A 40,827-nucleotide genomic window follows, 5' to 3' on the forward strand; every position below is an offset into this window, starting at 1 on the left:
TCGGGGAAGGGTCACATGGGTCAAATCTCAATGGAAATCTTCAGCCCAACCGGGTCAGCTCTCAGCGCAAATCAACACGTACGGGTCATCATGTCGACTTCGGGGTAAATGGTGTCGATACGGCCCGGAATTGGACCATCCGTGAGGCCCCGAAAACTCACGCGAACCTCTGCTCCGACTACAATCTCCATCAGGGCCGCTTCAGGCACTTCGGCGATCACCCAGACGGTCGAGGTGTCAGCGATGCGGAACAGGGTTTCGCCCGCCTCCGACATCATGCCTTCGACCGCCATCCTCTCCAGCACCACGCCGCTGCGCGGGGCCATGATCGGAATACTGACCGTCGTCTGGCCCTCAGTCGCAATGCGGTCGATCACCTCGCCCGGCACGCCGAGGTTTTCCAATCGTTGCCGCGCGCCCTCCCCTAACCGCCCGTCCGACCGCACGTCGGTTAGGAACTGTGCAAGGGCGGCAGCGATCTCGGGCGAATAGAGCGTCACGAGCGGCGCGCCTTCCCTGATCATGCTGCCGGTTGTCACATTGGCAACGGTTTCAATGAAGGCATCGGCGCGCAGCGAAATCACGCTGATCCGGCGTTCGTCCAGTTCCACGATTCCCGGCGCGCGCCATGTGGCCGCCAGGGGGGCCAGCACCGCCTCGGCCGTGCGAACTCCGCTGCGCTGCAACTTACCGGGGCTGACGGTGACCGAACCGTCATCGTTGTCTTCGCCGTCATAGACGGCGATGTAGTCCATCCCCATCGAATCCTGCTTCGGCACTGGCGAGGTGTCGGGCAGGCCCATCGGGTTACGGTAATAGAGGATGGTCCGCTCCCCTGTTTCCACCATAGCCATTTCTGTAGAGGGCTCAGGAGCAGGGCCCAGCGAGAGGTCCTCGCTGGCCAGGACAGGCAAGAAGACCCGCCCATCCGCCGTTTGCCGGAGGGATGACGACCATTCGGGCAATCCGTCTGGATGCCTCCAGTAGATCACCGGGCCGATTGGCTCTGCTTGCGGGGCATCGACACCCGGCATGGCGGCCGCATCATTGCCCATCAACACAGCAAGCTGCATTCTGGCCATGCCCATCAGGCTGGCCACGGTGATCCCCTTTTCGCCAGCGGTCAGCCCGACCCATCCGGCTGTTCCCGCGACAAGGACTGCGGCCGTCAACTTGCCAAATGCTCTCATGGCTCGGCTCGCATTTCCAGCTCTGCCTTTACAGTTTCAGGTTCACCCTGCACCTTTGCCGCCACCGAAAACCGCCATCCCCCCGCCATGGTGAGATCCGTGCTGAACAGGTAGATGCCCGGAACTACAGTCGGCAATGCGGTGACGGGTGAGGTCATCATCTCCATCCCGTCGGGGGCCATATCCATGCGTGTCGCATAGATGACCGCGCCCTCGACGGGCTGGCCGGTGCGAAGATCAGTCAGACGAAGTTCAATCGTCACCCCTGATCCGACACGGTGGTCGGTCGAGACAATCTCGAAACGGTAGTCGTCTGCACCTGCCCACAGGGCAGATGCGCCAATGAGAAGTGCAAGAACGGAGCCGCAGGTGCGGCGGAACATGTTTGTCATGAGGAAGACCCTTTGATTGCAGCGATAGCGCACCCGCAAAGCCAATTGGCGCAGGTGCAAACGGCATCATCCGCGTGCTCACGCACGCGGCAGGGTCAAACGCGGGGAGGTCGCCTTAAGCCATCCGGTGGAAGCCCGGATGGTAGATGGACGTCAGGGAGCATCAGGGTTGCAGCGGATGCCTCGTCGGTCACAGAAAGCCCGGGGACTTGCGCCAGGGCGAGCATTGTCATTCCGCCACGCGCCATCATTTCGCAGGCGACGCCGCATGCCTGATCGTCAGGGCAATCGCCTTCGCAGCACGGGTCGGCAGCCGCCGCGATCTCTGCCGCAAGTCCGGCCGATACCTCACTGACTGTGGCCCCGATCAGGGACACAGCCAAAAGCACCGACAGAAATGATCGGACAATCCAGGACATTAAGAACCCATGACATGCGGACACAAATTCGGCAACGCACATCCGGTTGAACGGAGTGCAGTTGCTGCTCAGGCTGCCCGGGGCGCAAAGAGGATGATTGCAGCGCCGAGCACACAAATCGCGGCACCGGTCACGTCCCACGCATCCGGGCGCTGCTTCTCGACAAGCGAGAGCCAGCCAAGGGAGGCGGCAATGTAGACACCACCGTAGGCCGCATAGGCACGCCCAGCGAAATCCGATGGCGCGAGGGTAAGGAGCCAGGCAAAGACCGCAAAGCTGAGGATGCCAGGAACCAGCCAGAGTGCGCTCGCTCCTTGTCGCATCCAAACCCAGAGCGCGAAGCAACCGGCGATCTCGGCAAGAGCGGCGCCGGCGTAGATGGTGAGCGTTGCAGCTGTGGTCATGGCGTCGGCTCTGTCTCCGGATGCCGATGATCGGTTGCGCAAAGCGAATGGTCGCCCAGAACTTCGATGACCCGGCAATCGGCAATCTTGCCGCCCGCACATTGCACGACCATGCGCTCGAGTTCGGCTTTCAGCGCGGTCAGGCGCGCAAGGCGACGTTCAACTTCGACCAACTGGGCCCTTGCGATGGCGTCCGCTGCAGCGCAGGACTGATCAGGTCTGTCCGACAAGCTGAGAAGGTCGCGGATCGCTTCCAGCGTGAATCCCAGATCGCGGGCATGCCGGATGAAGGCGAGCCGTTCCATCGCCTTGCGGCCATAAAGCCGCTGGTTGCCCGAGCTGCGTTCAGCTTCGGGAAGCAGGCCAATCTGCTCGTAGTAGCGGATCGTTGGAACCTTCACCCCGGCCGCGTCGCCCAATTTTCCGATGGTCAGCATCAGATTCCCCTTGAAGCTATAGTTGCTAGAGACATTAGGTTACTGATTCGATGAAATCAACTGCCCGCCCTGCGGCAGGAGGAATAACGATGTCGGAAGCTGCACGCGAAACGTCCTGCGACTGGACCGTAACAGGCATGGACTGCGGGTCCTGCGCAACAAAAATCAAGGATGCTGTCGCGCGTCTGCCGGGAGTAAGTGGCGTCGAGGTCGGGATCATGTCCGAGCGCCTGCGACTGACGCTGGACGAAGCACAGACCGGGAAAGACAGGATCGAAAAGACTGTCCGCGCACTAGGCTACGAGATTGCGCCACGTACGGCATCGGCGAAGAAAGAGTTCGTGCTGCCCGGCGCACAGGTTGCGGCCGAAAAGACCGACGCGCATCCGGATGTCGATCACGCCAAACACGATCATGAGGGACACGACCATGATGGTCACGATCATGGCCCAAAGGTAGACGGCGCCAAGCAGGACGAGGCCAGCCACGGCAGCCCCGGCCATATCCATGACGACCCCGCTGACCGGGGCAAGCGGTGGTTTCAGACCGCCAAGGGCAGGCTGGTGATCTTCACTGCACTTTTGCTGGGGACTGCCTGGATTATCGAGTATCTGGCACCCGAGATCGGCAAATGGGCCTTCGTCGCCGCTTGTCTGATCGGGGTGGCCCCGGTAGCGCAGCGCGCCTTTGCGGCATTGCGGATGGGTCAGCCCTTCACCATCGAAAGCCTGATGACGATTGCAGCCGTCGGCGCGCTCTTCATCAATGCTGCCGAAGAGGCGGCGCTGGTGGTGTTCCTGTTCGCCGTGGGCGAAGTGCTGGAAGGCGTCGCCGCAGGCAAGGCACGGGACGGCATCCGGGCGCTGGCAAACCTTGTACCCAAGACAGCGCAACTGGTCACAGGCGACAGCACCCGCGAGGTGCCTGCCGCAAGCCTGTCCGTGGGCCAGACCGTGCTTGTGCGCCCCGGCGATCGCATTCCGGCCGATGGTGAGATCACCGACGGCACCTCTGGCGTCGACGAAAGCCCGGTCACTGGTGAAAGCGTGCCCAAGACGCGCGGCCCGGGGGATGCGGTTTTTGCCGGGGCTATCAACACCGAGGCGGCACTGCGTATCAAAGTGACCAAGGGGCCGGAAGACAACACCATCGCCCGCATCATCCGTCTGGTCGAAGAAGCTGAAGAGGCGCGCGCGCCGACCGAACGCTTCATTGATCGGTTCAGCCGCTGGTACATGCCCGCCATCGTCGCCGTGGCAGCGTTGGTGGTCCTGGTGCCGCCGCTGGCTTTTGGCCAGCCGTGGGATACCTGGGTCTATCGTGGCCTGGCGCTTCTACTGATCGGTTGCCCCTGCGCACTGGTCATATCGGTTCCGGCTTCCATCGCTTCGGCCATGTCCACCGGTGCGCGACGCGGCCTCTTGATGAAAGGCGGTGCCGTGATCGAAGCGGCGGCGAAGGTCGATGTCGTGACCTTCGACAAGACCGGGACGCTGACACATGGCCGCCCGCAGGTGACGGATGTCGTGCCGTTTGGGTCCACCACCGAAGCCGAGCTTCTGGCCGTTGCGGCCGGGGTCGAGATGGGGTCGAGCCATCCGCTCGCCATCGCCATCCTGAACAAGGCCAAGGACGCAGGCGTGGCCGCGCTGTCGTCGCAGGATGCAAAGGCGTTGATGGGCAAAGGCGTGGTCGCGACGGTGGGTGGTGCGCCCGCATGGGTCGCCTCTCCGCGTTACGCGATGGAACATGGTGGGCTTGAAGGCCTTGGTTTGCGGCAGGCCACGATCTTCGAGGAGGATGGCAAGACTGCTGTTGCGGTGTTCCGCGAGAAGACCCCACTTGGGTTGATTGCCATGCGGGACGAACCGCGCGCGGATGCCAAGGACGCTGTGCGCCAGCTGACGGCCATGGGGGTGACCTCGGTGATCCTTACCGGGGACAACCCGCGCACGGCCTCTGCAATTGCCGGAAGCCTTGGGCTGAAGTTCGAGGCTGACATGCTGCCCGAAGACAAGCTCGCCTATATCCGCGAGATCGGCTCCAAGGGCGGCGTAATGATGATAGGCGACGGCATCAACGACGCGCCGGCGCTAAAACAGGCGTCGGTCGGCGTGGCGATGGGATCGGGCACCGATGTGGCGCTGGAAACCGCCGATGCTGCAATCCTGCGCGACCGGGTGACCGACATTCCGGCCACGATCCGGCTGTCACGCGCGGCAATGGCCAACATCCGCCAGAACGTGACCATCGCCCTTGGCCTGAAAGCCGTGTTTTTGGTGACGTCAGTCTTCGGTCTGACCGGCCTGTGGATCGCGATCCTGGCCGATACCGGGGCGACAGTGCTTGTGACCCTGAACGCCCTGCGCCTGCTGCGGTTCAACCCTGAGCGTGAGAGCTGACATCATGATCTCGGGTTTTGGCTGGGCCGCGCTGGCCCTTCTTTTCGGCTATCTGGCTCTGTTCTTCTGGGGCAGTGCTTTGGCGACGCAAGCGGCGGGGCGATCCGTCTGGCTGTTTTCGCGCGCCACGGGACGCGACCGTCTGGCCGCGATGGGGTTTCGTGCGGCCTTTGCGCTTGCCTTTTTCGGGCCACTTCTCTGGCTCGCCGTACCCGCAATACACAAGGTCGATCCGCTCTGGACTGAGGGGCGCGCCATCTTCCTCGGCCTGATCGGAGTCTTTGTCGCAGGTCTTGGCGCAATGGTCGCCTTTGCAGCACAGATGTCGATGGGATCGTCCTGGCGCGTCGGCGTGACAGCCGGCGAGACCGGCGATCTGGTCTCGAACGGGCTCTACCGCTTTAGCCGCAACCCGACCTTTGTTGGTCAGTTTGCCCTGCTGGCAGGTGTTGCGATGGCGGTTCCGGCAGTCCCGACAGTCCTCGCGCCAATCCTGTTTCTCTGGTCGGCCAGCACGCAAGTCCGGTCGGAAGAGGCCGCATTGCGTAACGCAATCGGGCCTGACTATGACCGTTACGCCGCATCGGTCCCGCGCTGGATCGGCTTAAACCGCAAGGCAACACGATGACCCGGACGATGCTGATTTCCCTGATCGTTGCAACAGTTCTGGCCGATCAGCTGACCAAGGCAGCGGCGCTGTCGCTGCTGTCGCAGGGGACTGCCGTCCCAGTCGTTCCGGGCTTCAACCTTACCCTTGGCTTCAACGAGGGTGCGAGTTTCGGCATGATGGGCGGAATCATGGCGGGCAAGCCTCTCCTGATGGCGGCGCTGACTGGCGCTCTGACTTTAGCCTTCGCCGTTATGGCCTTCCGCGCGCACCACGCACTGGAACGGGCTGGCTTTGCTCTCGTGGTGGGCGGCGCGCTTGGCAACATCATCGACCGCCTGCGACAGGGTGCCGTGACCGATTTTCTTGATTTCTATTGGCGCGACTGGCATTGGCCGACATTCAACTTCGCCGATATTGCGATCACTCTGGGCGCGGTCCTGATCCTTGCCGCCTCTCTTCCCCTTCGACGCCGCAAGGAGCCAGTTCTTGACCAAAGCTGACCCGCAGAGTCTGTCGCGCGACGATCTCTCACTGATCGCCGCCTTCCTGATTGCGTTGGCGGCGACGCTTGGCGCGCTCTTTATCGGCGAAGTGTTGGGACAGATGCCCTGTACGCTCTGCTGGTATCAGCGCATCGCCATGTTCCCCTTGGTGCCGATCCTTGGCATTGCGCTGTGGCGTGGGGACGGCATGGCGCGCACTTACGCCTTGCCGCTGGTCTTGACCGGGCTGGCGCTGGCGGCCTGGCATTCGGGCCTTTACGCCGGCATCTTGCCCGCGCCGGTCGTGCCCTGCACCGAGAATGGCCCATCCTGCACCGGCGAAGCGCAAATGATCCTCGGCCTGCCCATCCCCTATCTTTCAGCGGTCGCCTTCGTGGCGATCCTTGTTTGTCTCCTCCTGCCGAAAGGACACCGCCCATGAATCGTCGCAACCTCCTGATCGGAGCATCCGCACTCGGGCTCGCCGCCTTTGCAGGTGGCACCATCATCCTGAATCGTCGCCGCGCAGCCGAGGCAGAGGCAATGGCTGCCGCCACGCCAATCGCAGATCAGGCACTTCTGGTTCGAGAGTATTCCCCCAGCTTCGGTCCCGCCGATGCGCCCGTCACATTGGTCGAGTTTTTCGACCCCTCCTGCGAGGCCTGCCGCGCTTACCACCCGGTGGTGCAGGAAATCCGGCGGCAGTTTCCAACGCAGGTCCGCGTCGTACTGCGCTACACTGTGTTCCACGAAGGCTCGGACGAGGCGGTGCGCATCCTTGAAGCTGCGCGGATGCAGGACAAGTTCGAATCGGTTCTGGACGCGCTTTTGGAGCAGCAGCCCGGCTGGGCCGTTCATGGCTCGCCAGAGATGGATGTCGCTTGGGAAATCGCTGGTGCCGCAGGTCTCGATCTGGAGAAGGCGGAAACCGACCAGTTCTTTCCGGGGATCACCGGCATTCTGAACCAGGACACGGCAGATGTCGAAGCACTCGCCATCCGTCAGACCCCAACGTTCTTCCTGAACGGCAAGCGGCTGGAAAACTTCAGCGCCGACAGCCTGATCGCCGATGTGCGGTTCGCGGTCGAGAATAGCTGACGGCGTTCAGGACCGGCTTACGAAGGCCGAAAACAGGGCCAGCGTACGCTCGCTGACGTGATGCTCAATGCCCTCGGCATCGCGTTCCGCCGTCTCGGGATCGAGACCCAGACTGATGAGAAAGCGCAGCACGATTTCGTGCCGCCGTCGGCATTCCTTTGCCAGCGAACGCCCGTCATCTGTCAGAAAGACCGACCGATACTTCGCGCGTGTTATCAGCCCCTCCCGCGCCAGGCGGTCGAGCGTCTTGCTCACCGTCGGCACTTTCACGCCAAGCCGTGCGGCGATGTCCACCGGGCGAGCTTCGCCGTGATCGTGGATCAGTTCGGCAATCAGCTCGACATAGTCCTCGGCCAACTCTCGGCTGCGGGCCTCGCGCACGCCCTGAAACGCTTCTGCGCGCGCGTCGGTAGGGCGGTCATGGGTTGCGGGCTGCGTCTGGGGGTCAAGATCGTGCTGTGTCATCAGTTCAGTGTCGCACAGGGAGGATTGACAAGTAAAGTTGCGCCACTGATTGTTAGCAATGTCTAACTTTATGCGCCGAGACTTTGGTGCGACCTTGCGACCATAGAAAGCATCAACCCATGCCCGCAAACGCCTGGCGACAAGAGCGTGAGACGCCTTCATTGTCCGAGGTCTTCCGCAGCATTGCGGTTGGCAATGGCGGCACCAGTCGGTTCCGGCGCTTCCTTGCGTTCATCGGCCCCGGATACCTTGTGGCCGTGGGCTACATGGACCCCGGCAACTGGGCGACCTCGCTCGCAGGCGGGGCGGCCTTTGGCTACACGCTTTTGTTCGTGGCCCTGCTGTCGAACATCATGGCGATCCTGCTGCAATCCTTGTGCGCCCGGCTTGCCGTCGCCTCGGGGCGCGATCTGGCACAGGCCTGCCGCGATGCGTTCCCCAAGTGGATGTCGGTCCCGCTTTGGGTGCTTGCGGAAGGGGCGATCATCGCCACCGACCTTGCCGAGGTGATCGGCACCGCCATCGGCCTGAACCTGCTGTTCGGCATCCCGCTGGAGATCGGCATCTTCATCACCGCCGCCGACGTATTCCTGATCCTGTGGTTGCAGAACAAGGGGTTCCGATGGATCGAGGCGCTGATCATCTCGCTCATGGCGCTGATCGCCGCCTGTTTCGTCGTGCTGATCGCGCAGGCTGATCCGGTCTGGGGCGAGGTCATCGCCGGGTTTGCCCCCAGCCGCGAGATTTTCGGTAACCCGACCATGCTCTATCTGGCGCTCGGGATCATCGGTGCGACCGTGATGCCCCACAATCTGTATCTGCATTCCGGCATCGTGCAGACCCGCGCCTTCGGCCTTGATCTGCCAGCCAAGCGCGAGGCGCTGCGGCTGGCGACCTGGGACAGCACCATCGCGCTGATGTTCGCGCTGACGATCAACGCATCGATCCTGATCCTTGCCGCCGCCGCGTTCTACACCGTCGGCGAAAACGATGTGGCCGAGATCGACAAGGCGCATCTGCTCCTGGAGCCCTTGCTGGGGTCATCGCTGGCGCCGATCCTGTTCGGGGTTGCGCTGCTCTGCGCCGGCCTCAATTCCACTGTCACCGCCACCATGGCAGGCCAGATCGTCATGGAAGGGTTCATCAATCTGCGCATCGCCCCCTGGGCGCGGCGGCTCATCACCCGCTGCCTTGCGATCGTGCCCGCGATCTTCGTGATCCTGCTTTATGGCACCGAAGGCGTGGGGCAGCTTCTGATCCTCAGTCAGGTCGTGCTGTCATTCCAGCTGCCTTTTGCCATCGTGCCTTTGGTCATGTTCACCGCCAGCCGCGCCAAGATGGGCGAACTGGTGGCTCCGCGGTGGTTGACTGCCTTGTGCTGGTTGATCGCGGCGGTGATCATCGTGCTAAACGTGAACCTGCTGTCCACTGTTCTGTTGGGCTAACGCCAGCCAGCTCCTTCCGGAAACCAAAGGTGAAACCGGTCACGGAATCCCGCTTGAAGTCCAAGGGCGTGGCCTGGCAGAGAAATCAGATCAGCAGCACCTGAGTGCCTACTTGTGCGATGTCGTAGAGTTCTATGACATGCTCATTGTACAGACCGATGCAGCCATTCGATGACCTGCGTCCGATCTTTCGAGTGTCGTGGGTGCCGTGGATCAAGTAGGCCGGCCATGACAGATACAATCCCCGGACACCCAATGGGTTGTCCTTGGATCCACCCTCCACCATCTTCGGCCAGTCCGGGTTGCGCTCGAGCATGGATGCCGTCGGGTGCCACGGCGGGTTCACGGCCTTGCGGACAACCTCGGTCCGCCCGAGCCGGGTCAGTTCCTCGGACAGAGGGACAGACGATGGATAGAGCCGGTAGACCGACTGATCCTCTGACCAATAGTGCAGTGCGCGCGACTTGGTGTCCGCGAGAATTGCGCCACCCCGGGTATTTTCAAAGTAGTCCTGCCACTGAGGCATCCGGAAGCTGGACACGTTGTTCCGCACACTGCTGGAGACAGGAGCTTGAAACTCCGTGCTGCCTTCCTGCGCCCAGGCTGGCAGGGCTGCAAAACTGGCCACCCCGATTGCTCCCCTCAGCAAAGCCCGCCGCTTCATAAAATCGCTGGTCATGGAACACTCCTTCAAGCGCTTTTTGCGAGTGCGAGTATCGTTCGCTCGTGGACGAGGCAAATCAAACAGCCGTTAGCAGTCAGCATTCGGGGGCGATGAGCGCGACCATCCTTTCTCCCCGCAACCGTACGCTAGGTTATCTGGCGGCTTGCAGGCGACGAATATGTCCCGCCACCTCTTGGTCGTCCTGTTCAGAGCGGACAATCCTTCCACAGTTTCAAGCCCACATCGAAAATCGATCACTTTACCACCAGTCTGACAATGCTGTGATCTGCGAACAGACGCATTGCACCTCAAGTTACTAGAGCAGTTAGCCGTCATCCCTAATTCAGGGGTTGTGGCACGATTGTTCTTTCCAGACGCACGCCAATTTTCCAGCAGGAAGCCCATCCAAAGCTGGGCCAGTTTGGGGGCCGCCATCGTGGCAGGTGCCCTTTTCGTCTTGGCTCTGCAGCCATACTCGATCCTGCCACTTGCGCTGATCGCCTTCGCTCTGCTGGCAGTATTGGTGCGTGGCGCATCCGGTTTCATCGCGTTCAGGCTGGGATACTTCTTCGGCCTCGGTCAATTCGTGTCCGGGCTTTTCTGGATCACCGAAAGTTTTCAGGTTGAGGCGGACCGGTTCGGTTGGCTGGCTCTGCCGGCGGTTCTTGGTCTTTCGGCGCTTCTGTCGGTCTTTCCTGCCCTGGCCTGCGCTCTGGCGGCACGGATGGAACGCGCCGGGTTGCCGTTGGCACTCTCGATGGCGACAAGCTGGACCGCCACGGAGTGGCTGCGAGGCCATGTTCTCACCGGGTTTCCCTGGAACCTAGCTGCCTACACACTCTCTGACTGGACGGTCGCCGCGCAGGCTTCCTCTGTCGTCGGAACCTACGGCCTGGGATTTCTTCTGGTGCTCTGCGCCGCGCTGGCCGGACTGGCTTTTGTCTCGGCCGCCGACGGGAAACGCATCAGCCGCCTCGCCACCGCGGGCGCGATTGCCTTGTCGGTGACCGCATTTGGTGCGATGCGCTTGCTGCTCGCCGATGTGCCGTCAGAGCGCGGCGCGCAAATCCGTGTCGTTCAGCCGGACATCGCACAGAGTGCCAAGTGGGATGATGCCGCCCGAAACGCAAACATCCTGAAACTCATCGCGCTTTCGGCCCGGCTTGGCGACTTCGACATTCTGCTCTGGCCGGAAACTGCTTGGCCAGGGTTCCTGGCAGAGGATGCAGGTGCCCGGGCAATGTTGGGCTGGCTCTTGCCCGAGACCGGCGTCTTGCTGACAGGAAGCCCGGAACGGGAGGAAACCGGGGCCGGGACAGTCTACCGGAATGCCGTGCTTGCTATCTCTCGTGACGGCACCATTCTGACACGCTATGCCAAACATCATCTCGTTCCGTTCGGTGAGTACGTTCCGTGGCGAAACCTTTTGCCCCTTCAGCGTCTGGTTCAATCGCTCGGAGATTTCACGCCAGGGCCAGGGCCGCGGACACTGGCGTTCGGCCCACACCCCTATGCGGGGATCGCAATCTGCTATGAGATCATTTTTCCCGGACATGTCGTCGATGATGCGATCAGACCGGACTGGATCTTCAACGCGACAAACGACGCCTGGTTCGGTGCCTCGATCGGGCCATGGCAGCATTTGGCATCGGCCCGGATGCGGGCCATCGAAGAGGGCCTGCCTCTGGTGCGGGCCGCCAACACGGGAATTTCGGCGGTGGTTGATTCCTACGGAGCGACATTGGCAATGCTCGAAATCGACACGTCAGGCGTGATCGACATCCGCTTGCCGCGCCCATTGCCCGCAACCATTTACGCCCGCTTCGGAGACTGGGCGCTTCTCTTTCTCATGCTCACTTCATGGACGATCAGTGGCTACTGGGCCCGACGGCAACAGGCAAACCTTAAAGGTGCATCGACATGATCGGGCCGCTCTTCGCAATCATCGGGTTCCTTTGGGGTTACCTCGTTGCACGGCGGCGGGGCGGAAAGACCCTCGACCGCCTGCAGTACGGCGCAGGCTTCGCCATCGCCTTCGGGCTGTTCGGCACTCTCCTTGGAATCGCCCTCGCAAGGTATCTTGGGGCAGCCTGATCGGCGAAACCTCGCCGGTCCGGAAATCCTCACCTTTTTGTCGGTTGAACCTCTAGTTGCTCGAGGTTCTAGACGAAAAGCTGATCTCGCTTTCCGGACTGTTCATGCGTCTTCGTTCTCATCAGATTATCCTTTGGATCGCCGCCACTGCGGCGGTCATCACGTTTTCGGCGGTGCGGTGGTGGCCTGCAACGGACGACACCGCAGCAGTTGATTCAGCCTTTACGCCTTCCTTCGCGCTTGCAGACAGCGAAGGCCGCATCCGCACGACTGCCGAATTCCGCGGAAAGTTCCTGTTGGTGTTCTTCGGCTTTACAAGCTGCCCGGATGTCTGTCCGACGACCCTCTCCGAAGTCGCTCAGGTCATGGATGATCTTGGATCTGCCGCGGGATCGGTGCAGCCGATTTTCATTTCGATCGATCCCGAACGGGACAGGCGTCTGGGGCTGGCCGACTACACAACGGCCTTTCATCCAGCGATCCTTGGTTTGGCAGGAAGCGAAGAGGAAACAAAGTCTGCGGCCGCAAGCTTCAAGATTTTCTACGAGCAAGAGGCCGACACCTCATCGCCGGACGGGTACACGATGGCGCACAGTCCTGGCCTTTATCTCATCGGCCCCGATGGCGCGTGGCTGCGTCAATTCACCTACGGCACATCTGCGCCCGAAATCCTTTCCGACCTTCAATCGAGACTTTGACCTATGAAACACTTCCTTCTTGCCACAGCACTCGTCCTCTCTGCGCCTGCCGCGATGGCCTGTGAGACCGTGACAATCGGCGATCTTACCGTTGAACACGCTTGGTCCAAGGTGACGATCGGCGCGGGACGACCCGGCGTGTTCTATGTGGAGATCAAGAACACCGGGACCTCCGACGATGCGCTTGTTGGCATCGCGACGCCAGCAGCCGGAATGCCGATGTTGCACGAGACTGTCGTACAGGATGGCATCGCATCGATGCCCCATGCGATGTCAATCCCGGTGCCTGCCGGTCAGAGTGTGCAGCTCGCGCCGGGGGGTTACCACGGCATGCTGATGGGGCTGACGACAGCCCTCAAGGAGGGCGACAGCTTTCCGGTTACCCTTTCCTTCGAAAAGGCTGGTGAGGTTACCGTGAATGTCGTTGTCCTCTCGTTGCGTGCGGAGGGTCCGGATTGCGCCGACGCAGGGCAGTAATCCTGGGTGCGGGAGGGGCAGTCGGAGCCGTCGCCTTCATGCTGGGCGTCGGGGCCTTTCGCACGCGCAATCGGCCAAGCCGCAGCGAGGTCCTGCCCGTGCCGATCGGTCAGATGACCTGGACCTTGACCGACCACCAGGGTCGCTTGGTCCGACCCTCTGACTGGGCCGGTCGCCCTGTCATGGTATTCTTTGGCTTCACCTGGTGCCCGGACGTCTGCCCGACCACATTGAGCGACATATCGCTCTGGCTCGAGGAGCTGGGTGCCGACGCAAATCGTCTGATCGTGGCGTTGATTTCCGTCGATCCGGAGCGGGACACGCCAGACGTCCTTGCGGATTACGTGAGCAACTTCGATCCACGCATCATGGGGCTGACGGGCCCTGCTGACGAGGTCGCTCAGGCGGCCGCAGATTTTCGCGCAACCTATCGCCGCGTCGCCAAGGACGCCGGTGATTACACGATGGACCATACCGCCGGTGTATTTCTGTTCCACCCCGATGGGCGCTTAGCGAGCATCATCGACTTTCACGAGGACCGGCGCTTCGCCGTTCCCAAAATCCGCCGAACCCTCAGTTGAAAGGTCATTCTGCCAGATGATCCGCTCCGCATTTCTGATCCTTGCTCTCGCGTCATTTGCCCCGCTCCAGGCAGTGGCCGATCCTCCGACGGCGCATTTGCCTATGGCATTCGAAGCCACAATCGCCCCCGGTGACACCCTGGACAGCGTCCTTGGTCACGCAGGAATTCCCGGGGCGGTCCGGGCAGAAGCCGCCCTCGCGCTCTCAGGTGTGTACGACCTGACGGACCTGCGACCTGGCCACCGAATTGAATGGACTGCGGCGTCCGGAGATCCGTCATCGCTGACACGCCTGTCGCTTTTTGTGGAAGATGGTGTGGAGATCGCTCTCTCGTTCGACGGGCCGATCGCGGCACAACGGCGCGAACCGCCGGTTCGGGAAACGGACCGCCGGGAGACCTTGACCCTTGACGGAACTCTCTATGACGCCCTGATGGCGCGAAATGCACCCGAACGATTTGCAGTTGACCTAACGGCGCTGCTTGCGGGTCAGGTCGATTTTAGACGCGACCTCAAAGGCGGAGAAACTTTCGCTCTTGTCTGGCAGGAAGATCAGCTGCCCGATGGGAGCATCGCGGGCGAGCCGCGCCTGAGTTACGCTCGATTGGAGCTTTCTGATCGCGTCCTTGAACTCGTTGCGACCGAAGCCGCTGGCCCAGTCATCGTTTTCGAGGACGGCGAAGCCGTGCAGCGTTCAGCAGCACCCATTCTTGGCGCCCGCCTGTCGTCAGTCTTCGGCCGACGGAACCATCCTGTACTGGGCGGGGTTCGCATGCATACCGGAATCGATTACGCTGCACCCGTGGGAACGGAAGTCTCTGCGACCGGCGCCGGACGCGTGATCTTTGCGGGAACGATCCGCGGCTATGGCACCACGATCGACATCGATCATGGCGGCGGGGTCGTGACGCGATATGCGCATCTCTCCGAAATTGCCGAAGGCGTTCGCGTGGGGACACGGGTCAAGGCTGGAGACGAGATCGGCGCAGTCGGCGCGACCGGGCTCGTGAGCGGCCCCAACCTTCACTACGAAGTTCGTGTCGACGGCCGACCGGTCGACCCGAAAGACCAGGATGCCCTGCCGGAACAAGAAATTGCTTCGGCAGAAGATCTCGATGCACTCGCCACCTGGCGCAGCGAAACCGGCTTCATGCCAGCGAATGACGGGGAACGTGGATGAAGGAATATCGTATCGGCCGCCGCGAGGTCATTCTGGCAGCGACCGCCTTGGCCATAGCCCCTGCTGCAAGAGCAGAGGAAGAACCGCCGATCCATGTCGTAAAGGGGCGTGGCTGCGAATGTTGCGATGCATGGGTGGACTATCTGCGCGAACAGGGGTTCACGGTTACGGATGAGGTGTCGATGGGAACCTTGTTAATCCGCTTCAAGATGGATCAAGGCATACCAGCAAAAGCGTTTTCCTGTCACACGGGCACAGTTGACGGCTATGCGCTAGAAGGCCATGTCCCGGCTGCGGATATCCGCAGGCTTCTTGACGAGCGTCCTGACGTTGTTGGCCTCGCCGTGCCCGGCATGCCTTACGGCTCGCCGGGCATGGGATCAGAAGACAGTCGAGACGCTTACGATGTCCTGCTGGTTCGTCGGGATGGAAGCCTGGAAGTTTATTCAAGCTATCCGGCCGCCTGACATGAACCGCGATCGTATCGGATCAGCCAAACTGCCTGTGCGTCTTTTGGTGTCCACGCAGAAAATGGCGTCCGGTCACGTTATTTTGACTAACCGAGGTTTCAGCACAACGTCGGATTATCGGCGTCAATTTTTGCCGTAGGCGCTGTAAAGCAGCCAAATACGCCGGGACAGATCTGACGACCTGAATATTGAGGTGTCGGCAGACTATCCCGCTCAGTACCCGTCAAGAATCAGCTCGCCGCTGGTTTGGCGACTTTGAGGAGAATGGCCGCAACCGCTCGACCTGAGTTGCAGACAACCAGAACAAGCCGCTCGTGACCCACCCCAACTTTGGGAGCATGAACCAATTGTCAATCGCGCGATCAAGCGCATTTATAGGCTCTGACCGAAGCTATCTGAACTCGGCTTAAATGATAGACGAACTAGCGGGGTCAACCAGCACTAAGAGAGTAATAGTGAGCTTACTAGAAAAAGCCCAAAAGTAGCCGCACAGTTGCCAATGCGCACCCGTTAACTGACATCGCTCGATTATGAAACGCGCGGGGGGCACCTATGCGACTTCTCAGAAAAGTAAGTGAATTATCACACAAAGTGCGATCAAGACTGGCTCTCCTCGCCACAACTCTTGCATTTCTCTCGCCTCAACCCTCCTTCGCGATCGATAGCCGACAGACTGACACTGAAATGCTACCGATAGGGGCAGTCACCTCAGCTCCAGATGGGGCGTCAAATGTGTGCAATGTTTACGTTTGGGCTTGTGCGTAATCTGGTCGCACATTGAAGATTGGCGCGCTGCAACTTAAAGAGCTGCGGAAAGTTAACACTCAGATCAATCAGTCGGTTCGTTCCGTGAGTGACTTACAACAGTACGGTATCGCTGAACGCTGGACGCTGCCGACCAAAGGAAAGGGTGATTGCGAAGACTATGCCCTTTACAAGAAGTACGAATTGACGCGCGCTGGATTTCCGGCCGAGCAGCTATTGATTGCAACTCTTCTTGATTTGAACAGAGCGTCTCATGCCGTTCTCGTCGTGCGCACTGGCGCCAATGATCTCGTCTTGGACAACCTAACCAACAAGATCGTACCTTGGCACAAGACAGGATATACCTTTTTAAGAATGCAGGACCCTCGCAAGCCCAACCGATGGGTTTCAGTTATGGCAGGGGGGATTTTCCTTCGGTGAGAATGTCTTGACGGGCGTTCTGTGGCATACCTTTCAACTCGATTGTGTTGAATCTCACAACGTTTTTTGGACGCTTCAATTCCAGAATCTGATTGCGCACCAAGAGCAATTCAGAGCGCGAAGTTTCCGATCTCCAAACTGCCGGCCCTGGAAGGATAGCCCACGACCAGTCGCCGCAAGATCGATGCCCGTCGCGGGCGCTCCGCGACGCGATTCTCATCTTTTTCGTTATTGCTTTGCTTCATCATTGACTGATCAGCCCTGTTGACCTCGTCTTACGGTTAGAGGAGAGAATGCCGCACTAAGGTAGGATGTTGCAGTTGAGCAACGCTTGACCGTTGATCCTTTCGAGTTGCCAGCGTCGCGTTCAAACAGAACCCGAGGCCCCGGATTGGGTCAGAAGAAAACCGCGATGCGATGACGTGCTACTGATCCGGCGCTATCGCGAACTTGAGATTTTGACCAGCTATCCGGCGGCCTGAAATCACATCCGCCCGGGGTCCGATCTTTGGCAGACGGTCTTCGACCAACACCGACTTATCCCTCAGAGGGCACCGACGATCTGGTCAACGGCGTCCTCGCTGTCCCATGCGTACGGACCTTGAAGGCGTCCGATCTCCCGGGTCTGCCGGTCGATCAGAAGGGTTGTCGGCAGGCCGATGAAGGCAAGGGCTAGCTGAGCCCGAAGGGCTTCGGCCCAATAGAGCGGCAGATCGACGATGCCGATCTCGTCGTAGAAGCGTCGCCCCCTGCCGATCCCCGCGTCGTCGATGCACAGCGGCAGCACCGCGAAATCCGCACCGCCCAGCCGGGACTGGAGCCGGTCAAGTGTCGGCATTTCTTCCCTGCAGGGCGGGCACCAGGTCGCCCAGATGTTCAAGAGCATCACCCGGCCGGCGAAGTCGTCGAGTTTCCGCGTAGTGCCAGCTTCGTCAAGGATCGGCGGAGACAGCAGCGGTTGCGGATCCTTGAGCAGCCGGAAGGGTGGGCGAGCCTCGGCAGACCCTGCAAGGAAGGGCGCGGCGAGTGCACCAAGGACGGCACGGCGGCCGATAAGTGTTGGCATGGGTCCGCTCTCTCCGGGAAAGGGCCCGGACCCGCATACAGGCTGCGGGTCCGGGCGTGCGTCAGGCCGACACCGCGAACTCGGTCATCATGCCGGTCGAGAGATGCGGCATGTGGTGGCAGTGCAGCATCCACCGCGCCACCTCGCCCGCGTCCACCGCAACCGTCACCATGCCCATCGGCGGCACATGCACCGTGTCGCGCACCGCCCCCGCGATCCGGTCCATGCCGATACCCACCACCTGGAAGGCGTGGCCGTGCAGGTGCATCGGATGCGCCATCATCGACATGTTGTGAAACATGATCTCGACCCGGTCGCCGGTCTTCGCCGTGACGGGAACGTGGGTGCCCCAGGTCTGCCCGTTGATCGTCCAAATATAGGGCATCATTGAGCCGCCCAACATCAGCATCGGCTGCGAGGCTGGCGCGCGTTCGGGCAACGGGGTGACGGCGCGCAGGGCGGCCTCCTGCGCCAGATCGCCGCTGAAGGCGGGATGGTCGGCCTCCGACATCTCGGCGATCCTGGTCACCGCCGCGCCCGGCGTGGCAAGGATGACACCCGTCCTTTCCTTGGCACCTTCGCGCAGGGCAAGGATCGGGAAGGCCCCGCCATCACTCGGCACATCCAGTTCGACGTCCAGCCGCTGGCCCATTGCGACGCCAAAGCGGCTGCCGGGCAGGGGCTGCACTGGCTCGCCATCGACCGCTACCAGCCGCCCCGGCAGGATGCCGGTATCGATCCAGAAAACCGTCGCCGCCGCAGCGTTGATGATACGGACAAGGACCCGCCCGCCCTTGTCGATCTGAACCACTTCGGGGTCGTCCAGTGTGCGGTCGTTGGCGAGATAGGCGTCGAAGTTGTAGTCGTTCAGGTCCATCGCCATGCCGTCCATGCCCGGCATCGCCATCATGTCCCCCTGACCCATCGCACCCATGTCCATTCCGGAATGGTCCATGCCGCCCTGCCCCATCTGGCCGTGGTCCATTCCGGCCATGGATGCACCGCCGGTGATCTCTGCCAGGACCTCGGCGGGCGGTTTGAACGCGAAGTCGTGCAGGAACAGCGTCACCTCCTGCCGGTCGGCAGCAACGTCCTCGGGACGCCGCACGACCAGAGGTGCTGCAAGCAGCATCATCTCATGCGCCGGGATGTGGGCATGCATCCAGTGCGTGCCCGGTCGCGCCGCGAAATCGTAGGCCCGGGTTTCGCCGGGTTGAAGGACCGGCATCGGCAGGTCGGGGACGCCGTCCTGCGCGTTCGGCGGAATCTGCCCGTGCCAGTGGATGATCGTCGCCTCGCCAAGCGTGTTTGTCAGATCGACGGCGAAAGCCTGGCCCGGATCGAGGACAAGGCCGGACCGGCCAGCGCCGTCCAGAAGCCCCCAGACGGTTGCGGCTCTCCCCCGCACGTCGATGGTGCGGGTGGTGGCGGTCAGCGACATTCGGCCGGACTGGGCCCAGACCCGTGCGGGAAGCACCAGTGAAGCGGCCGTGGCCGCAGAAGCGGCCAGAAAGCCGCGGCGAGAAAGGGGCGACATGCGAATTCTCCTGTATCGTGTCGTGAATTGGACAAATGGTCCCCGGCGAATGCCAGAACCGTAGGCTCAGATCACGGCGATCTTGGGAGGCCGCCCCGGGGGCGGAATGGCCAGCGAGGTGGGAAGCATGACGATACCAACCTCACCATCGGAAGACCGCGCGACAGTTTCCGGAACCCGGTCCGGCGCAGGAAAGGCCGCGGCGGCGAACATGCAGTGTTGCTGACAGAGCAACTGCTGGGTCACGTCGTCCGCACCGCCCATCCCCGGCATCTGCGCAAGATGACCGGCCATGGCCATCATCTGTGCATGGTCGTCCTGGAACTGCTGCCGTCCTTCGCCCAGTGCCAGTACGGGCAGGATCGCCGCGACCAGATATGCGGCGAGGATCAGGACACGCATGCGAAACGACGACAAAGCCATGATTTATGTATCTATCAGGATTGGCTGCTCCCGTCATCTGACAGTTCGGTGTCCCTGATCGGCACCCGGCCTCGAATGTCTGCGGCATCAATGCCGCGTTTCCAAATCCTCCGTCGCACTGTCGCAGAGTTTACTGGTATCCATCGCAATTGCGCGGAACCTGCAAGAAAACGCGGGACAGCGACTCGATGAAAAAGCTTCTCCTCGCCCTTGCGGCAATCCTTGGCCTGGCGTCCTGCGGCGCCGAGCCGATCTGGGCACCCGATGAGGCCGTGGCCGCCGCGCGCTACGAACATCCCGGCCCGACCTCGGTCACGCTCTACACGGTACTCTCGACACGCAGCGGAGCGGGTGCTCATGCGGGCCTGCTGATCAACGGATCGCAGCGCGTGCTGTTCGATCCGGCTGGCACCTGGCGGCATCCCCGGCTGCCCGAACGCAACGACGTACACTACGGGATCACCCCGAAGATGGTGGATTTCTACATCGACTACCACGCCCGCGAGACCTACGACGTGGTTGAACAGACCGTCGAGGTTTCGCCCGAGGTCGCGGCACTGATCATGCAGCGGGCGATGGCCTATGGCGCGGTGCCGAAGGCGAACTGCACCATCGCGCTGTCGCGGGTGCTCGACGGCGTGCCCGGTTTTGAAAGTCTGCCGATGACCTGGTATCCGAAGCGGATGATGCAGGCGTTTGCCGAGTTGCCTGGCGTCGCCACACGGACAATCACCGACGATGACGCCGACGAGAACCATGGCGTTCTGCTGGTCCAGGCCGGGGATCCGCGGCTAGAGTAGCATTTCAGTGATCGGTGGCCGGGTTCACCAGACTTTGCTCGCGAATTCATGCGCCCGGAGCTATGGTTGCAGAAGAGTCTCATTGAAAGGCCGACATCATGACATTGTCCCGGCGCACGGTTCTCGCCGCTGTTCCTTGGCTGGCCGCAATTGCGGCAACCCCGGCCCTTGCCGGGGGTGACGAAAGCATCCACGTCGTCAAGGATCCAGGCTGCCCTTGCTGCAACGGGTGGATCGGACATCTACGCGACAGCGGCTTTCGCGTGACCTTCGAGGAACGCAGCATCGAGGAGCTTGAGGCGTTCAAGCGCGAGCGCGGCATTCCCGAGACCCTCGCCTCATGCCACACCGCCACCATCGGCGACTACACGGTCGAGGGGCATGTGCCCGCTGCCGACATCCGGCGGCTTTTGGCTGAACGCCCTGCTGCCGTCGGCCTCTCCGTTCCCAGAATGCCCTACGGGTCGCCGGGCATGGGCCCCGAGACCGAGCGCGAGGCCTATGACGTCATCCTCGTCGGCACGGACGGCAGCGGCAGTGTCTTCACGAGCTACGCCGCAGCCTGATCTCGATCAGCCGGTTGAGGTCTGTCCAGTGCCAATGACGCCTGGCACTGTTGGTGCTTTGGTCACCAGGGCAGACCGGAGGCGGTTGATCGCCAGCCGTCTTCCAGCGCGTCTTGCGGGACCACACCGTCCAGAGGTCTGATCGCGACGTCGAGCCTGCGAGCCGCATGATACCCCGTTGCCGCCATCACACCAGGCGTCGCGCCATAAGCGACCCGATAGCGCGACACGAAACTGTCGGTTCCGTCGTCACTGTCCCACCCGTCCGGCGGAACGGCCTGCTGCAAGACCGTAGTTGCCGACCGATACGCACGCGCGGCATCGCTGGCCAAAGGTTCGGGGCCAAGGACAATCACGACATCGGTCGGCTCGTCGGGCGTGCCGAACAGGCCTTCGACCAGCCCGGCTGCATCTCGTGGAAGCGGCAAGATCTGCACATCAACCCCGCCGAGATGCCCGTCGGACGTTTCGTTGGCGTGCCCGTCCCGTTCGTCCGCTGCCAGCAGGAAACCGCGGACGGCCTCTGCAAGGTTTTCCTCGACGTTCTCGCCGACGACCAGAAGGCTCACGGTGAACGAATGCGCCCAAGCAAACCCTGCAAGGCCGATCCACACCGCGGCCACGAGGACGGATTTTCCGATCCTGCCCAAGACCGTCACTCTGACCGGGAAGGGCCGCCAAAGAAGGATAACAGGAAGGCGTGGGATACGGGCACTCATTCGACAGCCCGTGCCGCTGACACCGCTTCGGCAAGCTGCGCCTTCTCGACGAAACCGGGGATCAGCTGGTCGCCTACCACAAAAGACGGCGTGCCGTTGAAGCCGAGCGCCTCGGCCAGTCGCATAGACGTGGCGATATGCTCCTCGACCTCGGGCGATTGCATGTCGGCCTTGAGCTGCTCGACATCGAGCCCGACCTCGCCCGCGATCCGCAGCACCGACTGTTCCTCCAACTTGGCGCGTGCGCCCATCAACGCATTGTGCAATTCGGCATACTTGCCCTGCTTCCGCGCGGCCAAAGCGGCCCGCGCCGCGATCGCTGACCCTTCGCTGAGTATGGGCCACTCCCGAAGCACAAGACGGATGTTCCCGTCCTCGGCCAGCAGGGCGTCGATTTCGGACATCGCGCGTTTGCAGTAGGGACAGTTGTAATCGAAGAACTCCACCACCGTTAAGTCGCCTTCCGCGTTGCCGAGGACCGGAGCGTTGGGGTCGCGCTCCAGCAGGGTGCGCTCGTCAGCCAGGGTCGCGGCGGCAGCGGCGGCCTGGGCCTCTGCCTGGCGCGCCTCCAGCGTTTGGAGCGCCTCGAGCACAAGCTCCGGGTTCTCGCGCAAGGTTTCGGCGACCAGTTCCCTGATCCGGTCCTCGGTAATCTCCTGCGCCAGGGCGAGCCTGGGAGCGAAAACGAGCGTGATGGCAAGCAGGATTGACGTGACGCGCATGGGAAGAGCCTTTTGTTACGGATGTAGATCTTGAGTTTCAGGCGGTCTGCACCCTCTAGTTCCTAGAGAGGCAAGCGGAAATCGGGAGGTCGGCGGACCTGCTTGCGGCTTCAAGGCGACCCTGCTTCCAACTGGCTACGTTCAGCCTGCGCGGCGCGGATGCGGTCGGGCCAGGTTGACCGGATATAGGCGAGGACGGCTTCGATGTCGTCTTCGGTCAGCTCGTCGCCAAACCCAGGCATGCCGGAGGTGAAGTCGACCCCCATATCGTCCAGCACCGCCTGCCCCCCGCGGCGGATGTAGTCCCGCAGCATCGCGTCCCCATGATGCCAGGTGTGGCCGGTTTCGTCGTGGGGCGGCGCGGGATAGGTGCCGTCCTCCCTCGCCGACTGCCAGTCCGGCTGCCCTTCCAGATTGGCACCGTGGCAGGAGGCGCATCTGGCCGCGTAAATGGCACGCCCACCTTCGATGTCGGGCGTGTCGTGAAAAAACGCACGGGCTGGAACCGACGAAAGTACAAAGGGGGTTGCGGCGACGGCGACTCCGAGAACGCTAAGGGAGCACGCCCTTCTGAGCCAGTGCATCATGTCCGGCTCACCGTAGCCGTCGTGCCGTCCGGCGGCAGGATGCGTTCGGACAAGAGAGCCAGGTCCTCCCGCACGCGCGCCCTCTGCGATGTCGGATAGGCGTCCTCGGGGGGCAAGCCGCCATGCTGCGCAAACAGCATGATGTCGCGCGCAATTGGCGCGGCGGCCGTTGACCCGCCGCCACCGTGCTCCACCACGACCGTGACGGCAAAGCGGGGCGCATCATACGGTGCGAAGGCCACGAACAGCCCGTGATCTCGACGGTTCCACGGCAGCTCGTCCTGCGAACGGACGCCTGCGGCCCGCTCAGCTGCGGTGATAGAGAAGACCTGGCTCGTTCCAGTCTTGCCCGCCATCGCCTGCGCCGGATCGGCGATGCGCGAGGCATAGGCCGTCCCGCGCTCGTGGTTCGAGACCTCGAACATGCCCTGTCGCACGATGGCCAGTGCTTCGGCCGACAGACCGAGTGGGGCCGGATCAGGATTGTCTTGGTCCTGCCCGCCAAACGGCCGCACCAGACGCGGCAGAACGGCGGTCCCCGACGCCAGTCGCGCCGTCATGGTAGCAAGCTGGATCGGCGAGGCGAGCGTGAAGCCCTGGCCGATTGAGGCATTGATGGTGTCCCCTATCAGCCAGTCCTGCCCATACCTTTCCTGCTTCCAAGCGCGCGACGGGTTGTTGCCATGCGCCATGCCGGACAGCGGAAGGTCGTACTTCTGGCCAAGCCCCAGCCGGTCGTTCATCGCGAAGATACCGTCGATGCCGATGCGCTGCGCGACCTCATAGAAGTATACGTCGCAGGACTCGCGCAGCGCGCCGACCATGTTCACTCGGCCATGACCACCGCGCTTCCAGCAGTGGAACCTGCGGCCGGAGATCTCGACATAGCCATTGCAGGCGACAGTCTCTTCCGGGTCCATCAGCCCGGTTTCCAGCGCGGCCAGCGCATTCGACATCTTGATCGTCGATCCCGGCGGATAGGCCCCCTGCACCGTCTTGTCGGAGAGCGGGCGGAATTCGCTGTCGCGGAGCGCGCCGTAGTCGCGGCTGGAAATCCCGCGGACGAAGAGGTTCGGATCGAAGGACGGCGCCGAGGTGCAGCCAAGAAGATCGCCGCTCGTCACGTCCATCACGATCGCGGCGGCACTTTGCCCTTCAAGGCGGACGCGCATGAAGTTCTGAAGGTGGTGGTCGAGGGTGACCTGCATGTCGGGGCCCGAGGTAGCAGGGTCGAGCGCCAGCTCGCGCATCGTGCGACCGGAGACATTGACCTCAACCCGCTGGGTTCCCGGCAGGCCGCGCAGGGCGCGTTCATGGCTGCGCTCGACCCCGGTCTTCCCGATTTCAAAATCGGGAAGGCGGAGCAGTGGCTCATTGTCGGCAGCCTCGTTTTCCAGATCGTTGTCGCTGACCGGTCCCACATAGCCGACCTGATGGGCGAAATCGGGCCCGAAGGGATAAACACGGGACAGGACCATCTCGGGGTGAACGCCCGGAAGCACGGGGGAGTTCAAGGCCACGATGGAAAGCTCGTCCCAGGTGACCCGGTCCTTTACCGTAATCGGAACGAAGGCCCGCACACGGGCCGTCTGCTCGCGGACCTTGGTCAGTGTCTCCTCGTCTAAACCAAGGAGTAGACGCAGCTTCTCGAGGACATCTTCGACATCCCGTGCTTCCTCCCGCACGAGCGTGATGCGGTAGGCCTGTTCGTTATCCGCAATGATCTTTCCAGCACGGTCAAAGATGCGCCCCCTGTCGGGACGTACCAGCCGCAGGCTGATCCGGTTCTCTTCGGCCAGCAGGTAGTATTGTTCGGCATCACGGACGCCCAGTTGCCACATCCGAAAGCCCAGAACGCTGACCACCGAGGACATCGCCCCACCCAGCAGGAGGGATCGCCGGGTCATCTTCTTTGCCGCCTGCGCGAGATCGCGTTCAGATCGACGCACGGCTTACCTCCTCTCCCGGCAGTTCGGACGGGGCCATGGCGCGGATGGTCTTCAGGTAAGCCGCCGCGCGCAGACCAAGGACCAGAACCACCAGCCCGACGAACCAGAGCTGAAGCGGATTCGGCGGTGGCGTTGCCCGATGGAAGCTCAGGAAATGCATGAAGAGGAAGTAGGCGACATGGGCGACGGTCAGCCACCACATCGGCAGGACGCCCATCTGCAAGAACTTCCAGCCTGACAGTCCCAGACGCCGCATCGCAAAATCGCTCGACGTGGCGGCAAGCAGCACCGCGAGGACGAGGGCCGCGATCCCGATGGCATTGGCAAGTCCGAAACCATGCTGGAACATGACATAGACCAAGAGGTCGGGATGCCATTCGAACCCGAAAAGCCGCATCAGATCCCATTCAACCCAGCCGACGAGGATGATCACCGCATGGACGATCACCAGAAGGCAGCCATGGATACCCATCTCACGGCGGAACGGCAGCAGCGGAACCGCTGCGCGCAGGAAGCGGGTCAGCGGCCCGAAGGCCATCGACAGCGCGATCAGCACCAGCGAGGCATCCCCGAAGGCGCGGTTCCATCGATGCATCGGGCTGAACTGCGCGTGAACCGCCGCAAAGCCCAGCACGAGCCCCGTCGCAAGGATGGCCACGAGCGTGTGCCGAACCAGCGTCTTCCGGGCCAGCCCACGCATCGCTGACCGCAAACCAGTTGACGCTGTCACAGCGGGCCTCCCGTCATGGGAGTTTCAACGCCGCCGACAATCTGAAGGTCGGATCGGGACTCGCGAAACGCGCGCCATGTGCGAAAGGCAGCAAAGCCCATGGTGATGACCCCGGCTGCCGCGAGCCAGGGCCGGACCGGATCGAACCATGCGAGCAGCGCCGGCCCGCCGAAGATCAGCATCAGGACCTTGTTGCAGGTCGGACAGGCGATCCCGAGGAAGCTCGCAAGACCGCCTGCCCCGGATGTCCGCAGCCGGCATCGGGGAACCCAAAGCGCGACCGTCACTCCGGCCAAGAGTGCCGTCAGGACAGTGGCCCCGAACTCCCACGGACCAACCGGAGTCATGCGGACGAACAGGGGGTTCGCCCAGACTGCCGTCACCGTCCCGAGGACAGCGAACATCGCGATGCCGACGGCGATGCCGCGAAACCCCCGGTGCAGGGTATCATCGTGCCTTGCCTGTTGTGTCGGTCCGTCACTGTGCATCAAATTCAACCTCTGCGCGATCCTCGCCAAAGCCAACACTGACCACCCACCGTCCAGCCATTGGCAACTTGAGATTTGCTCGCCAGACCCCGGCCTCGACTAACTGAAGCGGCGGATCAAAGCCGTCCATATGCATCTCCATCATCGCGAAGTTCACGTCCGGCCGCATAGCGGCAGATTCGATGGCATCGGCATCCGGCGTGAACTGGATATCGAGACGGACGTCCCGGTTTCCGAGCGCATAGACCTGGACGTCGATCCGACCATCCGGAAGGACTTCCGACACTTCGGCCGTCGGCTCGCTCTGATCCGCAACGGTGTCTCGCGGATCGAGCGTGCGCACCGTAGTCCAGATGAACGCGCCCACAAGGGCAAAGACGCCCAGAGCAAGCGCCACTGCGAGCACTCTAGTTCTCATTGCCCATCTCCATTTGCGAGTGGTCCATCCCCGCCATCGGGGTCTCCGTGACAGGACGAGCGGGTTCCGGGATGTCCCCGCTGCCGTCGGGGTCGAGCAGGTAGGTCGCGATGGCTTCGCGGTCGGCGTCGGTCAGGTACGAGGTGCCCTCGGCCACGACCTCGGCCATGCTGCCGCCAAAGGCATCCCCGTTGGGCAACAGGCCCGTCTGCAGCGCATAGGCCAGATTCGCGACCGTCCAGCCGCCTTCGAGGAGATCGGCTGTCAGGATCGACGCTGCCTTGCTGCCGCCAGGAAGACTGTCGTTTCCGGCGAACCGGGCGGAGTCGTCCAGGCCGCCTGCAAGCGTTCGGCCGGTATGACATGCCGCACAATGGGCCGCGCCTTCAACCAGCAAACGCCCGCGATTCCACGGCGACGATGTGCCCATCAGCGCATCCGTCTCCGGCGCGTCGAGGTAGGCAGCGCGCCAGAGCTTCAGGCCCGAGCGGAAGCTGAACGGAAATCCCACATCATGCGCGGGGGCAGCATCCGCAACCGGCGGAACGGTGCGGAACGCCTCCCACAGGTCGGCGATCTCTTGATCGGTGAAGCCTGCGTAGAAGGAATAGGTGAAGACCGGATAGTAGGGGTCACCCTCCGGCGAGACTCCCTGGCGGACAGCCTTGGCGAAATCCTGAATGGTCCAGCCGCCGATCCCGGCAGTAGGATGCGGAGTGATGTTCGGGGGCACGAAGATGCCGAAGGGCGTGTCGAGCGGCGCTCCTCCGGCGAGCGCCAGTCCCTTGGCAGCCGCGTTGGTGTGACAGGACACGCAGCCGCTGGCGCGGGCCAGATAGGCGCCGCGTTCTGCATCCCCGGGCGGGAACGCGGCGGGCTCGGGCGCGCCTACAGGCCATAGCGCCAGTACCCCGGCACCGAACCCGGCGACAACGACCGGGACAATGACCGAAAAGCGGATCAAGCCCCGCATCGTCAGTTCCGACCGGCGCGAAATTGCGAATGGCAGGACGAACAGGTAGCGCTGATCCGGGTGAAGAGGTCGTCTGCCGCCAGCGTCGTCAGATCAGACGCCAGCGTCGCCGGGTCCGACGTGCCGCGCGCAACCTGGACCTCCGGGGGCCTTTCGCCGTAGCCCATCAATTCCGCTATCGTGAAGCCCTCATCTCCCTGTGGTGCCGGGGTCATGGCCATCGCCGAGTGATCCATCCCGGCCATATCTCCGGGCGGCGGCAGCGCCGGCTCAAGACCGTTCGGAGCTGCCACGGCGAGCGCGTCAGCGTAAGTCTTCAATTCCTCGGCAAGTGCTGCGAAGTCCTGCCAGTCGGACCAGATCTCCGGCCTGGCGTAGGTAACCCCTTCGAGGCTGCCTTCCGGGAACAGCGACAGCATCGTCTCGCCCGCGTGACCGGCAATGACGCTCGCACCCTCTGACACGATGAATGTGTCGTAGGGGACCGTGCCCTGCATCATCGGTGCCAGCTCAGCCACCGTGTCCCGCATCGCCGTCATTCCGTTCATCCGTTCCAGGACGACACCCGTCGCCCCGTTATGTGCCAGCGCCACTGCCGCGACTGCGGAAGCGGCAAGCGCCAAAGCGCCTGTCCATTCTGGTTTCATCTGCCTGACTGCCCTTGGTTTCTTGTTGTTGACCGATCCCGCGACCCGCCCTTCCGGCGGATCGTGAGGCTTGCACAACTGTCTGGTGTCAGGCTGACAGAGATTGAACTGTCGACAGAGCTGCGGAGAGCCTATCGAACCGTCAGACGCACGTCCGGCCTGACTGTCAGATACGGGTTCGGGGGGGAGGCAGGGTCACAGACGGGCCGCCGAAGCGGCGTTGCGACTGCGTCAGGTCCGGTCGCAGAGTGATCACGATTGACAACGACAGTGCTGTGACCGGCCCCTCGGGCAGCACGAAAACAGTACAGGCGAGGCCCGGGTGGCATGCAGGTGCCTGCGCGGTCTCTTGCCCTAAGTTGCTCGCGATCTCGATTGAAGTCTCGGGATGATGATCTTCGACCGAGCCCGCCTCCGCAGCCTGTCCGAGAACCAGGCCAAGCGTCAGGACCAAGGACAATAGCCACATCGATACGAACCGCAACAACCTGTGCGAAAACAGGTCTTTGAGTGCGTTCGGTGAGGTCGAAGAACGTTTCATCTGGCTAGATCAGCTTCACTTGCGTCCCGACCGGCGTCCGGTCGAAAACTTCCTCGATATGTTCGTTGTAGAGCCCGATGCAGCCGTTCGACGAGCGGCGACCGATCTTGCGCGTGTCGTGTGTACCATGGATGCGGTAGTATTGCCACGACAGGTAAAGGGCACGGGTGCCGAGCGGGTTGGTCGGGTCGCCGCCAGGCACGAACGCCGGCCATTCGGGGTTGCGTTCCCGCATCGACGGAGTCGGCGCCCAGCTCGGATTAACTTTCTTCTCGACTACCTCGGTGTAGCCCCGGCGGGTCAGCTCGTCCGACAGCGGTACCGAGGTTGGGTAGAGATACATCTGACCGTCGCTCGTCCAGTGCTGGAGGACTTTGGCCGTCGTGTCGGAGATGATGATCCCAACTCCAAGAGTATCGAAGTGATCCTGCCACTCGTGGGTACGAAAAGCCGAGATGTTGTTACGGACCGGGCCCTGCGTGTCTTCCGACGCGCTGGCGGCGCGACCGGTCACGAAAGGTGCGGCAAGTGTTCCGGCAATAAAAAGCCGTCGAGTGAATCGCATGTTCTGCTCCTTTTTCACAAGGTTTGCTTCCTTCCAACGTGGGAAGGTCAAACGGCTTTGCATCGCGACCGGGTCACAAACAGGTGAATGCGTTGCGTTTTCGCCAATCCTGGAAGGAATTTGGCGCCTCACCTTGATGTGATCAGTCGGCACTTAGGTGAGAGGGGCTATACTCCAGCCATGCGGTTGATCATGGCTTGTCTGTGCAGTTTCCTCCTGCTCGCCACCCTTTTCGGACTGGCGCATTCAGAACGATCGCCGTATGGAGCGCAAGGTGACGCACTTCACGCTCAACCCCTGATACCGGACGCTCTCTGCGGCGAGGGATCAGGACACGGGACATGTCAGCTTGTTTTCCCCGGCGAGCCAGTGCTCGTCACTCTGATGTCGGTGGCCGGATCGTCGTATTTCGAGATCACGCCGGTCATGGGCTCCAGCCGCAGTTTGGCCCCCCACACGCCGCCGCCGCGATACGTGTCCTGAACGAACCCGATCCTTCTCGTTCCTCTCAGGAGACAGCATGATTTCCCGACGCTTCCTCATTGGCGGGGCCGCACTTGCAGCGCTGTCCTCGCCCTCCATCCTGCGGGCCCATTCCGCAGAGCCATTCGTGCTGGCCGACGAATTCCAGCCCCGCGAGGTGCGCGTCCGCGAACAGCACGCGCCCGGCCAGATCCTCGTGTTCCCGCGAAGCTTCTTTCTCTACCATGTCTTCGATACCGAACGTGCGATCCGTTATGGTGTCGGTGTCGGCAAGGCCGGACTTGCCTTCAGGGGGTCCGCGATCATCGAGCGCAAGGCCGAATGGCCTGCTTGGCGTCCGACGACCGACATGATCCGCCGCAATCCTGACCGTTATGCCCAGTTCGCCGATGGTGTCCCCGGCGGGCCGAACAACCCCCTTGGGGCGCGCGCGCTCTACCTTTACCGGGAAGGGCGCGATACCTACTACCGTATCCATGGCACGACCGAGCCGTGGTCCATCGGCCAGTCCGTGTCGAACGGTTGTATCCGGATGCTAAACGAGCATGTGATCCAGCTCTACGAACAGGTGCCGGTTGGAACACCGGTGACTGTGGTGTGACCGTGAGACGCCGCGACCTTCTCGTCTTCGGCGGGATCGTTGCCCTTATCTATGGTCTGCGTGCCCTTCCCTGGGACCGGCTCCCGGGCCGCGGGCCGCGCTATGCCGACATTGCGGATCTGCCGCCATTTCGCCGCCTTGAAGGGAGTGGCCAAACGTCCGGAGCAACGCCGGCATTCGTTGGCCTCGATCCGCCGTCAGAAGATGCAGACCAGCGCCGCGCGCGTGCTGACGTTGTTCGTGTCGACCCCTGCCCTGCCCTTTTTGGCACCGACGGGACGCCGGGAGTCGTACCGATTGCCTATTTCAGCGAGTTCCGCTGCCCCTACTGCCGGGCGCTGGAGCGGGACCTCGACACATTGCTGGCCGAGTTTCCTGCTTCCTTCCGTCTCGTCCAACATGAACTCCCCATCTTCGGACCGCCCTCCGAGCTTGCCGCGCGCGCGTCGGTCGCGGCTGCACGGCAAGGCAGGCAGCAGGAGCTTCGCCGCCGCTTCATGCGAACACCGCTCGTGGCCGAGGAGGCCTCAGTTCTGCGCGTGGCGGCCGACGTCGGTCTCGACGTCGACCGGCTGGCCCGCGACATGACATCCCCGGAAGTGCAGGCAGACCTCGACCGGACGCGGGCACTTGCCGACATATTCGGGTTTGTCGGCACCCCCGGCTTGGTCATGGGACGGACCGTCCTGAACGGCGCGATCCCCTATGCGCTGCTGCGCCGGATTGCAGAGGACGAAGCATCCATGCCGGACCCGGTCTGCTGAGGTCATGAACACGCCGTCGCACATGCTGATCGGGGCTGCCGTCTTCGCGCGGCCACTAGCACCGGCAACCTTGATCGCAGCGCTCGCAGGAGGGCTAGCCCCGGACCTGCCGATGTTTGCGATGGTGCTCTGGGCGACCCGGGTTGTTGGCGTGCCAGAACATGAGGTCTTCAGCACGCTTTTCTTCTCGGAGACCTGGCAGTCGGTCTTTGCGATCGACCACAGCTTCTTTATCTGGGGAGGGCTGCTCGGGTTGGCTGTCTGGTGCAGACAGATCATCCTGCGGGCCTTTGCAGGTGCCGGTCTCCTGCATGCCCTTGCGGACTTCCTGACCCATCACGATGACGCCCGCCGCCAGTTCTGGCCCGTCTCGGACTGGGTGTTCCGCAGTCCGGTCAGCTATTGGGACGCGCGGTTCTACGGCAATCTTTTCGGGATGTTCGAGGTCGCCTTGGTCGTGACGCTGGCCGCCTTCCTGTGTTGGCGGCTGGCCCGATGGCGGGAGCGTCTGCTGGTCCTTGTCGTCGCCGCGCCCGTCCTGCTTCCAGTTCTGATGACCGGCAGCCTGCATGGGCTGCATGGTATGGGATAAGCGCGTCAGCCCTTGTAGCGCCGCAAAAGCTGGGCATTGATCGCGACGATGATGGTCGAGGCTGACATGAACACCGCACCGATGGCAGGGGTCATCATGAAGCCGGTGCCGAAGGTGATACCTGCCGCCATCGGGATGGCAAAGGCGTTGTATCCAGTGGCCCAGATCAGGTTCTGCACCATTTTGGAATAGGTTGCGCGGGACAGGCCGAGGATTGCCTCGACATCGCGCGGGTCGGAGCGGACGAGCACGACGTCGGCCGACTCCACCGCCACATCCGTGCCTGCGCCGATGGCGATGCCGAGATCGGCCTCGACCAGCGCCGGGGCGTCGTTGACCCCGTCGCCGACCATCGCGACCTTCAAGCCGCGCGCCCGCAGTTCCCGCACCTTGGCCGCCTTCTGGTCCGGCAGAACCTGGGCGAAGTATTCGTCGAGGCCCAGCTCCTTTGCGACCGACTTTGCAACACCCTCGGCATCGCCCGTCATCATGATCGACTGCACACCGCGGGCCTTGAGCCGGGCGACCACGTCGCGCGACTCCGCCCGAACGATGTCGGCCAAGGCGAACAGGGCATAGGGCTTGCTGCCAAGCACCAGCACCACCACCGTCTTGCCCGCCTCCTCCAGCGCGGCAAGGCGCGGATCGGATACGGGGGTGTTCTGGCGGCGCAGGTGGCCAGGGCTGACGATAGCCACCTCCTGCCCGTCGACCCGCGCTGTGACGCCCGCGCCGGTGATGCTCTGCAACCCCTCCGGTGCCGGGAAGGCGATTCCTTTGCCCGTTGCAGCCGCCACGATCCCCTGCGCAATTGGATGCTGCGACTGGCTTTCGACCGAGGCTGCCATGTGCAGCGCCGTATCTTCGTCGCCACCCTCCAGCATGACGATATCGCTGACGCCGAACCTTCCCTCGGTCAGCGTTCCTGTCTTGTCAAAGACGACTGCGTTCAGGTCTCGTGCGCGCTCGAAGGCGGCACGGTCGCGGATCAGCAGGCCGTTCTTGGCCGCGAGCGAGGTTGACACTGCCACGACCAAGGGCACCGCAAGGCCAAGCGCATGGGGGCAGGCGATGACCATCACCGTCACCATCCGTTCCAGCGCGAAGGTGACGCTTTCGCCCGCCGAAATCCACCAGGCGAACGAACCGACGCCGACTGTGATGGCGACCCAGGTGAGGACTGTCGCCGCACGGGTGGCTAGGTCTTGGGTCCGCGACCGGCTGTTCTGCGCGGCCTTCACCATGGCGATGACCTGCGACAGATAAGTGGCTTCGCCCGTCGCCTTCACCTCGATGGTGACCGCACCCTCGCCGTTGACCGCCCCGCCGATCACGGTTTCGCCAGTGGTCCGGTTTACCGGCTTCGACTCGCCGGTCAGCATGGCCTCGTTGAACGAGGAGGTTCCTTCGGTGATCGTGCCATCGACCGGCACCTTTGCGCCAGGGCGGATCACTACGCGGTCGCCTGCGACCAGAGCCGCAACGGGCACCTCTTCCGTCCCGTCATCCGCTTTGACGCGTAGCGCCGTATCGGGCAGGAGGCGCACCAGTTCCTCCAGCGCCCGCGAGGCGCCGAGGACCGAGCGCATTTCCAGCCAGTGACCCAGCAACATGATGGTCACCAGCGTGGCGAGTTCCCAGTAGAACGGTTCGCCCCCCGGAAGGCCAAGGGTGACGGCGGCGGAGTAAAAATAGGCGGTGGAAATCGCCAGCGCGACCAGCGTCATCATCCCCGGACGGCCGCTGCGAACTTCGGGAAGCGCGCCGGTCAGGAAGGGCCAGCCGCCCCAGAAATAAATGATCGAGGACAGGGCCAGGGCCACCCATTCCTCGGCGGCGAACAGCGGGGCCATCCCTTGCCCAAGGAAATCGCGCACCATTGGCGACAGGACCAGGACCGGGATGGTAAGGACGAGGCAGACCCAGAACCGGCGGCGGAAATCGGCCACCATGTCGCCGTGGCCTGCGTCGGCACCACCGCCCTGCGGCGCATGCCCCATCGCAGCATGATCGACGGATTTCGCGCCAAGGCCCATCGCAGCGTGATCAATTGAGGACTTTGCACCATGCCCCATTGCGGCATGGTCCATTCCGGCCATCGGCGGGGTGTCCGGTTTCTGCGCGTTGTTGGTCATGGAACCGAACTCCCTGCGTCCCGGATTTGCAGGGGGCGCGGCCAATCCCGACCGCGCCGCCCAAGGTCATCATCCCGGGCTTACATGCCCTTGGAGGCGAGAAACGCCTTGAGCGTGGCGATCTCGGATTCCTGCGCAGCGATGATCGCCTCGGCCAGTTCGCGCATCCCGGGATCCGTGCCAAATTCAAGCTGGATCTTCGCCATATCGATGGCCGCTTGGTGGTGCGGGATCATGCCCGCGGCGAAATCGACATCCACGTCACCCGTATAGGGCACCATCATGTCCGCCATCATCTTGTCCATCGCGGCCGCATAGGCCACGGTTGCCGGATCATTGGCCAGTTCCGGCGGGATCAGCGTGGCATGGCTCATCATCGCCATGCCATCGCCCCCCATGTTCATGCCCGAGTGGTCCATCCCCGCCATGCCGTCCGACTGGGCATACACGTAAGTTCCGCCTGCCACCATCGCGGCGAGAACAGCACCGATTGCGATCTTCTTCATGGTCGTTTCCTTTTCTCTGTTGTGGAAAGTCTGTGCTTCAGGCGGGCGCGTAGCCGACCTCGGTCAGCGCCGCTGTCAGCCGCTCACGGGGGGCCACAGACTTGACGTCGACCTTGTGGGTTCCGGGGTCCGCGCTGACCTCCGCCGCCGGATCGACCGACTGGATGGCCTTGGTCACGCTGCGCACGCAGCCGCCGCAGGTCATGTTCTCGATATGGAACTGCATGAGTGCCTCCTTCAGCGTTTTGCCTCATGCGCCATCAGATAGGGCTTCCCACGGTTGTAAGGTCAACCCCACAAAGCCGTGAGGTGAAAATTGAAGTTACCCCTTGACCTTCCCATGATGGGAAGCCCTATCTCCGTTTGCGGAAGCACCTTGAAAGGAGTCCCGCAATGAACATGCAGGCAAGGCAACCATCCGTAACCGCCACAGCCCGGATGGTGATCGACGTCGAGGGCATGACCTGCGCCTCCTGCGTGGCGCATGTCGAACGGGCGCTGAAAGCGGTGCCGGGGGTGGCAACGGCATCGGTCAATCTCGCGACCGAGCGCGCCGAAGTGACCGGCCCGGCGCTGGACCGCGCGGCTTTGGTACAGGCGGTGGAGGGTGCAGGCTACGCCGTACCCGCGCGTCCCGTGGATCTGGAGATCGAGGGAATGACCTGCGCCTCCTGCGTTGCGCGGGTGGAACGGGCGTTGAAAACGGTGCCGGGCGTGACCTCTGCCGCCGTCAACCTTGCGACCGAGCGGGCGACAGTGACCGGGTCTGCCGATCTGGCATCGCTGATCCGTTCAGTTGCTGATGCGGGGTACGAGGCCCGCCCCGCTGCGCCTGCCATGGCTGCGGCGGACGAGACCACCGCGAAGAAAGCCGCAGACGAGGCGTTGCTCAAGCGCGACGTGCTGATTGCCGCCGCGCTGACGCTGCCGGTGTTCGTGCTGGAGATGGGGTCGCACCTGTTCATGTGGGTCCACATGGCGGTGATGAACACCATCGGCATGCAGGCCAGCTGGCTGATCCAGTTCGCCCTGACCACCGCCGTCCTGTTCGGCCCCGGCCTGCGCTTCTTTCGCAAAGGCCTGCCCGCGCTGGCCCGTCTGGCCCCCGACATGAACAGCTTGGTCGCGGTGGGCACCTCGGCCGCCTACGGCTATTCGCTGGTCGCCACCTTCGCCCCCGGCGTGCTGCCGCAAGGGACCACTTTCGTCTACTACGAGGCGGCAGCGGTGATCGTGACGCTGATCCTGCTTGGCCGCTATCTCGAGGCCCGCGCCAAGGGCCGCACGTCGGAGGCAATCAAACGGCTGGTCGGCCTTCAGTCCAAGACCGCCCGCGTCGTCCGGGACGGCGCGACGGTCGAGGTGCCCGTTGCCGAGGTCCGCCCCGGCGATGTGGTCGAGGTCCGCCCCGGTGAGCGGGTGCCGGTCGACGGCGAAGTCACGTCCGGCGCAAGCTGGATCGACGAAAGCATGATCTCGGGCGAACCCGTGCCCGTCGAAAAGACCGCAGGCAGCGCCGTCACCGGTGGCACCGTCAATCAGACCGGCGCCTTCACCTTCCGCGCGACAGCGGTGGGCGAAGCGACGATGCTCGCGCAGATCATCCGCATGGTCGAGGCCGCACAGGGTGGCAAGCTGCCGATCCAGGCGCTGGTCGATCAGGTGACGATGTGGTTCGTGCCCGCTGTCATGGCCCTCGCCGCGCTGACGTTCGCCGTCTGGCTGGTCTTCGGCCCCGACCCCGCGCTGACCTTCGGCCTCGTCAACGCCGTCGCCGTCCTGATCATCGCCTGCCCCTGCGCGATGGGTCTGGCCACGCCCACCTCGATCATGGTCGGTACCGGGCGCGGTGCGGAACTGGGCGTCCTCTTCCGCAAGGGCGAGGCGCTGCAATCGCTGCAAGGCGTGAAGGTGGTGGCGCTTGACAAGACCGGCACGCTGACCGAGGGCAAGCCCCGGCTGACCGACCTCGTGCTGGCTGACGGCTTTGACCGGGCCGCGGTCCTCGCCGCCGTCGCGGCGGTCGAGGCGAAGTCCGAACACCCGATCGCCCGCGCCATCGTCACGGCGGCGGCCGAGGAAGGGTTGCCCCTGCCCGACGTCACGACCTTCGACTCCGTCACTGGCTTCGGTGTCACCGCCGTTGCGGGCGGGCAGAAGATCGAAGTCGGGGCCGACCGCTACATGGTGAAGCTCGGCCTTGACGTAACCCCCTTCGCCGACACCGCCGCGCGGCTTGGCGACGAAGGCAAGTCGCCGCTATATGCCGCTATCGACGGGAAGTTGGCTGCGATCCTCGCCGTCGCCGACCCGATCAAGGACACCACACCGCAAGCGATCCGCGCCCTGCACGCCCTTGGCCTGAAGGTCGCCATGATCACCGGCGACAATGCCCGTACCGCCAATGCCATCGCCCGCCAGCTTGGCATCGACGAGGTGGTGGCCGAGGTCCTGCCCGACGGCAAGGTCGATGCAGTGAAGCGGCTGAAGGGCATCGGCCAGCTTGCCTATGTCGGCGACGGCATTAACGACGCGCCCGCGCTGGCCGAGGCGGATGTCGGCATTGCCGTCGGTACCGGCACCGACATCGCTATCGAGGCGGCGGATGTGGTGCTGATGACCGGGCGGCTGACCGCCGTGTCGGACGCCATCGCACTCTCCAAGGCAGTGATGCGCAACATCCGGCAGAACCTGTTCTGGGCCTTCGCCTACAACGCGGCGCTGATTCCGGTTGCCGCAGGTGTCCTGTGGCCCGCCTTCGGCCTCCTGCTGTCGCCGATCTTCGCCGCCGCCGCGATGGCCCTCTCATCCGTCTTCGTGCTCGGCAACGCACTTCGGCTGCGGCGGTTCGCGCCAGCGGTCGTCAACTGAGGGAGACCTGTCATGAACATCGGTGAAGCCGCAAAGGCCTCGGGCGTGTCCGCCAAGATGATCCGCTACTACGAATCCATTGGCCTGATCCCGGCAGCAGGACGGACCGAGTCGGGCTATCGGGTCTACGCTCCAACCGAAGTGCAGATGCTGCGCTTCATCCGCCGGTCCCGCGACCTGGGCTTTCCCGTCGAGAAGATCGAGGAACTGCTCGCGCTTTGGCGCGACCGCACCCGCCAGAGCGCGGACGTGAAGCGTCTGGCGACGGAACAGATCGACGGCCTCGAACGCAAAGTGCGCGAGATGCAGGCCATGATCGACACGCTGCGCCACCTTGCGGACGCGTGCTGCGGCGACCATCGGCCCGACTGTCCGATCCTTGCGGATCTCGGACACGGAGTGGAGCATGGACTCAATGGCGCAGGGCCGCAGGGTTCCAAGGTCGGACCGATGCGCCTTTCGCCCATCCGGTAGTCAGTTGACTTCGGACAGGATCGGCGCGAGCCTATCAGCGTTTGGTGTTCAAGGGGTGCAGAGCCCTGGAACTCAATCGGGAATGGGGAAGGGCGGACCCAGTTGCGGCGCCCGAAGCCTCAGCCGCCCCCGCGACTGTATGCGGTAGCGGCCCTTCATCAAGCCACTGGGCGACTGCCCGGGAAGGCGAAGGGCCGTGCTGATCCGCGAGCCAGGAGACCGGCCAGACTTCGATGAAACCCATTCCCGTCGGGTGTGACGGGCGGAGACCTGTTGCATGACCACATCGACTCTTGCCGTTTCGCCTTCGAATGCTTCCCTTCGGCCGGTTCTCCTAAGCGCCGTGTTCGGGGCAGCTTTGCTATTTTTCGCAGGGTTCTCCCAGCCCGATGCGCTGCACGCAGCGACTCACGACACCCGGCACGCGACCGGATTTCCCTGTCACTGACGGCTGGAGGTCATGTCATGTCCAAGACCCTGCTTTCTGGCGGGCTGATTGCGGGTGCCTTGGCCGGCGTCGTAGTCGCTCTGCTCCAGCTGTGGCTGATCCAGCCTCTGATCATCGAAGCCGAACGCTATGAAACCGGAGAGTTGGCTCTGCCGCTGGTCCAAACCGAAGATCAGCCTGGCATGTCGACAACGATCCAACCCGATGACATGCAAATTGAGGGAACCCATCTGTCCCGAGCTGGTCTGACCGTCATTTTTCTGACGCTGACGTGGTGTGGGTTCGGGCTCCTGGCTGGCGCTTCAATGTCTGCTGCGCAGATGTCGACGAACGTCCGGCCCTTCTCGGCAGTCGGGATTGCCGTATCCGGATTTGCCGTGGCATTTCTCGCCCCCGCGCTCGGCTTGCCGCCAGAGCTTCCGGGAATGCCTGCAGCAAATCTCAGTTCGCGCCAGTTGTGGTGGATTTTGACACTCGTTGCCACAGCTGCCGGATTGGCACTCACCCTCCGGTTTGAGAACTGGGCGGCGCGTGGAGTCGCACTCGCCGTCATCTCTTTGCCCCACGTTGTGGGTGCTCCAACCGTGCCTGTTGCCGCACCAATGATCCCGCCCGACCTTGCCGGACTTTATGTCGCTCGGGTCTTGGGTGTGAATTTCTTGGGTTGGCTCGTTCTGGGTGCCTTGCTCGAACGGCTTCTTGCAGGCCCGCTAGGAAGGAAATTGCCAACGTATCGCAAAATGCTTGACTAGACCCTATCACCTTGCGCCATCAGGCTTCCCGCGCTTCTCGAACCAACTATGGCAAAACTTGATGTAGTAGGGTCGTGGCGCTCCGGTTCGATCTCTTTGGAAGGTATTCAGTCCGACGGCGGTGGCCCACGAGGGGAGGCTGGGATTTCAGATGATCAGGCCTTTTCTTGTTGCCAGTCCTCCCAGTATGTCCCGATACTCCGTGATGCCTCGAGTTGGCCCGATGTGTTCGTTCCGCGCAAGATGTGCTGGTAGTTTCCGTTGGATGGACGATCATCTGGGGCACCATCCATTCGCTCAGGACGGTTTGCAAATCGTCGGGCGCTGATCCCATTCAGTCAGGACACCAATACAATCTCCGTCCTTCTTTCATGACAATATCCGCCACATCCGATACCGCCCCTGTCCGGTCACCTCGCGGATCAGAGTCCGCGCCTCCATCCACGCAAGATTTCGCTGGACGGCCGCGCGACTGGCGCCGGTCAGGGTCTCGGCCATCGGAGCGGAAACGAGTGGCCATTCGGTCAACACGGCGCGCAAGGACGGGGGCGTCTTGCCCGAAAGTCGCGCAATCTCGGCCTCCGCCCGCGCCGCCCACGCCTCGATATCATCAAGGTGCCGCATCGCTGTCAGACATGCCGTCTCCATCCCATGGAGCCAGCGCGCAAGACGGTCAGCCGGTAGGCCACCGGAGCGCAGCCCCTCGGCCCCGGCCATGGCCAGAGGCGCAAAGATTGCCCCTTTCCCATCACTGGCTGCGATCCGCGCTGCGGTGACTGCCGCTTCCATGCGGTCGCCGTACTGCCCGAGTCCTGCGAGGCTCCAGAGGTGAAAGCCCAAGCAAGCGCGAGTGATCGGGTGCAGTTCAGCGGCATCCGCCATCAGGCCTAACCAACCGCCCGCGCGATCCGCGAAGGACTCGGCTTCAGCTGGGATATTCTCGGCGTCACGGCGGTCGAGAAAGGCAGATAGGTCGGCTTCGGGTCCAGGCCCACCTGTCAGCCGCCGCACTGCCCAACCGACACGCGCGAGCGCCGCCGTGTCGTCTTGCACACCGGACAAGCGCATGGAGATCCAGAGCGCTAGCCGATCTGAGCCAATCCGGTCGCCTGAAAACCAGCTCAGATCAGCCGCTTCGATCAGGGCGAGCCGGTGCCGCCATCCCTCCGGGCCACGTCGCAACCGATCGTCGAGCGCGCCTAGTCGGCCCGCGGCGCGAGCGAGACGTGCGGCGTGGCCCGCCTCGGCCTTTCGCCAGTCGTCGAGGACCGCAGTTTCGCGGCGTTCGGCACGTGGCCAGGGCGGCAGATCGTCGGGCTCCTCTTCAATCGGGCCGGGCAGGAACCACAGATCGTCCTCTGATCTCTCTTCGTCCTCTTCCACACTGGTCAGAGGATCAGAAAAATCATCATGTAGGGTAGATGCTTGAGCCTTCATATGTGCAAAATACGTACGTTTCGCACTTTACCCAAGGGTTTTCTCTAGGTGCGTTTGCACTCCTTATATAGCACGCGCGCGCGGTTGCCTTCGAGATAAGTCTCGGCGCGCTCAGCCTCAGAAAGCCAAGGGCATTCCGCAGATCAGCGCCATAGAGAGTGATCTTGCATCCGTTTACAATCGGTCGTTTATTGCTGATATATGAAACTGCAAATGGCCTGATTTTATGCCCCTGATCGGCTACGCGCGCGTCTCGACCGAGGATCAGACATGGGGTAATCGCGGGTCCTCGGCCTCCTAAGCCCCATCAAGACTAGCAGGGTGGCTGCTCCCCGATATG

At 62.8% G+C, this 40,827-nt stretch carries 47 protein-coding genes and 1 riboswitch; of the genes, 23 read left to right on the plus strand and 24 right to left on the minus strand.

What is annotated here, in order from left to right; all coding sequences use genetic code 11:
- Positions 1 to 71: 71 nt before the first annotated feature.
- The 4 genes from G5V65_RS18650 to G5V65_RS18665 form a co-directional block, all read right to left on the minus strand.
- Positions 72 to 1,100 (minus strand): efflux RND transporter periplasmic adaptor subunit, encoded by a 1,029-nt coding sequence (locus G5V65_RS18650; RefSeq protein ID WP_343162865.1) that lies wholly within the window; start codon positions 1,098 to 1,100, stop codon positions 72 to 74.
- An 86-nt stretch (positions 1,101 to 1,186) separates the two neighbouring features.
- Positions 1,187 to 1,582: a FixH family protein gene (locus G5V65_RS18655; protein ID WP_165053219.1), complete on the minus strand. Its 396-nt coding sequence runs from the start codon at positions 1,580 to 1,582 to the stop codon at positions 1,187 to 1,189.
- Positions 1,583 to 2,069: 487 nt separating this feature from the next.
- Positions 2,070 to 2,405 carry a YnfA family protein gene (locus tag G5V65_RS18660; RefSeq protein ID WP_165053222.1) on the minus strand — a complete coding sequence of 112 codons (336 nt, stop codon included), beginning with the start codon at positions 2,403 to 2,405 and terminating at the stop codon, positions 2,070 to 2,072.
- A complete protein-coding gene (locus G5V65_RS18665; RefSeq protein WP_165053225.1) occupies positions 2,402 to 2,842 on the minus strand; it encodes a MerR family transcriptional regulator in 441 nt (146 codons plus the stop codon). The genes G5V65_RS18660 and G5V65_RS18665 overlap by 4 nt, the downstream gene beginning before the upstream one ends.
- Positions 2,843 to 2,931: 89 nt before the next feature.
- Here G5V65_RS18665 and G5V65_RS18670 point away from each other — a divergent pair, with 89 nt between their 5' ends.
- Genes G5V65_RS18670 through G5V65_RS18690 form a run of 5 tightly spaced genes read left to right on the plus strand, consistent with a single transcriptional unit; the run spans position 2,932 to position 7,434 of the window.
- A complete protein-coding gene (locus tag G5V65_RS18670) occupies positions 2,932 to 5,244 on the plus strand; it encodes a heavy metal translocating P-type ATPase (RefSeq protein WP_165053228.1) in 2,313 nt (770 codons plus the stop codon).
- On the plus strand, positions 5,234 to 5,872 hold the full coding sequence (locus G5V65_RS22735; RefSeq protein WP_165053231.1) for an isoprenylcysteine carboxylmethyltransferase family protein: 639 nt from the start codon (positions 5,234 to 5,236) through the stop codon (positions 5,870 to 5,872). Before G5V65_RS18670 ends, G5V65_RS22735 begins: the two co-directional genes overlap by 11 nt.
- Positions 5,869 to 6,354 (plus strand): signal peptidase II, encoded by a 486-nt coding sequence (lspA, locus tag G5V65_RS18680; RefSeq protein ID WP_165053234.1) that lies wholly within the window; start codon positions 5,869 to 5,871, stop codon positions 6,352 to 6,354. The genes G5V65_RS22735 and lspA overlap by 4 nt, the downstream gene beginning before the upstream one ends.
- On the plus strand, positions 6,341 to 6,778 hold the full coding sequence (locus G5V65_RS18685; RefSeq protein WP_165053237.1) for a disulfide bond formation protein B: 438 nt from the start codon (positions 6,341 to 6,343) through the stop codon (positions 6,776 to 6,778). Before lspA ends, G5V65_RS18685 begins: the two co-directional genes overlap by 14 nt.
- Positions 6,775 to 7,434, plus strand: coding sequence for a DsbA family protein (locus G5V65_RS18690; protein ID WP_165053240.1), 660 nt, complete (start codon positions 6,775 to 6,777; stop codon positions 7,432 to 7,434). The genes G5V65_RS18685 and G5V65_RS18690 overlap by 4 nt, the downstream gene beginning before the upstream one ends.
- 6 nt (positions 7,435 to 7,440) lie before the next feature.
- Here the strand turns inward: G5V65_RS18690 and mntR are convergent, their stop codons facing one another.
- A complete protein-coding gene (gene mntR, locus G5V65_RS18695) occupies positions 7,441 to 7,899 on the minus strand; it encodes a manganese-binding transcriptional regulator MntR (protein ID WP_165053242.1) in 459 nt (152 codons plus the stop codon).
- Positions 7,900 to 8,018: 119 nt separating this feature from the next.
- Here mntR and G5V65_RS18700 point away from each other — a divergent pair, with 119 nt between their 5' ends.
- Positions 8,019 to 9,344, plus strand: a complete 1,326-nt coding sequence (locus G5V65_RS18700) for an Nramp family divalent metal transporter (RefSeq protein WP_165053245.1) — start codon at positions 8,019 to 8,021, stop codon at positions 9,342 to 9,344.
- Between the two features lie 85 nt (positions 9,345 to 9,429).
- On the opposite strand, the gene G5V65_RS18705 is transcribed toward G5V65_RS18700, so the two are convergent.
- Positions 9,430 to 10,023: a L,D-transpeptidase gene (locus G5V65_RS18705; protein ID WP_165053248.1), complete on the minus strand. Its 594-nt coding sequence runs from the start codon at positions 10,021 to 10,023 to the stop codon at positions 9,430 to 9,432.
- Between the two features lie 421 nt (positions 10,024 to 10,444).
- On the opposite strand from G5V65_RS18705, the gene lnt reads away from it, so the two are divergent.
- The 8 genes from lnt (at position 10,445) to G5V65_RS18745 (ending at position 16,693) form a co-directional block, all read left to right on the plus strand.
- Positions 10,445 to 11,932 carry an apolipoprotein N-acyltransferase gene (gene lnt, locus G5V65_RS18710; RefSeq protein ID WP_343162866.1) on the plus strand — a complete coding sequence of 496 codons (1,488 nt, stop codon included), beginning with the start codon at positions 10,445 to 10,447 and terminating at the stop codon, positions 11,930 to 11,932.
- A complete protein-coding gene (locus G5V65_RS18715; RefSeq protein ID WP_165053254.1) occupies positions 11,929 to 12,102 on the plus strand; it encodes a hypothetical protein in 174 nt (57 codons plus the stop codon). The genes lnt and G5V65_RS18715 overlap by 4 nt, the downstream gene beginning before the upstream one ends.
- 56 nt (positions 12,103 to 12,158) lie before the next feature.
- Complete coding sequence (locus G5V65_RS18720; RefSeq protein WP_241250646.1) at positions 12,159 to 12,800, plus strand: SCO family protein; 642 nt, start codon at positions 12,159 to 12,161, stop codon at positions 12,798 to 12,800.
- A 3-nt stretch (positions 12,801 to 12,803) separates the two neighbouring features.
- Positions 12,804 to 13,277, plus strand: coding sequence for a copper chaperone PCu(A)C (locus G5V65_RS18725; protein WP_165053257.1), 474 nt, complete (start codon positions 12,804 to 12,806; stop codon positions 13,275 to 13,277).
- 38 nt (positions 13,278 to 13,315) lie between these two features.
- Positions 13,316 to 13,858 (plus strand): SCO family protein, encoded by a 543-nt coding sequence (locus G5V65_RS18730; protein ID WP_206526885.1) that lies wholly within the window; start codon positions 13,316 to 13,318, stop codon positions 13,856 to 13,858.
- A 16-nt stretch (positions 13,859 to 13,874) separates the two neighbouring features.
- The gene (locus G5V65_RS18735; RefSeq protein WP_165053262.1) at positions 13,875 to 15,038 is read left to right on the plus strand and encodes a M23 family metallopeptidase; all 1,164 of its coding nucleotides are present in this window, start codon (positions 13,875 to 13,877) and stop codon (positions 15,036 to 15,038) included.
- On the plus strand, positions 15,035 to 15,505 hold the full coding sequence (locus tag G5V65_RS18740; protein ID WP_165053265.1) for a DUF411 domain-containing protein: 471 nt from the start codon (positions 15,035 to 15,037) through the stop codon (positions 15,503 to 15,505). The genes G5V65_RS18735 and G5V65_RS18740 overlap by 4 nt, the downstream gene beginning before the upstream one ends.
- Positions 15,506 to 16,285: 780 nt before the next feature.
- The gene (locus G5V65_RS18745; RefSeq protein WP_165053268.1) at positions 16,286 to 16,693 is read left to right on the plus strand and encodes a transglutaminase-like cysteine peptidase; all 408 of its coding nucleotides are present in this window, start codon (positions 16,286 to 16,288) and stop codon (positions 16,691 to 16,693) included.
- A 544-nt stretch (positions 16,694 to 17,237) separates the two neighbouring features.
- Here the strand turns inward: G5V65_RS18745 and G5V65_RS18750 are convergent.
- The 3 genes from G5V65_RS18750 to G5V65_RS18760 all read right to left on the minus strand — a co-directional run bounded on the left by G5V65_RS18750 (position 17,238) and on the right by G5V65_RS18760 (position 19,698).
- Positions 17,238 to 17,759, minus strand: coding sequence for a TlpA family protein disulfide reductase (locus G5V65_RS18750; protein WP_165053271.1), 522 nt, complete (start codon positions 17,757 to 17,759; stop codon positions 17,238 to 17,240).
- Between the two features lie 61 nt (positions 17,760 to 17,820).
- Positions 17,821 to 19,296 carry a multicopper oxidase family protein gene (locus G5V65_RS18755; RefSeq protein ID WP_035714057.1) on the minus strand — a complete coding sequence of 492 codons (1,476 nt, stop codon included), beginning with the start codon at positions 19,294 to 19,296 and terminating at the stop codon, positions 17,821 to 17,823.
- 66 nt (positions 19,297 to 19,362) lie between these two features.
- Positions 19,363 to 19,698, minus strand: coding sequence for a hypothetical protein (locus G5V65_RS18760; protein ID WP_165053273.1), 336 nt, complete (start codon positions 19,696 to 19,698; stop codon positions 19,363 to 19,365).
- Between the two features lie 209 nt (positions 19,699 to 19,907).
- On the opposite strand from G5V65_RS18760, the gene G5V65_RS18765 reads away from it, so the two are divergent.
- Positions 19,908 to 20,519 carry a hypothetical protein gene (locus G5V65_RS18765; RefSeq protein WP_105515995.1) on the plus strand — a complete coding sequence of 204 codons (612 nt, stop codon included), beginning with the start codon at positions 19,908 to 19,910 and terminating at the stop codon, positions 20,517 to 20,519.
- A 98-nt stretch (positions 20,520 to 20,617) separates the two neighbouring features.
- Positions 20,618 to 21,085, plus strand: a complete 468-nt coding sequence (locus tag G5V65_RS18770) for a DUF411 domain-containing protein (RefSeq protein ID WP_035714052.1) — start codon at positions 20,618 to 20,620, stop codon at positions 21,083 to 21,085.
- Positions 21,086 to 21,147: 62 nt separating this feature from the next.
- Here G5V65_RS18770 and G5V65_RS18775 read toward each other — a convergent pair whose 3' ends face one another.
- The 11 genes from G5V65_RS18775 to G5V65_RS18825 all read right to left on the minus strand — a co-directional run bounded on the left by G5V65_RS18775 (position 21,148) and on the right by G5V65_RS18825 (position 29,424).
- Complete coding sequence (locus G5V65_RS18775; RefSeq protein ID WP_035714049.1) at positions 21,148 to 21,708, minus strand: hypothetical protein; 561 nt, start codon at positions 21,706 to 21,708, stop codon at positions 21,148 to 21,150.
- Between the two features lie 92 nt (positions 21,709 to 21,800).
- Positions 21,801 to 22,526 carry a DsbA family protein gene (locus tag G5V65_RS18780; protein ID WP_165053276.1) on the minus strand — a complete coding sequence of 242 codons (726 nt, stop codon included), beginning with the start codon at positions 22,524 to 22,526 and terminating at the stop codon, positions 21,801 to 21,803.
- A 110-nt stretch (positions 22,527 to 22,636) separates the two neighbouring features.
- Positions 22,637 to 23,113 carry a c-type cytochrome gene (locus tag G5V65_RS18785; RefSeq protein ID WP_165053279.1) on the minus strand — a complete coding sequence of 159 codons (477 nt, stop codon included), beginning with the start codon at positions 23,111 to 23,113 and terminating at the stop codon, positions 22,637 to 22,639.
- Complete coding sequence (mrdA, locus tag G5V65_RS18790; RefSeq protein WP_165053282.1) at positions 23,110 to 25,062, minus strand: penicillin-binding protein 2; 1,953 nt, start codon at positions 25,060 to 25,062, stop codon at positions 23,110 to 23,112. The genes G5V65_RS18785 and mrdA overlap by 4 nt, the downstream gene beginning before the upstream one ends.
- A complete protein-coding gene (locus G5V65_RS18795; protein ID WP_165053286.1) occupies positions 25,049 to 25,762 on the minus strand; it encodes a ferric reductase-like transmembrane domain-containing protein in 714 nt (237 codons plus the stop codon). Before G5V65_RS18795 ends, mrdA begins: the two co-directional genes overlap by 14 nt.
- A gap of 26 nt (positions 25,763 to 25,788) precedes the next feature.
- On the minus strand, positions 25,789 to 26,289 hold the full coding sequence (locus G5V65_RS18800; RefSeq protein ID WP_165053288.1) for a hypothetical protein: 501 nt from the start codon (positions 26,287 to 26,289) through the stop codon (positions 25,789 to 25,791).
- Positions 26,270 to 26,686 (minus strand): FixH family protein, encoded by a 417-nt coding sequence (locus G5V65_RS22740; RefSeq protein ID WP_105515989.1) that lies wholly within the window; start codon positions 26,684 to 26,686, stop codon positions 26,270 to 26,272. Before G5V65_RS22740 ends, G5V65_RS18800 begins: the two co-directional genes overlap by 20 nt.
- A 1-nt stretch (position 26,687) precedes the next feature.
- On the minus strand, positions 26,688 to 27,671 hold the full coding sequence (locus G5V65_RS18810) for a c-type cytochrome (RefSeq protein WP_241250647.1): 984 nt from the start codon (positions 27,669 to 27,671) through the stop codon (positions 26,688 to 26,690).
- A gap of 2 nt (positions 27,672 to 27,673) precedes the next feature.
- Positions 27,674 to 28,318, minus strand: a complete 645-nt coding sequence (locus tag G5V65_RS18815) for a c-type cytochrome (protein ID WP_165053291.1) — start codon at positions 28,316 to 28,318, stop codon at positions 27,674 to 27,676.
- A gap of 166 nt (positions 28,319 to 28,484) precedes the next feature.
- Positions 28,485 to 28,859 carry a hypothetical protein gene (locus G5V65_RS18820; RefSeq protein ID WP_165053294.1) on the minus strand — a complete coding sequence of 125 codons (375 nt, stop codon included), beginning with the start codon at positions 28,857 to 28,859 and terminating at the stop codon, positions 28,485 to 28,487.
- A 4-nt stretch (positions 28,860 to 28,863) separates the two neighbouring features.
- On the minus strand, positions 28,864 to 29,424 hold the full coding sequence (locus G5V65_RS18825) for a L,D-transpeptidase (protein ID WP_165053297.1): 561 nt from the start codon (positions 29,422 to 29,424) through the stop codon (positions 28,864 to 28,866).
- 520 nt (positions 29,425 to 29,944) lie between these two features.
- Between G5V65_RS18825 and G5V65_RS18830 the strand changes: the two genes are divergently transcribed.
- Genes G5V65_RS18830 through G5V65_RS18840 form a run of 3 tightly spaced genes read left to right on the plus strand, consistent with a single transcriptional unit; the run spans position 29,945 to position 31,864 of the window.
- Positions 29,945 to 30,508 (plus strand): L,D-transpeptidase, encoded by a 564-nt coding sequence (locus G5V65_RS18830; RefSeq protein ID WP_165053300.1) that lies wholly within the window; start codon positions 29,945 to 29,947, stop codon positions 30,506 to 30,508.
- Positions 30,505 to 31,272: a DsbA family protein gene (locus G5V65_RS18835; protein WP_165053303.1), complete on the plus strand. Its 768-nt coding sequence runs from the start codon at positions 30,505 to 30,507 to the stop codon at positions 31,270 to 31,272. The genes G5V65_RS18830 and G5V65_RS18835 overlap by 4 nt, the downstream gene beginning before the upstream one ends.
- Positions 31,273 to 31,276: 4 nt before the next feature.
- On the plus strand, positions 31,277 to 31,864 hold the full coding sequence (locus G5V65_RS18840) for a cobalamin biosynthesis protein CobQ (protein ID WP_165053306.1): 588 nt from the start codon (positions 31,277 to 31,279) through the stop codon (positions 31,862 to 31,864).
- 5 nt (positions 31,865 to 31,869) lie between these two features.
- On the opposite strand, the gene G5V65_RS18845 is transcribed toward G5V65_RS18840, so the two are convergent.
- The 3 genes from G5V65_RS18845 to G5V65_RS18855 form a co-directional block, all read right to left on the minus strand.
- Positions 31,870 to 33,999: a copper-translocating P-type ATPase gene (locus tag G5V65_RS18845; RefSeq protein WP_206526886.1), complete on the minus strand. Its 2,130-nt coding sequence runs from the start codon at positions 33,997 to 33,999 to the stop codon at positions 31,870 to 31,872.
- A gap of 80 nt (positions 34,000 to 34,079) precedes the next feature.
- Positions 34,080 to 34,505, minus strand: coding sequence for a CopM family metallochaperone (gene copM / locus G5V65_RS18850; protein ID WP_051911381.1), 426 nt, complete (start codon positions 34,503 to 34,505; stop codon positions 34,080 to 34,082).
- A 37-nt stretch (positions 34,506 to 34,542) separates the two neighbouring features.
- A complete protein-coding gene (locus G5V65_RS18855) occupies positions 34,543 to 34,731 on the minus strand; it encodes a heavy-metal-associated domain-containing protein (RefSeq protein WP_035714032.1) in 189 nt (62 codons plus the stop codon).
- A 212-nt stretch (positions 34,732 to 34,943) separates the two neighbouring features.
- Between G5V65_RS18855 and G5V65_RS18860 the strand changes: the two genes are divergently transcribed.
- The 4 genes from G5V65_RS18860 to G5V65_RS18875 all read left to right on the plus strand — a co-directional run bounded on the left by G5V65_RS18860 (position 34,944) and on the right by G5V65_RS18875 (position 39,050).
- Positions 34,944 to 37,376 (plus strand): heavy metal translocating P-type ATPase, encoded by a 2,433-nt coding sequence (locus G5V65_RS18860; RefSeq protein WP_277602969.1) that lies wholly within the window; start codon positions 34,944 to 34,946, stop codon positions 37,374 to 37,376.
- A gap of 12 nt (positions 37,377 to 37,388) precedes the next feature.
- The gene (cueR, locus tag G5V65_RS18865; RefSeq protein WP_165053309.1) at positions 37,389 to 37,850 is read left to right on the plus strand and encodes a Cu(I)-responsive transcriptional regulator; all 462 of its coding nucleotides are present in this window, start codon (positions 37,389 to 37,391) and stop codon (positions 37,848 to 37,850) included.
- 25 nt (positions 37,851 to 37,875) lie between these two features.
- A riboswitch (cobalamin riboswitch) is annotated at positions 37,876 to 38,092 on the plus strand.
- 35 nt (positions 38,093 to 38,127) lie between these two features.
- A complete protein-coding gene (locus G5V65_RS18870; protein WP_084684240.1) occupies positions 38,128 to 38,298 on the plus strand; it encodes a CbtB domain-containing protein in 171 nt (56 codons plus the stop codon).
- Positions 38,299 to 38,315: 17 nt separating this feature from the next.
- Positions 38,316 to 39,050, plus strand: a complete 735-nt coding sequence (locus G5V65_RS18875; RefSeq protein ID WP_165053311.1) for a CbtA family protein — start codon at positions 38,316 to 38,318, stop codon at positions 39,048 to 39,050.
- A gap of 369 nt (positions 39,051 to 39,419) precedes the next feature.
- On the opposite strand, the gene G5V65_RS18880 is transcribed toward G5V65_RS18875, so the two are convergent.
- Positions 39,420 to 40,487, minus strand: a complete 1,068-nt coding sequence (locus tag G5V65_RS18880) for a hypothetical protein (protein ID WP_165053313.1) — start codon at positions 40,485 to 40,487, stop codon at positions 39,420 to 39,422.
- Positions 40,488 to 40,827: the final 340 nt, after the last annotated feature.

It is taken from the genome of Paragemmobacter kunshanensis, assembly GCF_011059185.1.
In the GTDB taxonomy this organism is placed as follows: Bacteria; Pseudomonadota; Alphaproteobacteria; order Rhodobacterales; family Rhodobacteraceae; genus Paragemmobacter; species Paragemmobacter kunshanensis.

Bases quoted from the DNA above. Each gene is read 5' to 3' on its own strand.
- G5V65_RS18820 (WP_165053294.1), bottom strand. From the start codon at position 28,859: ATGAAACGTTCTTCGACCTCACCGAACGCACTCAAAGACCTGTTTTCG.
- lspA (WP_165053234.1), top strand. From the start codon at position 5,869: ATGACCCGGACGATGCTGATTTCCCTGATCGTTGCAACAGTTCTGGCC.
- G5V65_RS18780 (WP_165053276.1), bottom strand. From the start codon at position 22,526: ATGCGCGTCACGTCAATCCTGCTTGCCATCACGCTCGTTTTCGCTCCC.
- G5V65_RS18765 (WP_105515995.1), top strand. From the start codon at position 19,908: ATGAAAAAGCTTCTCCTCGCCCTTGCGGCAATCCTTGGCCTGGCGTCC.
- G5V65_RS18655 (WP_165053219.1), bottom strand. From the start codon at position 1,582: ATGACAAACATGTTCCGCCGCACCTGCGGCTCCGTTCTTGCACTTCTC.
- cueR (WP_165053309.1), top strand. From the start codon at position 37,389: ATGAACATCGGTGAAGCCGCAAAGGCCTCGGGCGTGTCCGCCAAGATG.
- G5V65_RS18815 (WP_165053291.1), bottom strand. From the start codon at position 28,318: ATGAAACCAGAATGGACAGGCGCTTTGGCGCTTGCCGCTTCCGCAGTC.
- G5V65_RS18670 (WP_165053228.1), top strand. From the start codon at position 2,932: ATGTCGGAAGCTGCACGCGAAACGTCCTGCGACTGGACCGTAACAGGC.
- G5V65_RS18700 (WP_165053245.1), top strand. From the start codon at position 8,019: ATGCCCGCAAACGCCTGGCGACAAGAGCGTGAGACGCCTTCATTGTCC.
- G5V65_RS18730 (WP_206526885.1), top strand. From the start codon at position 13,316: ATGCTGGGCGTCGGGGCCTTTCGCACGCGCAATCGGCCAAGCCGCAGC.
- G5V65_RS18845 (WP_206526886.1), bottom strand. From the start codon at position 33,999: ATGACCAACAACGCGCAGAAACCGGACACCCCGCCGATGGCCGGAATG.
- G5V65_RS18840 (WP_165053306.1), top strand. From the start codon at position 31,277: ATGAACACGCCGTCGCACATGCTGATCGGGGCTGCCGTCTTCGCGCGG.
- G5V65_RS18855 (WP_035714032.1), bottom strand. From the start codon at position 34,731: ATGCAGTTCCATATCGAGAACATGACCTGCGGCGGCTGCGTGCGCAGC.
- G5V65_RS18880 (WP_165053313.1), bottom strand. From the start codon at position 40,487: ATGAAGGCTCAAGCATCTACCCTACATGATGATTTTTCTGATCCTCTG.
- G5V65_RS18665 (WP_165053225.1), bottom strand. From the start codon at position 2,842: ATGCTGACCATCGGAAAATTGGGCGACGCGGCCGGGGTGAAGGTTCCA.
- mntR (WP_165053242.1), bottom strand. From the start codon at position 7,899: ATGACACAGCACGATCTTGACCCCCAGACGCAGCCCGCAACCCATGAC.
- G5V65_RS18755 (WP_035714057.1), bottom strand. From the start codon at position 19,296: ATGTCGCCCCTTTCTCGCCGCGGCTTTCTGGCCGCTTCTGCGGCCACG.
- G5V65_RS18795 (WP_165053286.1), bottom strand. From the start codon at position 25,762: ATGCGTGGGCTGGCCCGGAAGACGCTGGTTCGGCACACGCTCGTGGCC.
- G5V65_RS18715 (WP_165053254.1), top strand. From the start codon at position 11,929: ATGATCGGGCCGCTCTTCGCAATCATCGGGTTCCTTTGGGGTTACCTC.
- G5V65_RS18750 (WP_165053271.1), bottom strand. From the start codon at position 17,759: ATGCCAACACTTATCGGCCGCCGTGCCGTCCTTGGTGCACTCGCCGCG.
- G5V65_RS18725 (WP_165053257.1), top strand. From the start codon at position 12,804: ATGAAACACTTCCTTCTTGCCACAGCACTCGTCCTCTCTGCGCCTGCC.
- G5V65_RS18770 (WP_035714052.1), top strand. From the start codon at position 20,618: ATGACATTGTCCCGGCGCACGGTTCTCGCCGCTGTTCCTTGGCTGGCC.
- G5V65_RS18825 (WP_165053297.1), bottom strand. From the start codon at position 29,424: ATGCGATTCACTCGACGGCTTTTTATTGCCGGAACACTTGCCGCACCT.
- G5V65_RS18785 (WP_165053279.1), bottom strand. From the start codon at position 23,113: ATGATGCACTGGCTCAGAAGGGCGTGCTCCCTTAGCGTTCTCGGAGTC.
- G5V65_RS18810 (WP_241250647.1), bottom strand. From the start codon at position 27,671: ATGCGGGGCTTGATCCGCTTTTCGGTCATTGTCCCGGTCGTTGTCGCC.
- G5V65_RS18875 (WP_165053311.1), top strand. From the start codon at position 38,316: ATGTCCAAGACCCTGCTTTCTGGCGGGCTGATTGCGGGTGCCTTGGCC.
- G5V65_RS18660 (WP_165053222.1), bottom strand. From the start codon at position 2,405: ATGACCACAGCTGCAACGCTCACCATCTACGCCGGCGCCGCTCTTGCC.
- G5V65_RS18740 (WP_165053265.1), top strand. From the start codon at position 15,035: ATGAAGGAATATCGTATCGGCCGCCGCGAGGTCATTCTGGCAGCGACC.
- G5V65_RS18705 (WP_165053248.1), bottom strand. From the start codon at position 10,023: ATGACCAGCGATTTTATGAAGCGGCGGGCTTTGCTGAGGGGAGCAATC.
- G5V65_RS18860 (WP_277602969.1), top strand. From the start codon at position 34,944: ATGGTGATCGACGTCGAGGGCATGACCTGCGCCTCCTGCGTGGCGCAT.
- G5V65_RS18830 (WP_165053300.1), top strand. From the start codon at position 29,945: ATGATTTCCCGACGCTTCCTCATTGGCGGGGCCGCACTTGCAGCGCTG.
- G5V65_RS18735 (WP_165053262.1), top strand. From the start codon at position 13,875: ATGATCCGCTCCGCATTTCTGATCCTTGCTCTCGCGTCATTTGCCCCG.
- copM (WP_051911381.1), bottom strand. From the start codon at position 34,505: ATGAAGAAGATCGCAATCGGTGCTGTTCTCGCCGCGATGGTGGCAGGC.
- G5V65_RS18870 (WP_084684240.1), top strand. From the start codon at position 38,128: ATGACCACATCGACTCTTGCCGTTTCGCCTTCGAATGCTTCCCTTCGG.
- G5V65_RS18690 (WP_165053240.1), top strand. From the start codon at position 6,775: ATGAATCGTCGCAACCTCCTGATCGGAGCATCCGCACTCGGGCTCGCC.
- G5V65_RS18760 (WP_165053273.1), bottom strand. From the start codon at position 19,698: ATGCGTGTCCTGATCCTCGCCGCATATCTGGTCGCGGCGATCCTGCCC.